Below are 57,671 nucleotides of genomic sequence, written 5' to 3'. Positions count from 1 at the left end.
CGATAACCTGATTTTTCCCTGGCAGATCCGTAACCAACAGCCTGATCCGGCTATTTTTCTCGATTTCCTCGAACGCTTCGCCTTGCCGGACACCATTTTGACGAAAAATATCGCCGAACTGTCTGGTGGTGAAAAACAACGCATCTCATTGATTCGTAATCTGCAATTTATGCCAAAGGTATTATTGCTGGATGAAATTACCAGTGCACTGGATGAAAGTAATAAACATAACGTCAATGAGATGATCCACCGTTATGTGCGCGAGCAAAATATTGCCGTGCTGTGGGTAACACACGATAAAGACGAAATTACTCATGCGGATAAAGTGATTACACTGCAACCGCATGCCGGAGAAATGCAGGAAGCACGCTATGAACTCGCATAATATTACTAACGAATCATTAGCACTGGCATTAATGCTGGTGGTGGTGGCAATCTTAATTAGCCATAAAGAAAAACTGGCGCTGGAGAAAGATATTCTCTGGAGCGTCGGGCGAGCGATAATTCAGCTGATTATTGTCGGCTATGTGCTGAAGTATATTTTCAGCGTGGATGATGCCAGCCTGACATTATTGATGGTGTTATTTATCTGCTTTAATGCGGCGTGGAACGCGCAAAAACGCAGTAAATATATTGCTAAAGCTTTTATCTCATCGTTTATTGCCATTACGGTCGGGGCGGGAATTACCCTGGCGGTGCTGATTCTCTCAGGGTCGATTGAATTTATCCCGATGCAGGTGATCCCTATCGCCGGGATGATAGCCGGTAACGCCATGGTAGCGGTGGGGTTGTGTTACAACAATTTAGGGCAACGGGTCATTAGCGAACAGCAACAGATTCAGGAGAAACTGAGTCTTGGCGCGACGCCGAAACAGGCTTCAGCGATATTAATACGCGACAGTATTCGCGCGGCTTTAATTCCGACGGTCGATTCAGCAAAAACGGTTGGATTAGTGAGTTTACCGGGAATGATGTCCGGGTTGATATTTGCCGGGATTGATCCGGTGAAGGCGATTAAATATCAGATTATGGTGACCTTTATGCTGCTCTCAACCGCCAGCTTGTCGACCATTATTGCCTGCTATTTAACCTATCGTAAGTTTTACAATTCGCGCCACCAGTTGGTGGTGACGCAATTGAAGAAGAAATAATGCGGTGCTGGCGCGTCTTATCATGCCTACAAGGAGCCTGCAATATATTGAATTTGCACGGTTTTGTAGGCCGGATAAGGCGTTCACGCCGCATCCGGCGGTTATGCTCGGATGCCTGATGCGACGCTGGCACGTCTTATCATGCCTACGAATCTAAGCAGCATCGCATCTCAACCGAATATCAATACAACAACGCATACAACTGGCGGCGATACTTCGACGCCAGCGCATCACCCGTACCCAGCGCAGCGAGGATTTCCTGGAACGTTTTACGTGTCTGACCGTCAGCGGCGGTGAGATCTTTACGCAGATGCCCAAACAGTAACTCCAGCGCCTCTTCATTGCGCCCAACCTGGTGCAGTTGCAGAGCCAGTTGCGTCGCCAGTGCGGCATCTTCTGGATTCTCCGCCACCTGCTGTTGCAACTGTTGAATTTCCGGCGTATCAGCCGCCTGCTTCAGCAGTTCGATTTGCGCCACCAGCCCCTGGTAGCGGGTGTCCTGATCCTGCAACGGAATGGTTTTCAGCACCGCTTCTGCATCTTCAGAACGGTTCAGCGCAATCAGCGTTTCTGCCAGCAGCATACCGATCTCCCCGTTCTGATTCGACAACTGCCAGGCGTCTTTCAGCAATGGCAGGGCGTCGGTGTAATTGCCTTCCTGCATCAGCTGCATCGCCTGCTGCGCTTTCAGCTCTTCTTCGCGCGGCAGCACTTTATCCAGCAGAGCGCGGATCGCCTCTTCCGGTTGCGGCCCCTGGAAGCCGTCTACCGGTTGCCCGTTCTGGAACAGATAAACGGTCGGAATCGCGCGCAGACCAAACTGAGAAGCAATCATCTGCTCAGCGTCACAGTCCAGCTTCGCCAGAATAAATTGCCCGTTGTACTGCGCCGCGAGGCTTTCCAGGATCGGGGTTAACTGCAAACAGTGCTGGCTACGTTCAGACCAAAAATAGAACAGCACCGGAGTGGTCATCGACTGTTCAAGAACCTGTTGCAGGTTAGATTCGTTAATGTTGACAATATTTTCTACGGACATGGAGTCGCTCTCTGTTGTCGATATTTTCTTTGACATGGGGGCTTAAGCGCGCGCTTCAACTCACCCCTGCAATATTTTGTCCATCACGCGCCCCGGCAGCAGGCGCTTGAGCACCATTACCGCCCAGGTCACCAGCGTTACCGGATAGCGCATCTTCGGCTTCTCGCTAATAAAAGCATGGCGCACTTTGGCGACCACCGCTTCAGGCTCCAACGTAAAGCGGGCAGCAATGCCGGGGTTTTCGACCGGTTTATCACTTTGCGTCTGGTTGACGTTGTCGGTAAAGCGAGTACGAATAGGCCCCGGCTCAATGAGGCTGACTTTAATTCCGCTGTGGCGCAGCTCCATGCGCAGTGCATCTGACCACGCCTCCAGCGCATATTTACTGGACGCGTAAGCGCCACGACCCGGCGTGGAGATTAATCCCATCACCGATGAGGTCATCACAATACGTCCTTCACCGTGCGGTAACATCGCGGGTAACAGGCGCATGGTGAGCTGGTGTGCGCCGAAAAAGTTGGCGGAAAACTGCTGTTCCATCTGCGCGCGGCTGATGGTGGAAAGGGGGCCATACATGCCGAATCCGGCATTGTTAAAGATCCCATACAGACAATTATCGGTCAGGGCGATCACTTCGTCGGCTGCGCGATCAACACTTTCTGGCGAATCCAGATCGATCAACACGCCGGTGAATCCCATGCTGTTCATACGCTCAACATCATCCGGCTTCCGGCAACCTGCCAGCACATGAAAACCCTGGCGTTTTAATTCGAGCGCGCTTTCCAGACCAATTCCACTGGAACATCCGGTAATTAAGACCGATTTTTGCATAACTTTACCTGTCAGGATCTCCGTTGCTTTATGAGTCATGATTTACTAAAGGCTGCAACTGCTTTGCCATCCAGTCGGCAATAAACGGCTGGGCGTCGCGGTTGGGATGAATACCGTCATCCTGCATCCATTGTGGCTTGAGGTAGACCTCTTCCATAAAAAAAGGCAGCAGCGGAACATCAAACTCTTTCGCGAGTTTGGGGTAAATGGCGCTAAAGGCTTCATTATAACGGCGACCATAGTTTGCAGGCAGACGTATTTGCATTAACAATGGTTCAGCGTTGGCGGCTTTGACATCCTGCAAAATCTGGCGCAGCGTTTGCTCGGTTTGCTGTGGCTGAAAACCACGCAATCCATCATTGCCGCCCAGTTCAACCAGCACCCAGCGCGGCTGATGCTGCTTCAGCAAAGCCGGAAGGCGCGCCAGCCCTTGTTGCGAGGTGTCGCCGCTGATGCTGGCATTAACTACCGACGTTTTACTCTGCCACTTATCATTCAACAAGGCAGGCCAGGCCGCGCTGGCAGACATTCGATACCCGGCGCTCAGGCTATCACCCAGAATCAATAACGTGTCCGCTGCGGCGGCACGGAAGGTTAACAGAACCAGGAACAGGAAGGGCAAATACCAGCGGAAAACATTGTTGAAGTTCATCATCTTAAGAAGTCCGTCGGTCAGGGGGAGCATGAACTCTCCATCCTCACCGGAGTTGAGCTGGTTGTCAAACGTGGCGAGACCATCGCGCTGGTGGGCGAGTCGGGATCGGGTAAGTCAACCTTGCTGGCGATCCTCGCCGGGCTGGATGACGGCAGCAGTGGCGAAGTGAGTCTGGTGGGACAACCGCTACATAATATGGACGAAGAAGCGCGGGCAAAGTTACGCGCGAAGCACGTCGGTTTTGTTTTTCAGTCATTTATGTTAATCCCTACTCTTAATCCGCTGGAAAACGTCGAGCTTCCGGCGCTGCTGCGCGGTGAGACTAGCGCGGAAAGTCGTAACGGAGCGAAAGCGTTGCTCGAACAGTTAGGGCTGGGCAAACGTCTTGATCATCTTCCGGCACAGCTTTCCGGCGGTGAACAGCAACGAGTGGCGCTGGCACGAGCCTTTAACGGTCGACCTGATGTGCTGTTTGCCGACGAACCCACCGGCAACCTTGACCGCCAGACGGGCGATAAAATTGCCGACCTGCTGTTTTCCCTCAACCGTGAACATGGCACCACGTTGATTATGGTGACCCACGACCTGCAACTGGCGGCACGCTGCGACCGCTGCTTACGGCTGGTGAACGGGCAGTTGCAGGAGGAAGCATGATTGCACGTTGGTTCTGGCGCGAATGGCGCTCGCCGTCGCTATTAATTGTCTGGCTGGCGCTAAGCCTGGCGGTGGCCTGCGTGCTGGCGCTGGGCAATATCAGCGATCGCATGGAGAAAGGTTTAAGCCAGCAAAGCCGTGAGTTTATGGCGGGCGATCGGGCGTTGCGCAGTTCGCGCGAAGTGCCGCAAGCGTGGCTGGAGGAAGCGCAAAAGCGCGGCCTGAAAGTCGGCAAGCAGCTGACTTTCGCCACCATGACATTTGCAGGCGATACACCGCAGCTGGCGAACGTCAAAGCGGTGGATGATATCTACCCGATGTATGGCGATCTGCAAACTAATCCCCCTGGCCTGAAACCGCAGGCGGGCAGCGTATTGCTGGCCCCACGCCTGATGGCACTGCTTAACCTGAAAACGGGCGACACCATTGACGTGGGCGATGCCACCTTGCGGATTGCCGGAGAAGTGATTCAGGAACCGGATTCCGGTTTTAACCCCTTCCAGATGGCTCCGCGTCTGATGATGAATCTGGCGGATGTCGATAAAACCGGAGCCGTGCAGCCGGGAAGTCGGGTCACCTGGCGCTATAAATTCGGCGGCAACGAGAACCAGCTCGACGGCTATGAGAAATGGCTGTTACCCCAGCTTAAACCTGAACAACGCTGGTACGGGCTGGAACAGGACGAAGGCGCTCTGGGGCGTTCGATGGAACGCTCGCAACAGTTCCTGCTGCTTTCGGCGCTGCTGACCTTGCTGCTGGCGGTGGCGGCGGTCGCGGTGGCGATGAATCATTACTGTCGCAGTCGCTACGACCTGGTGGCGATCCTCAAAACGCTGGGGGCAGGGCGAGCGCAACTGCGTAAGCTGATTGTCGGCCAGTGGTTAATGGTGCTGGTGCTTTCAGCCGTTACCGGTGGGGCGATAGGTCTGTTGTTCGAAAACGTGTTGATGGTACTGCTCAAGCCCGTTCTGCCTGCCGCACTACCACCTGCCAGCTTCTGGCCGTGGCTGTGGGCGCTCGGCACCATGACGGTCATCTCGCTACTGGTGGGGCTGCGACCGTACCACCTGTTGCTGGCAACGCAGCCTTTACGCGTATTACGTAATGATGTGGTAGCGAACGTCTGGCCGCTGAAGTTTTATCTGCCGATTGTCACTGTGGTGGTTGTGCTGCTGCTCGCCGGACTGATGGGCGGCAGTATGTTGCTCTGGGCGGTGCTGGCGGGCGCGGTAGTACTGGCATTGCTGTGCGGTGTGCTGGGCTGGATGTTGCTTAATGTACTTCGCCGCCTGACGCTGAAATCGCTACCTTTGCGTCTGGCGGTCAGCCGCCTGTTACGCCAGCCGTGGGCGACGTTAAGCCAGCTTTCGGCCTTTTCGCTCTCCTTTATGCTGCTGGCACTGCTGCTGGTGTTGCGTGGCGATCTGCTCGACCGCTGGCAGCAGCAGTTACCGCCAGAAAGCCCGAACTACTTTTTAATCAACATCGCCACAGAACAGGTTATGCCGCTAAAAGCGTTCCTCGCGGAACATCAAATAGTCCCGGAATCGTTTTATCCGGTGGTGCGGGCGCGGCTGACGGCGATTAACGGCAAGCCGACAGAAGGCAATGAAGATGAGGCGCTCAACCGCGAACTCAACCTCACCTGGCAAAATACGCGGCCCGATCATAACCCGATTGTCGCCGGTAACTGGCCGCCAAAAGCTGATGAAGTGTCGATGGAAGAGGGGCTGGCGAAACGCTTAAACGTTGCCCTCGGCGATACCGTGACTTTTATGGGCGATACCCAGGAGTTTCGCGCCAAAGTAACCAGCCTGCGCAAAGTGGACTGGGAAAGTCTGCGGCCTAATTTCTATTTTATTTTCCCGGAAGGGGCATTAGACGGGCAGCCGCAGAGCTGGCTAACCAGTTTCCGCTGGGAGAATGGCAACGGTATGTTGACGCAACTCAACCGCCAGTTCCCGACCATTAGCCTGTTAGACATTGGCGCGATTTTAAAACAGGTCGGCCAAGTGCTGGAGCAGGTAAGTCGGGCGCTGGAAGTGATGGTAGTGCTGGTCACCGCCTGCGGTATGTTGCTGTTACTGGCGCAGGTGCAGGTGGGAATGCGTCAGCGCCATCAGGAGCTGGTGGTGTGGCGCACACTAGGTGCGGGCAAAAAACTGCTGCGCACGACATTGTGGTGTGAGTTCGCCATGCTCGGGTTTGTTTCTGGACTAGTGGCTGCAATCGGCGCGGAAACGGCGCTGGCAGTACTGCAATCGAAAGTGTTTGATTTCCCGTGGGAGCCAGACTGGCGATTGTGGATTGTGCTGCCGTGCAGCGGTGCGCTGCTGCTGTCACTTTTCGGCGGCTGGCTGGGGGCGCGACTGGTTAAGGGTAAGGCGCTGTTCAGGCAGTTTGCGGGGTGATGACAGGCGTAGCGCATCCGGCATGAATAGTGCGCCCTTTGGCAACAATCTGAAACCGACTGTCATGCCGGTTTTGTTAAAGGCCGAAGGTGGTAAACCTTCGGCCTTAGCTACGTTTCCTCAGTTATTCAATAAACTGGCGGATCAGTTCCAGCAGCGCGATCAGCGCCTTAAGAACGATGAGAACTTTATCGAGAAAAGTTTTCATCCGTTGCTCCCTTAAGGGAGAAAGACAATCACAGCTTACCCTTACGTTGCCTGTAACTATGATTTTCCTTCATGTGCTAGATGAGGACTGCCTCTCTCCAAATCAGAGCACCAGAATCAGCACCACCTGTATCCTGACCAGGACTTAAAAGTACTTTTCCGCACTGCGGTAATCCCTTGAGGCAGTATCATTACTAGCGTCGGGATTGTATCGCCGGCATAGCTGTTTGAATATGTAGGTATCCTGACTTATAATTCACTTGCTAGATGAGGACTGTTTCATCTCTGCCCAGAACCACCAACTCTCGGGCGGAAAAATAAAAAAACCGACTGTCATGTCGGTTTTTTTATATCTGTATTCTGTTGCAATCATTCTGTTCTCACGACAACCGCCGTTTCAGAATACCGCTCCTCACTGCGCCTTAACCCACTCCATCACTTCCGCCCACTCACCGCGAAAAACAACTTTTTCTGCTTTTTTCTCAAGCTGATAGCGATACATCGGGTCGTAATACTCTTCAAGTAACGGCACCAGCCAGGCCAGATGACCGTCGGTGCTGCCGGTTGTGAGTTGCGTTGTCAGCGCCGCATCCAGTCGGGCAGCCAGTTCGTTATATCGTTGTAGTCCCAGCCGACGCTTAATCCCCGAAAGTCCGTGATGCAGGTACTCGCAATACTCTTGCCAGCCCTGTTCGTCGCCGTACGCGTGGGTAAAATCATGATGCATACGCAAGAAATATTCTTCGTTCAGGCGTTCAAGACGGATCTCAAACGGGTCTTCCACCACAGCAATCGCCGCCTGGGTCATTCGCTCGCGCAGACATTCCGGCAGGTGATTAGAACCAATCATCCGGCTTTCATCTTCCAGTACCCACAGGCGTAGATTCTGACGGGCGTCGGTTTTTAGCATTTCGGCAGCTAGCAGGTTTTCAAAACTCGCCTGGCTAAGTTGCGGTTGCAACGTACGACCAAAAGCAGAGCCGCGATGACGCGCCAGCCCTTCCAGATCAACACCGTTCGGCTGTTGCTGCACTAACAGCGTTTTACCACTGCCGGTACAACCGCCAATCAGCACTATCGGTTTTTGTGACAGTTCAATGGTCGCCTGAATTGCGGCCTGGCGCAGTGCCTTATAACCGCCTTCCACCAGCGGATAATCAATCCCCGCTTCATGCAGCCAGCGTTGCACAATATGTGAACGTTGACCGCCACGGGCGCAGCAGAGAATACCTTGCGGATTTTGCAGGCACGCTGCCCGCCTGGCATCCATGCGCTGCTGACGAATTTCACCCGCCACCAGTTTATGCCCCAGCGCCAGCGCCGCGTCTGACCCTTGCTGTTTATAGCAGGTGCCAACGGCGGCGCGTTCATCGTTATTCATTAACGGCAGGTTGATAGCGGCGGGCATTGCGCCTTGCTCAAACTCAATGGGGGCGCGAACATCAATAATGGGCGTATCAGCAATCAGCAGGGCACGATAGTCCTGTTCCGTGTGTCTCTCTTGCATAGTTAAAAGTGAACCTCAAATCAGCTTGCGCGCTATTTTACGCGCCAACGCGCGAGGAAACTTGATTTTTAACTGTGTGAGTTGCCGAAAATTTCTAAAAATCCGCTGATTTCTGGTCTGCGCTGGGTAAACAAGGTCACAATATCTTCTACCGCTTTGCCGCTACCAAATTTGCGCCATGCCAGACTCAATGGCGAAGGAGGGCGCATCGTTGGGATGACCCGGCTGACCAGTTGTTGATTATCGATCATTGACTGGCAAAGTGATTTTGGCAAAAAACCAATGCCAACGCCCGCCAGATGGGCGGCGATTTTCGTCTCCATGTCCGGAACGAGAATCTCTTTTTGCCCCGGCAATCGCCAGGCGACTCGCTTGGTTAAGGTGCGGGCGCTGTCTTCAATATTGACCGCCGGAAAGCGCCGTAACTGCGCTTCTGTGAGCGGCTCTTCAACGTTCGCCAGCGGATGATCCGCCGCCATGACAAAGCGCCATTGCACCGAACCTAAAGGATCAAGGCTAAAAGTATTTGCCAGCGCCTCGGTTCCTGTGACGCCGATAGCCAGTGAAAAACCTTCGTACAATAGTGAGTCCCAGACGCCCATATAGATTTGTCTGGAGATGTGAAACTGGGTAAAGGGGTAACGTTCGTTCAGCCACGCCAGCAGTTGGGCGACGGCCTGGGAGTTGTAGAGCAGGTTGTTGATGACGATGTTTACCTGGCGTTCTACGCCATCATTCACCTGTTGCAGCTCGCTGGGCATACTTTCCAGCCAGCTCAGCCAGTCTCTGGCCTGACAAAGCAGATGCTCGCCAGCCGCTGTCAATGTCACGCTGCGAGTGGTGCGGAAAAACAGTGCCACCCCGGTATTTTCTTCCAGAAGTTTAATGCGATAACTGATGGTCGCCGTGGTTTTACATAATCGTTCTGCCGCTTTTGAAAAACTTCCTGTTTCAGCAACCGCAATGAAAGTACGCAAGGTTTCTGGATCGAACATCTTCAGGCATCCCCTTTTTAAATCAGCAAGTTGCGTGATTTTCTGTCCTTTTATTTACCTGTATTTTTACATGATAACCCTGCGTGATTTGTGGGCTAAATCTAGTTTTGGAAAAATATTCCAACTTTTGTGTTGATGTTGTTCTCTTAAGGTTTTAGATTGCCTGTTATTGAAACCAAGCTGACCGGTCGGCGCTGGTTGAACGGAATTATGTTACAAGGACAAAAAGATGAAACTTCAGGTATTACCGTTAAGTCAGGAAGCCTTCAGTGCTTATGGCGACGTAATCGAAACGCAGCAACGGGATTTTTTCCATATTAACAATGGACTGGTGGAGCGTTATCACGATTTGGCGCTGGTTGAGATTCTTGAGCAAGACCGTACGCTTATCAGCATTAACCGCGCGCAACCGGCGAATCTGCCGCTGACCATTCATGAACTTGAGCGTCATCCGCTGGGCACTCAGGCGTTTATCCCGATGAAAGGCGAAGCGTTTGTGGTGGTCGTGGCGTTAGGCGATGAAACTCCAGATCTGTCAACGCTGCGGGCGTTTATCACCAACGGTGAGCAGGGCGTGAATTACCATCGTAATGTCTGGCATCACCCGCTTTTCGCCTGGCAGCGAGTCACTGATTTTCTGACCATCGATCGCGGCGGCAGCGACAACTGTGATGTTGAAAGTATTCCTGAACAGGAACTCTGTTTTGCGTGACGCCTGAAACCGACTTGCATAAGATAAACGAATTGTTCATTGTTTATGCTCACTTGTAGGTCGGAGTTAACGTAGGTATGACGGAAGTTAGACGGCGCGGCAGGCCAGGACAGGCGGAGCCTGTGGCACAGAAGGGCGCACAGGCGTTAGAGCGGGGAATTGCGATTCTGCAATATCTGGAAAAAAGTGGGGGAAGTTCGTCGGTTAGCGATATTTCTCTCAATCTGGATTTGCCGCTCTCCACGACCTTTCGCCTGCTGAAGGTTTTACAGGCTGCAGATTTTGTCTACCAGGACAGTCAGTTAGGCTGGTGGCATATAGGATTAGGTGTCTTTAACGTCGGAGCGGCGTACATCCATAACCGCGATGTCCTCTCCGTCGCCGGGCCGTTTATGCGCCGCCTGATGTTGCTTTCCGGCGAGACGGTCAATGTCGCGATTCGTAACGGCAATGAAGCGGTATTAATTGGTCAGTTAGAGTGTAAATCGATGGTCAGGATGTGTGCGCCGCTGGGCAGTCGTCTGCCGTTACATGCTTCCGGCGCAGGCAAGGCGCTGCTTTATCCGCTGGCGGAAGAGGAGCTGATGAGCATCATCCTGCAAACCGGTTTGCAGCAGTTTACGCCAACTACGCTTGTGGATATGCCCACCTTGCTGAAGGATCTGGAACAAGCGCGTGAACTGGGCTATACCGTAGATAAAGAAGAGCATGTTGTTGGCCTGAATTGCATAGCTTCAGCAATTTATGATGATGTGGGTAGTGTTGTTGCTGCTATCTCCATCTCCGGGCCTTCATCAAGACTGACAGAAGATCGTTTTGTCAGTCAGGGTGAGCTGGTAAGAGACACCGCCCGCGATATCAGCACGGCGTTGGGACTGAAAGCACATCCATAGTGTCTGTCGCATCCCGCTCTGCGGAGCGGGTTTTTTTGACAAAATTTGAAAGTTGGAAAATTTTTCCAATTAATAGAGGTAGGAATAAAATGGCAAAAATGAGAGCCGTTGACGCGGCAATGTATGTGCTGGAGAAAGAAGGTATCACCACCGCCTTCGGCGTTCCGGGAGCAGCAATCAATCCTTTCTACTCAGCGATGCGTAAGCACGGCGGTATTCGTCACATTCTGGCGCGTCACGTGGAAGGTGCGTCGCACATGGCGGAAGGCTACACCCGCGCAACGGCAGGGAATATCGGCGTATGTCTGGGAACCTCGGGACCAGCAGGCACTGACATGATCACCGCGCTCTATTCCGCTTCTGCTGATTCCATTCCTATTCTGTGCATTACCGGCCAGGCTCCGCGCGCCCGTCTGCATAAAGAAGATTTCCAGGCCGTTGATATTGAAGCAATTGCTAAACCGGTCAGCAAAATGGCGGTTACAGTACGTGAAGCGGCGCTGGTGCCTCGTGTGCTGCAACAGGCATTTCACCTGATGCGTTCTGGTCGTCCGGGTCCGGTACTGGTGGATTTACCGTTCGACGTACAGGTTGCGGAAATCGAGTTTGATCCTGACATGTACGAACCGCTGCCGGTCTACAAACCTGCTGCCAGCCGTATGCAGATCGAAAAAGCTGTAGAAATGTTAATTCAGGCCGAACGTCCGGTGATTGTTGCCGGGGGCGGGGTAATCAATGCTGACGCAGCTGCACTGTTACAACAGTTTGCTGAACTGACCAGCGTTCCGGTGATCCCAACGCTGATGGGCTGGGGCTGTATCCCGGACGATCATGAACTGATGGCCGGGATGGTGGGTCTGCAAACCGCACATCGTTACGGTAACGCAACGCTTCTGGCGTCCGACATGGTGTTTGGTATCGGTAACCGTTTTGCGAACCGTCATACCGGTTCGGTAGAGAAATACACCGAAGGGCGCAAAATCGTTCATATCGATATTGAGCCGACGCAAATTGGCCGCGTACTGTGCCCGGATCTGGGTATTGTCTCCGACGCCAAAGCGGCACTGACGCTGCTGGTTGAAGTGGCGCAGGAGATGCAAAAAGCCGGTCGTCTGCCGTGCCGTAAAGAGTGGGTCGCCGACTGCCAGCAACGCAAACGTACTTTGCTGCGTAAAACTCACTTCGACAACGTGCCGGTGAAACCGCAGCGCGTGTATGAAGAGATGAACAAAGCCTTTGGTCGCGATGTTTGCTATGTCACTACCATCGGCCTGTCACAAATTGCTGCGGCGCAAATGCTGCATGTCTTTAAAGACCGTCACTGGATCAACTGTGGTCAGGCAGGCCCGCTGGGCTGGACCATTCCGGCGGCGCTGGGTGTGTGTGCTGCTGATCCAGAGCGTAATGTGGTGGCGATTTCCGGTGACTTCGACTTCCAGTTCCTGATTGAAGAATTAGCCGTTGGCGCCCAGTTCAACATTCCGTACATCCATGTGCTGGTCAATAACGCCTATCTCGGCCTGATTCGTCAGTCGCAGCGCGCATTTGATATGGATTACTGCGTACAGCTCGCGTTTGAAAATATTAACTCCAGTGATGTGAACGGTTACGGCGTTGACCACGTGAAAGTGGCGGAAGGTTTAGGCTGTAAAGCGATTCGCGTTTTCAAACCGGAAGATATTGCTCCGGCCTTTGAACAAGCGAAAGTCTTAATGAATCAGTACCGTGTCCCGGTGGTGGTAGAAATTATGCTGGAGCGAGTAACCAATATTTCTATGGGTAGCGAACTGGATAACGTCATGGAATTTGAAGATATCGCCGATAACGCAGTGGACGCGCCGACTGAAACCTGCTTCATGCACTATGAATAAGGGATATAAATAATGTTACGTTTCTCTGCTAATTTATCGATGTTATTTGGCGAATATGATTTTCTCGCCCGTTTTGAGAAAGCCGCGCAGTGTGGTTTTCGCGGCGTTGAATTTATGTTTCCTTATGACTACGACATTGAAGAATTAAAACAGGTGCTGGCGAGTAATAAACTCGAGCATACGCTGCATAATTTACCTGCGGGTGACTGGGCGGCTGGCGAGCGGGGTATTGCCTGTATTCCTGGCCGTGAAGAAGAGTTTCGTGATGGCGTAGCAGCGGCGATTCGTTATGCTCGTGCGCTGGGTAATAAAAAAATCAACTGTCTGGTCGGTAAAACTCCGGCGGGTTTCAGCAGTGAACAGATTCACGCAACGCTTGTGGAAAACCTGCGTTATGCCGCGAATATGTTGATGAAAGAAGATATTTTATTACTGATTGAGCCTATCAACCATTTTGATATTCCTGGTTTCCATCTCACCGGAACTCAGCAGGCGTTGAAACTGATTGACGATGTAGGCTGCTGCAATTTGAAAATTCAGTATGACATTTATCACATGCAGCGGATGGAAGGTGAATTAACCAACACCATGATCCAATGGGCCGATAAAATTGGACATCTGCAAATCGCCGATAATCCACATCGTGGCGAACCGGGAACCGGAGAAATTAATTATGATTATCTCTTTAAGATAATTGAAAATTCTGACTACAACGGTTGGGTTGGCTGTGAATATAAACCCCAAACCACCACGGAAGCCGGTTTAGGCTGGATGAAACCGTACCGTTAAAACGTAACGCTGTTCAGACAATGCTTTTTTAGGCCGCTACGTCGGCAGGGGATCGTGTTGTCTGCATTCAGGAATACCGATATTTAAAAGAGGTTAATTATGAAACTGGGATTTATTGGCTTAGGCATTATGGGTACTCCGATGGCCATTAATCTGGCGCGTGCCGGTCATCAACTGCATGTCACAACCATCGGTCCGGTGGCTGACGAATTACTGTCTCTCGGTGCCGTCGGTGTTGAAACTGCGCGCAAGGTAACAGAAGCGTCAGACATCATTTTTATTATGGTGCCGGATACGCCGCACGTTGAAGAAGTGCTGTTTGGTGAAAATGGTTGTACCAAAGCCTCGCTGAAGGGCAAAACCATTGTTGATATGAGTTCCATTTCACCGATTGAAACTAAACGTTTCGCCCGTCAGGTGAATGAACTGGGCGGCGATTATCTCGACGCGCCAGTCTCCGGCGGCGAAATCGGCGCCCGTGAAGGGACATTGTCAATTATGGTTGGCGGTGACGAAGCGGTATTTGAACGTGTTAAACCGCTGTTTGAACTGCTCGGTAAAAATATCACCCTCGTGGGCGGTAACGGCGACGGTCAGACCTGTAAAGTAGCAAACCAGATTATCGTGGCGCTCAATATTGAAGCGGTTTCTGAAGCCCTGCTGTTTGCTTCAAAAGCCGGTGCCGATCCGGTGCGTGTGCGCCAGGCGCTGATGGGCGGCTTTGCTTCCTCGCGCATTCTGGAAGTTCACGGTGAGCGCATGATTAAACGTACCTTTAATCCGGGCTTCAAAATTGCTCTGCGCCAGAAAGATCTCAACCTGGCGCTGCAAAGTGCGAAAGCACTGGCGCTGAATCTGCCAAACACCGCAACCTGCCAGGAGTTATTTAATACCTGTGCGGCAAACGGCGGCAGCCAGTTGGATCACTCTGCGTTAGTGCAGGCGCTGGAGTTAATGGCGAATCATAAACTCGCCTGATAAAAAGGCATCGTTGCCGATGAAGCCTCGATGCCTGCAATAAAAATGGCCGATATCAAATAATTGATTCGGCCAGCAGTAAAAAAAGAAAGCAGCCAACGATGTTGCTTCAGTATTAAAAAAACTATTTTTTATTTTATTAGTTCCTCATAGCTAGATTAAAACAGCGTTATTCGATACGTGAAATTAAGAGGGATTTATGGAACATCAGAGAAAACTATTCCAGCAACGCGGATATAGCGAAGATTTATTACCGAAAACGCAAAATCAACGTACCTGGAAAACATTTAACTACTTTACCTTATGGATGGGTTCGGTTCATAACGTTCCCAATTATGTAATGGTCGGCGGCTTTTTTATTCTCGGCTTGTCTACTTTTAGTATTATGCTGGCAATTATCCTTAGCGCCTTTTTTATTGCTGCGGTAATGGTATTAAACGGTGCTGCGGGCAGTAAATACGGTGTGCCTTTTGCCATGATCCTGCGAGCTTCTTATGGCGTGCGTGGCGCACTGTTTCCCGGACTATTAAGAGGCGGGATTGCCGCCATTATGTGGTTTGGTTTGCAGTGTTATGCCGGATCGCTGGCGTTTTTGATTCTGATTGGCAAAATCTGGCCGGGATTTTTAACTCTCGGTGGTGATTTCACTCTGTTAGGGCTTTCGCTGCCCGGCTTGATTACCTTCTTGCTCTTCTGGCTGGTGAACGTCGGTATCGGCTTCGGTGGCGGCAAAGTATTAAATAAATTCACCGCTATTCTTAACCCGTGCATCTATATCGTTTTCGGCGGCATGGCGATTTGGGCGATTTCGCTGGTAGGGATTGGTCCAATCCTCGACTACATTCCGAGCGGTATTCAGAAAGCAGAAAACAGTGGCTTCCTGTTCCTGGTGGTGATTAACGCGGTAGTTGCAGTCTGGGCGGCACCAGCAGTTAGCGCATCCGACTTTACGCAAAACGCCCACTCGTTTCGTGAGCAGGCGCTGGGGCAAACGCTGGGTTTAGTGGTTGCTTATATCCTGTTTGCGGTCGCTGGGGTGAGTATTATTGCCGGAGCCAGTATTCATTACGGCGCGGATACCTGGAACGTGCTGGATATTGTTCAGCGTTGGGACAGCCTGTTTGCCTCGTTCTTTGCGGTACTGGTTATTCTGATGACGACCATTTCCACGAACGCCACCGGTAATATTATTCCGGCCGGTTATCAGATTGCCGCTATTGCACCGACGAAACTGACCTATAAAAACGGCGTACTGATTGCCAGTATTATCAGCCTGCTGATCTGTCCGTGGAAATTAATGGAGAATCAGGACAGTATTTATCTGTTCCTCGATATTATTGGTGGGATGCTGGGTCCAGTCATTGGCGTGATGATGGCGCATTATTTCGTGGTCATGCGCGGGCAAATTAATCTCGACGAGCTGTACACCGCAGCAGGTGATTTTAAATATTACGATAATGGTTTTAACCTCACGGCATTCTCAGTAACTCTGGTTGCGGTTATTTTATCTCTCGGCGGTAAATTTATTCCGGTCATGGAACCGTTATCGCGAGTTTCATGGTTTGTCGGCGTTATCGTCGCCTTTGCGGCCTACGCCTTATTAAAGAAACGCACAGCAGTAGAAAAAACAGGAGAGCAAAAAGTCACAGGTTAATTAATCCCGATATTGAACATTGAGTTAAAAAACAATCTGTATTTTACAAGGAGTTTGTTATGTCTTTTGATTTAATTATTAAAAACGGCACCGTCATTTTAGAAAACGAAGCTCGCGTTGTCGATATCGCCGTTAAAGGCGGAAAAATTGCCGCTATCGGTCAGGATCTGGGCGATGCAAAAGAAGTTATGGATGCGTCTGGTCTGGTCGTTTCTCCGGGTATGGTCGATGCGCACAGCCACATTTCTGAACCGGGTCGTAGCCACTGGGAAGGTTATGAAACCGGCACTCGCGCAGCGGCAAAAGGCGGTATCACCACCATGATCGAAATGCCGCTCAACCAGTTGCCAGCAACCGTTGACCGCGCATCGATTGAACTGAAGTTCGACGCCGCTAAAGGTAAGTTGACTGTCGATGCGGCACAACTGGGTGGCCTGGTGTCTTACAACATCGACCGTCTGCACGAGCTGGATGAAGTGGGCGTTGTCGGCTTCAAATGCTTCGTTGCGACCTGTGGCGATCGTGGTATCGACAACGACTTTCGTGACGTAAACGACTGGCAGTTCTTCAAAGGCGCGCAGAAGCTGGGCGAAATGGGGCAGCCGGTGCTGGTGCACTGCGAAAACGCCCTGATCTGTGATGAGCTGGGCGAAGAAGCGAAACGTGAAGGTCGCGTAACCGCACATGACTATGTGGCTTCTCGTCCGGTATTTACCGAAGTGGAAGCGATTCGCCGCGTATTGTACCTGGCGAAAGTTGCCGGTTGTCGTCTGCACGTTTGCCACATCAGCAGCCCGGAAGGTGTTGAAGAAGTGACTCGTGCTCGTCAGGAAGGTCAGGATGTTACCTGTGAATCCTGTCCGCACTACTTTGTTCTGGATACCGATCAGTTCGAAGAAATTGGCACCCTGGCGAAGTGTTCACCGCCGATCCGCGATCTGGAAAACCAGAAAGGCATGTGGGAAAAACTGTTTAACGGTGAAATCGACTGCCTGGTTTCCGACCACTCTCCATGCCCGCCGGAAATGAAAGCTGGCAACATCATGAAAGCATGGGGCGGTATCGCCGGTCTGCAAAGCTGCATGGACGTTATGTTCGATGAAGCGGTACAGAAACGCGGTATGTCTCTGGCAATGTTTGGCAAATTAATGGCGACTAATGCAGCAGATATTTTCGGTCTGCAGCAAAAAGGTCGTATTGCCCCAGGAAAAGATGCCGACTTTGTCTTCATTCAGCCGAATAGCAGCTATGTTCTTACCAATGACGATTTGGAATATCGCCACAAAGTCAGCCCGTATGTTGGCCGTACCATTGGCGCGCGTATCACGAAAACCATCTTACGTGGTGATGTGATTTACGACATCGAACAGGGCTTCCCTGTTGCGCCGAAAGGTCAATTTATCCTTAAACATCAGCAGTAATCTGGCCCCAGCAATGCCCGCCTTCGCGGTGGGCATTCTCCGGTTAAGGTGTGTTTATGTTCAATTTTGCAGTCAGCCGCGAAAGCCTGTTATCAGGATTTCAGTGGTTTTTCTTTATTTTTTGCAACACGGTTGTGGTTCCTCCTACGCTGCTTTCGGCTTTTCAGTTGCCGCAAAGTAGTCTGCTTACGCTCACCCAATATGCTTTTCTTGCTACTGCGCTGGCCTGCTTCGCCCAGGCGTTCTGCGGTCATCGTCGCGCTATTATGGAAGGGCCGGGCGGCCTGTGGTGGGGAACCATCCTCACTATCACTCTTGGCGAAGCATCGCGCGGAACGCCTGTCAACGATATCGCCACCAGTCTGGCGGTGGGCATTGCGATTTCCGGCGTACTGACGATATTGATTGGACTTAGTGGATTAGGTCATCGCCTGGCGCGGTTATTTACTCCGACGGTGATGGTGCTGTTTATGCTGATGCTGGGCGCACAGCTGACCAGTATCTTTTTTAAGGGGATGCTTGGGCTGCCATTTGGCATTGCCGACCCGAATTTTAAAATTCAGCTTGCGCCATTCGCGCTCGCGGTGGCGGTGATGTGCCTGGTGCTGGCGATGATTATCTTCCTGCCGCAACGTTTTGCCCGTTATGGCCTGCTGGTCGGTACAATAACCGGCTGGTTGTTGTGGTACTTTTGCTTTCCATCCTCGCACTCGCTTTCCGGGGAATTGCACTGGCAGTGGTTTCCGCTCGGCAGTGGCGGTGCTTTGTCGCCGGGGATTATTCTGACGGCGGTGATTACCGGGCTTGTGAATATCAGCAATACCTACGGTGCGATTCGCGGTACGGATGTTTTTTATCCGCAACAGGGCGCTGGAAATACGCGTTATCGGCGCAGCTTTGTGGCGACCGGATTTATGACGCTGATAACCGTGCCGCTGGCGGTAATTCCATTTTCACCGTTTGTTTCATCCATTGGTTTATTAACCCAGACCGGCGATTACACGCGGCGTTCGTTTATTTATGGCAGCGTTATTTGCCTGCTGGTGGCGCTGGTTCCGGCACTCACGCGACTGTTTTGTAGTATCCCTTTACCGGTGAGTAGCGCGGTCATGCTGGTTTCTTATCTACCTTTACTCTTTTCCGCGCTGGTGTTTAGTCAGCAAATAACCTTTACCGCTCGCAATATTTATCGACTCGCATTGCCGTTATTTGTTGGCATATTTTTAATGGCATTACCGCCTGTGTATCTGCAGGACCTTCCATTAACGCTTCGTCCTCTGCTCAGTAACGGCTTACTGGTCGGAATTTTACTGGCTGTTCTTATGGATAATCTTATTCCGTGGGAACGCATCAAATAATTTGTTGAAAAAAGGATTGATAATGAAAATTGTCATTGCGCCAGACTCGTTTAAAGAGAGCTTAAGTGCAGAAAAATGTTGTCAGGCAATTAAAGCCGGGTTTTCGACCCTCTTTCCCGATGCGCAATATATCTGTTTGCCGATAGCGGATGGCGGCGAAGGTACGGTGGATGCGATGGTCGCCGCGACGGGCGGCAACATCGTGACGCTTGAAGTCTGTGGGCCGATGGGCGAAAAAGTGAATGCTTTTTATGGTCTTACCGGCGACGGGAAAACGGCGGTGATTGAGATGGCGGCGGCAAGTGGCCTGATGCTGGTCGCGCCCGAACAGCGTAATCCGTTGCTGGCGTCAAGTTATGGCACCGGCGAGCTGATTCGTCATGCACTCGATAACGGCATTCGCCATATTATTCTCGGCATTGGTGGCAGCGCGACGGTGGACGGCGGTATGGGCATGGCGCAGGCGCTCGGTGTGCGTTTCATTGATGCCGACGGTCAGGCGCTGGCGGCAAACGGTGGCAATTTAGCCCGTGTAGCAAGTATTGAGATGGAGGAATGCGATCCGCGTCTGGCGAGCTGCCATATTGAAGTGGCGTGCGATGTCGATAACCCGCTGGTAGGGGCACGCGGCGCGGCGGCGGTGTTTGGTCCGCAAAAAGGGGCAACGCCGGAAATGGTCGAAGAGCTGGAGCAGGGGCTGCAAAATTTCGCCCGTGTTTTGCAGCAGCAAACGGAAATCAATGTCTGTCAGATGGCGGGCGGCGGCGCAGCGGGCGGTATGGGTATTGCGGCGGCGGTATTCCTCAATGCGGATATTAAACCGGGTATTGAGATTGTACTGCGGGCGGTCAACCTGGAGCAGGCGGTGCAGGGAGCGACACTGGTGATCACCGGGGAAGGGCGCATTGATTCACAAACGGCAGGCGGTAAAGCGCCGCTGGGCGTGGCGTCGGTGGCGAAGCAGTTTAATGTACCGGTGATTGGGATTGCTGGCGTATTGGGTGATGGCGTGGAAGTGGTGCACCAGTACGGTATCGACGCGGTATTCAGCATTCTGCCGCGTCTGGCACCTTTAGCCGAAGTGCTCGCCAGTGGTGAAGCCAATCTCTTCAACTGCGCGCGTAATATTGCCTGCGCCATTAAAATAGGTCAGGGAATTAAACTCTGATTCTTACCTTTAAAGCGGATGCGATTTATTTCGCATCTTTTTTTACCTGAATTTATCGCAAAAAAAGCCACGGTATAAACCGTGGCAAAATCCAACATAGCTAAAAATAATCAGGCGAGCGGTATGACTTAAATCTCTACGTCGCGGTTGCAATCTTTCGAGTAAATATAACTGAACGCTTCACCACGCCCTATGCCATAACCGGCCTGTAAAGAATATGCGCCCATAAAGATGTAATCGCCTTTTTTCACCGGTATCCAGTTATTATCAAGGTTATAAACGCCCTGGCCGGAAAGAATATAAGCACCGTGTTCCTGAACGTGGGTTTCGATATAACCGTGGCTGGCACCTGGCGCAAAAGAGAGGATATGCATATTCATATCAAAGCCTAACTCTTTGGGCAGAAAATCCAGCAGAATAACATCGTCCATGCCTTCATAATGAATGCGTTCCAGTTCGCTGGCATTGCCAGAAACCAGCCACGGCGCATGACCTTCTACCGGAACATAGCGACGCTTATATAAAAAGATTTGGCTGTCTTCGGCCTGGGCGTTAACAAAAGTCATTAAGGAGCCTGGCGGGCAATAAAGATAGCCACCTTCACTTAAGGTAAATGTTTTCCCTTCGGCTTTGGCAGTGATATTTCCAGAGATCACATACAGGAACGTTTCAATTCCTTCACCGCCGAATCCCTGCTGATTACCGCCATTTTGATGCAGCGTCACCAGATAATCGACAAACGTAGCGCCCAGCTTTGGCGTGGACAGGATTGTCGCGTCACAATTCTCAAATCCCGGAATAATATTTTTTACCAGGCCGTCTGGCGTTAACAGCGCGAAATTACCGTGTTTCACAATCGCGCGGTTAGCCAGTAAATCATCGCGGTAACCGGTGACGTTATTTAAATATCCCATTTATAACTCCTTATTTCTGCCAGGCAAGTTGATAAAGCATGAGTGCCAACGTTTTGACCCCTTCGGCAAGGTCGTTAATATTGGTGCGTTCCGCCGGGTTATGGCTGATTCCGTTAATGCTGGGGATAAAAATCATGCAGGTTGGTACGCGAGGCGCGAAAATTTGCGCGTCGTGCCCAGCACCACTGTGCATCACCCGATAGTTCAGTTTTTCTGTTTCACACAGTTCCGTCAGGGTGGCGACCAGCTCTTTGTTCATCGGCACCGGTTCTTCGTCCATCCATAAATCGATATCAATACCAATGTCCATTTCATCGCAAATCGCCCGCATGTCGTTTTCTAACTGTTGGGTGAAATCGCGCAGCACGGCAGCGTCAGTATGGCGACAATCAATGGTGAACGTGGTTTTACCCGGCACTACGTTAACCGTATTTGGGCGCGGTTCCACTTTGCCAAAGGTCAGCACCAGCGGGTCGCCCATCTTTTTCGCTTTTTCAACCGATTGATGGCAAATGCGACTGAAAGCGTAAACCGTATCACGACGATAGCCCATCGGCGTGGTGCCTGCATGGTTTGATTCGCCGTTCAGCGTCACCGTATAGCGGCGCTGCCCGACAATCGCATTAACCACGCCAATTGACTGACCATTACTTTCCAGTACACAGCCCTGTTCGATATGCAGTTCGACAAAGGCATTAATATCCTGACGCGGAGTTAGTGGGGCGTTTGGCAGAGTAAATCCGCAAGCTTTCATCGCATCGACAAAACCATTTCCTTTGGCGTCACAAATATTTCGCACATCGTCGGGATTCGCCAGACCAAAAATATTTTTACTGCCCCAGAAGACATACGGGAAGCGGCTGCCTTCTTCTTCCGCCATCGCCACCACCTCGACAGTACGTAGCGGCGCGCCGTATTGCGTTTTCAGCCAGTCAATTGCCAGCCACGCCGCCAGCGCGCCAAATTGCCCGTCGAGGTTACCGCCGTTGACCACGGTATCGATATGCGAACCGCTCAGAACCATTTCCTGTGGATATTCGCTGCCGCTCAGGCGACCGTATAAATTCCCCACGTCATCGAAACGTGTTTCCAGCCCACTTGCTGCCATTCTTTTTTTAAATTGCTGCTGGGTTTCCAGCCATTCCGGCGAATAAAGTAAACGGGTCATCCCACCCGTAGGGTCAGCGCCAAAAGAGGAAAGCCAGGGCAGCGTTTCTTCTATAGCTTGACGAAAATGTGTAATCATAGGAAAGTCCTGTCTCAATAATTATTGCGCAAAGGGATTTTTCGTTTCGTATGACGTGTTATAAAGCGCGTCGGAAATTAAATACTGGTAAATATCATCAACAATTTCGATGCCTTCGACGGCGGCTTTGCGTTGTTTAATATCCTGATCCTGTCCGGGATAATAAACCTGATTAAAACCGGGCGCGGGGGTAATGGCATTTAATTCGCGCATGGTCTGGCTAAGATGTTGACGGAATAATTCGCTGGAGGAGAAAAAGTTCGGATTAATAACTATATGTAATTGCCCCAAATTACGCCCGGCGTGTAAATCGTCATACATCGAACTAACCTGTCGCCCGAACGGTAAGCCGAGTAAGGCGCCTGAGAGGGCGTCAATCATCATCATCAGGCCATACCCTTTCGGCCCAGCGGCGGGGAGCAGAGCATGTACCGCGAACGGATCGGTTGTTGGTGCACCGTTTTTATCGACCGCCCAGGTATCCGGGATAGACATATTACGCGAGCGGGCGTCGAGCACTTTTCCCCATGCCTGTACGGAAGTCGCCATATCAAAGGTAAGGATCTCGTTGCCTTCTCCCGGCGCGGCAAAGGCCAGTGGGTTAGTACCGTAGTAAATTTCCGCGCCGCCAAACGGTACCACCATTGGATCGGACTGGCACATCGAAATGCCAATTAATCCGGCGCGGGCTGCCTGCTGCACAAAATAAGAGATTGCGCCGCTGTGACCCATCCGGCTGATACCGACCACCGCAACGCCATTTTGCTGGGCGGTTTTGATGGCATGTTCCATACCCATTTTCGCCGCGACCTGTCCGGCGGCATTGTCGGCATGTAAAATTGCCGAGCACGGCCCGGTTTCCTCAAGACGAAACTCCGGTTCGCGGTTGGTGCCGCCTTTTGAGATGCGTTCCGCGTAGTATTCCACGCGTACCGCGCCATGAGAGTGGATCCCTCTGGCATCGGCATAAACCAATACTTCAGCCACGGTTGCAGCGTGCTCACGTTTTAATCCAGCCTGGCAGAGTTTATTCTCGATTAGCTGGTGGAGTGTTTCCCGACTGATTTTCATCTGTCTTCCTTTTTAACGACGGTGTGAAGCATGACTGCAATTAACATACAGGGAAAATATCTGGATTATGTGATCCAGACAGGCAAAAAAATATAGTTAGAATTTATTTGATAATCTTCGTTCTTTTAACCTGATTTTTAAAATAACCACGCTTATTAAAAAATAACGCGTAATAGTCTGGCGGTTATTTGAATTCTTTTTCTAATAATCTCCGTGTGATATTCATCACCTTATTTGTCACCGTCCATCGATACCGTAATCGCCACATTAACACTGCTCGTGCAATTGCCATGGGTGCAATTTTTAAGGAGTTGTTATGATCCACGCCTTTATTAAAAAAGGGTGTTTTCAGGATTCGGTCAGTTTAATGATTATTTCACGAAAACTCAGCGAATCAGAAAATGTTGATGATGTTTCCGTAATGATGGGTACGCCCGCCAATAAAGCGTTATTAGATACCACAGGTTTCTGGCATGACGATTTTAATAACGCCACGCCGAACGATATTTGCGTGGCAATTCGTAGCGAAGCGGCGGATGCGGGGATCGCGCAGGCGATTATGCAGCAGCTTGAAGAGGCGCTAAAACAACTGGCGCAGGGAACGGGCAGCAGCCAGGCGTTGACGCAGGTGCGTCGCTGGGACAGTGCCTGTCAGAAATTACCCGATGCCAATCTGGCGCTGATTTCAGTGGCTGGCGAGTACGCGGCAGAGCTGGCGAATCAGGCGCTGGATCGCAATCTCAACGTTATGATGTTCTCTGATAACGTCACGCTGGAAGATGAAATCCAACTCAAAACCCGCGCGCAGGAAAAAGGCTTGCTGGTGATGGGGCCGGACTGCGGTACGTCGATGATTGCCGACACGCCGCTGGCTTTCGCTAACGTGATGCCGGAAGGCAACATTGGTGTCATTGGCGCTTCTGGTACAGGGATTCAGGAACTGTGTTCGCAGATTGCACTGGCAGGTGAGGGTATTACTCACGCGATTGGTCTTGGCGGGCGCGATCTCAGCCGTGAAGTGGGCGGCATCAGTGCGCTAACGGCGCTGGAAATGTTAAGCGCCGATGCGAAAAGCGAGGTGCTGGCATTTGTTTCAAAACCACCTGCCGAAGCTGTGCGTCTGAAAATTGTTAATGCCATGAAAGCAACCGGCAAACCGACGGTGGCGCTGTTTTTAGGTTATACCCCGGCGGTGACTCGTGACGAAAATATCTGGTTTGCCTCCTCGCTGGATGAGGCCGCGCGTCTGGCTTGCCTGCTTTCACGCGTTACGGCGCGACGTAATGCGATAGCGCCTGCCAGCAGCGGATTTATTTGCGGTTTGTATACCGGCGGTACGCTGGCTGCCGAAGCGGCGGGATTACTTGCCGGGCACCTTGGCGTGGCAGCCGACGATACCCATCATCACGGCATGATGCTGGACGCTGATGGTCACCAGATCATTGACCTGGGCGATGATTTCTACACCGTCGGGCGTCCCCATCCGATGATCGACCCGACCTTACGCAACCAATTAATTGCTGAGCTTGGCGCTAAACCACACGTGCGCGTGTTGCTGCTTGATGTAGTGATTGGCTTCGGCGCGACCGCCGATCCTGCTGCCTCGCTGGTAAGCGCCTGGCAGAAAGCCTGTGCTGCGCGTTCAGACAACCAACCGCTGTACGCCATTGCCACGGTGACAGGCACTGAACGTGACCCGCAATGCCGCTCGCAACAAATTGCCACGCTGGAAGATGCGGGGATTGCGGTAGTGAGTTCGCTGCCGGAAGCCACCTTGCTGGCGGCGGCACTGATTCATCCGCTTTCGCCTGCCACACAGCAACACACACCGTCATTACTGGAAAACGTCGCCGTGATTAACATCGGATTACGCAGCTTTGCGCTGGAACTACAAGGCGCCAGCAAACCGGTCGTGCATTACCAATGGGCGCCAGTCGCTGGCGGCAATAAAAAACTGGCTCGTTTATTAGAACGTTTGCAATAAGGGGTTCCCATGTTTACATCAGTGGCGCAAGCCAATGCTGCGGTTATCGAACAAATTCGTCGCGCTCGTCCACACTGGCTGGATGTGCAACCGGCTTCTTTACTTATCAGCGAACTAAACCAGGGCAAAACACTGCTTCACGCCGGGCCGCCAATGCGCTGGCAGGAGATGACTGGCCCCATGAAAGGGGCGTGCGTGGGCGCATGTCTGTTCGAAGGCTGGGCGAAAGATGAAGCGCAGGCGCTGGCAATGCTTGAACAAGGGGAAGTGAACTTCATTCCTTGTCACCATGTAAATGCCGTCGGGCCAATGGGCGGCATTACTTCTGCCAGTATGCCGATGCTGGTGGTCGAGAACGTGACCGACGGCAACCGTGCGTACTGCAACCTGAATGAAGGCATCGGGAAAGTGATGCGTTTTGGCGCTTACGGCGAAGATGTCCTGACTCGCCATCGCTGGATGCGCGATGTGTTAATGCCGGTATTAAGCGCCGCGCTGGAGCGCATGGAGCGCGGTATCGATCTCACCGCGATGATGGCGCAGGGCATTACGATGGGCGATGAGTTCCATCAGCGCAATATTGCTACTTCAGCACTGTTAATGCGCGCGCTGGCACCGCAAATTGCCCGCCTCGATCACGATAAACAGCACATCGCCGAAGTGATGGATTTCCTTAGCGTGACCGATCAGTTCTTCCTCAACCTTGCGATGGCCTACTGCAAGGCGGCGATGGATGCAGGCGCGATGATCCGCGCGGGCAGCATCGTCACGGCAATGACCCGCAACGGCAACATGTTCGGGATTCGGGTGAGTGGGCTGGGTGACCGCTGGTTTACTGCGCCGGTAAATACCCCGCAGGGACTGTTTTTCACCGGCTTCTCGCAGGAGCAGGCGAACCCGGATATGGGCGATAGCGCGATTACCGAAACCTTTGGTATTGGCGGAGCGGCAATGATCGCCGCACCTGGCGTAACGCGCTTTGTCGGTGCGGGTGGTATGGAGGCTGCCAGGACAGTTTCTGAAGAGATGGCGGAAATCTTCCTTGAGCGCAATATGCAGTTGCAGATCCCCGGCTGGGATTTTCAGGGCGCGTGCCTGGGGCTGGATATTCGGCGCGTGGTAGAAACGGGTATTACGCCGCTTATCAATACCGGTATCGCCCATAAAGAAGCGGGGATCGGGCAGATTGGTGCAGGCACCGTGCGGGCGCCACTGGCGTGCTTTGAACAGGCGCTGGAAGCACTGGCTGAAAGCATGGGGATTGGTTGAGGAACGCGCAATGACGATCATCCATCCACTGCTTGCCAGCCGTAGCGCACCGGACTATCGCCAGTGCTGGCGGTTAGCGGGCGTCTGGCGGCGGGCGATTAATCTGATGACGGAAAGCGGCGAACTGTTAACGCTGCATCGTCAGGGAAGTGGTTTTGGCCCCGGAGGATGGGTGCTTCGCAGCGAGCAATTCGATGCGTTACGCGGCGAGTTAGGCGGCAATGAACAACCGCAGGTTGTGGCTCAAGGGATTCGCCTCGGGCGTTTCACGGTTAAACAGCCACAGCGTTATTGTTTGCTGCGTATTACGCCGCCTGCGCATCCTCAACCGCTTGCCGCTGCATGGATGCAACGTGCGGAGGAAACCGGGCTTTTTGGACCACTGGCGATGGCGGTAAGCGATCCGCTGCCCGCTGAATTACGCCAGTTTCGCCACTGTTTTCAGACCGCGCTCAATGGCGTTAAGACCGACTGGCGGCACTGGCTGGGTAAAGGCCCCGGATTAACGCCGAGTCATGATGACACGCTGACGGGAATGCTACTGGCGGCCTGGTATTATGGCGCTTTAGATTTGCGCTCCGGTCGCCAGTTTTTTTCCTGTTCCGACAATCTTCAACTCGTTACCACAGCGGTGAGCGTCAGTTATTTGCGCTACGCCGCACAAGGATATTTTTCCTCGCCACTCCTGCACTTTGTTCATGCTCTGAGTTGCCCGAAACGTACCGCTGTTGCGATTGATTCGCTGTTGGCACTCGGGCATACGTCAGGGGCAGATACGTTGCTGGGGTTCTGGCTTGGCCAACAATTATTACAAGGAAAACCATGAAAACACTGGTTGTAGCTCTTGGGGGCAATGCCTTGCTTCAGCGCGGTGAGGCGCTGACGGCAGAAAATCAATATCGCAATATCGCCAGTGCTGTACCTGCGCTGGCGCGCCTGGCGCGTTCTTATCGGCTGGCGATTGTTCACGGCAACGGGCCGCAGGTGGGGCTGCTGGCGTTACAGAATCTGGCATGGAAAGAGGTGGCGCCGTATCCGCTGGATGTGCTGGTGGCGGAAAGTCAGGGGATGATTGGCTATATGCTGGCGCAAAGTTTGCGCGCGCAGCCGCAAATGCCGCCTGTGACGACGGTGTTGACGCGCATTGAGGTTTCGCCGGATGATCCGGCGTTTTTGCAGCCAGAGAAGTTTATCGGTCCGGTTTATCAGCCAGAAGAACAAAAGGCACTGGAAGCGGCTTACGGCTGGCAGATGAAACGTGATGGTAAATATTTACGCCGGGTGGTGGCGTCTCCGCAACCGCGTAAAATTCTCGACAGCGAAGCCATCGAGTTGTTGCTCAAAGAGGGGCATGTGGTGATTTGCAGCGGTGGCGGCGGCGTGCCTGTGACGGAAGACGGGGCAGGGAGTGAAGCGGTGATTGATAAAGATCTCGCCGCTGCGTTGCTTGCCGAGCAGATTAATGCCGATGGACTGGTGATCCTCACCGATGCCGATGCGGTTTACGAAAACTGGGGAACGCCGCAGCAACGCGCCATTCGCCGTGCCACACCGGATGAGTTAGCGCCATTTGTCAAAGCCGATGGTTCGATGGGGCCGAAGGTAACGGCGGTGAGTGGCTATGTCAGAAGCCGTGGTAAACCCGCGTGGATTGGGGCGTTATCGCGAATTGAAGAGACGCTGGCGGGCGAGGCGGGGACCTGTATTTCGCTGTAGTCGTAGGCAGTAGACATTTGTGCCTGATGCGACGCTTGACGCGTCTTATCAGGCCTACGATGGGTAACGGGTCGGTAGGCCAGATAAGGCGTTCACGCCGCATCCGGCAAGAAAATGAGTACCTGATTAACTGAACTTGCTCTGCGCCCAAATCACGCCGCTGGCATACTCCGGCGGCAGCAGCGGAATTAATGCTTCCAGCGTCGCGGTCAGACGCGATGTGTCGCTGTCAGTTAAATTCAGATGGCCCACTTTACGCCCCGGACGGACTTCTTTGTCGTACCAGTGCAGATGCACCAGCGGCAGTTTCAGCCAGTCATAATTCACATCGCTACCAATCAGGTTGATCATCACCGACGGACTATTCACTACCGGTTGCGGTAACGGCAGATCGGTAATCGCCCGCAGATGCAGCTCAAACTGGCTGATGCTGGCGCCGTTTTGCGTCCAGTGACCGCTGTTATGCACACGCGGTGCCAGTTCGTTGATCAACAGACCTTGCGGGGTGACAAAACACTCCATCGCCATCACGCCCACATAGCCCAGCTCCTGCATAATCGCCGACAGCATCTCTTCGGCTTGCGCTTGCTGCTGTGCGTTGGCCTGCGGAAAAGCGACGCTGGTGCGCAAAATACCGTCCTGATGCAGGTTATGCGTCAGCGGATAAAACACGGTGCTGCCATCAAAGCCGCGCGCGCCAACCAGCGACACTTCACCAGAGAAGTTAATGCCCTGCTCGACAATACATTCGCCGTAGCATTCAGCCGGTAACTGTTCGGTTTCATCGGCGCGTAAACGCCATTGACCGCGTCCGTCATAGCCACCAGTGCGGCGCTTAACAATCGCCAGCTCACCTAAACGATCAAACACCGCAGGCCACTCGCTGCGATTAGCAAGTAATTGCCACGGTGCGGTCGGCAGGTGGAGCTTGTCGAAAAGCTGCTTCTGAGTCAGACGGTCGGCAATAATCGGGAACACATCGCGGTTCACAAAGGCCGGATGGCGCGCCAGCTCGCGGGTTAATGCAGTTTCCGGCCAGCGTTCGATCTCAGCGGTAATCACGCTTTGTTGAAAAGGCACCGCCGCAGGTTCAGCGTCCAGCCCGACCGGCCAGACAGCAATGCCTAACGGTTCGCCTGCCTGACGCAGCATACGGCCTAACTGCCCGTTACCGAGGACGCAAACCTGTTTCATGCCGCACCTCGCGGGTCCGGGTTTTCCAGCACTTCGTCGGTCTGAGCTTTGCGCCAGTCATTCAGACGCTGGTGTAGTTCTTTATCGTGAGTCGCAAGAATTTGTGCTGCCAGTAACGCCGCGTTTGCCGCGCCCGCTTTACCAATCGCCAGCGTACCCACCGGAATGCCACGCGGCATTTGTACGATGGAGTAGAGGCTATCGACACCGCTCAGTGCGGCGCTCTGTACTGGCACGCCCAGCACCGGCACCAGCGTTTTGGCGGCAATCATGCCAGGCAGGTGCGCTGCGCCGCCTGCGCCCGCAATAATCACCTGATAACCGTTCTCTTCGGCGCTTTCGGCGAAGCTGAACAATTTATCGGGGGTGCGGTGAGCAGAAACCACTTCAACGTGGTGCGGGACATTCAGGATTTCGAAGATTTCGGCGGCGAACTGCATGGTAGCCCAGTCGCTTTTGGACCCCATCACGATGGCGACACGCGCCGGATTATTGCGGGAAGACATGCGTCTTAAAACTCCTGTGGTGCACAACTCTCGGCTTTAGAGGGCACAGAGAATAGCACGGAAAGAGAGTAAGGAAAACGGTTGCGTGGTTGTGAAATCAGCAAGCTTGCGCGTTTTTAAAACGGAAAACGGATTAGCTCAACGTCATCCGCCGTGACTTTCACCATCGAACCTTCGGTATGCCAGGCACCCAGCACGACGCGGAAAGCAGGTTGCTGATTGGCGATGAATTCATGCACCGCCGGGCGATGGGTATGCCCGTGGATCAGCCATTGCACCTGGTTTTTTTCCATTGCACTGACCACCGCGTTTTGGTTAACGTCCATGATCGCCAGCGATTTACTGCTGTTGGCTTCTTTGCTGTTCGCTCGCATTCGCGCGGCAATGCGTTTGCGCACAAACAACGGCAGGGCGAGGAACAGTGTTTGCAGCCAGGGTTTGTGGACTTTGGCGCGAAAAGCCTGATAACCCGCATCATCGGTGCACAGCGTGTCGCCATGCATAATCAGCACCCGACGACCATAAAGTTCGAGCACCTTTTCTTCCGGCAATAACGTCATGCCGCTTTCACGGGCAAAGCGTTTGCCGAGCAGAAAATCACGGTTGCCATGAATGAAATAACAGGGAACGCCGGAATCGGATACCGCTTTGATTGCTGCCGCCATCTGGCGATGGAGTGGGTTGGGATCGTCGTCGCCAATCCATGCTTCAAACAGATCGCCAAGAATATACAGCGCGTCGGCATTGCGGGCTTCCCCCGCTAAAAAACGCAGAAAACCGGCGGTGATCGCCGGTTCTTCCACGCAGAGATGAAGATCTGCAATAAAGAGTGTCGCCACGATTACTCGCTAACGGTCACGCTTTCAATGATAACGTCTTCTTTTGGCACGTCCTGGTGCATACCGCTACGACCGGTTGCAACACCTTTGATTTTGTCTACCACGTCCATGCCTTCAACCACTTCAGCAAACACGCAGTAGCCCCAACCTTGCAGGCTTTCGCCAGAGAAGTTCAGGAAGTCGTTATCAACCACGTTGATGAAGAACTGTGCAGTTGCAGAGTGCGGAGCCTGAGTACGGGCCATTGCCAGCGTACCACGGGTATTTTTCAGGCCGTTGTTGGCTTCGTTTTTGATCGGTTCTTTGGTGGCTTTTTGTTTCATGCCCGGTTCAAAACCGCCGCCCTGAATCATAAAACCGTTGATAACACGGTGGAAAATGGTGTTGTTGTAAAAACCTTCGCGGCAGTAGTCCAGGAAGTTTTTAACTGTTTCAGGTGCTTTATCGTCAAAAGTTTTGATGACAATATCGCCGTGATTGGTGTGGAAAGTAACCATTTTTGCATCCTGTTCCGTTTGATTGGTGCTTCAACCCGGTTCGGGTCATATATAGGGTGGTGTTATAGCATAACCGCACGATCGGATCATCTCGCAATGTATGCTGAATCGCGCGGGAAATATGGGTATTATACGCAACTCAATTACCCACACATGTCTAAACGGAATCTTCGATGCTAAAAATCTTCAATACTCTGACACGCCAAAAAGAGGAATTTAAGCCTATTCACGCCGGGGAAGTCGGCATGTACGTGTGTGGAATCACCGTTTACGACCTCTGTCATATCGGTCACGGACGTACCTTTGTTGCCTTTGACGTGGTTGCACGCTACCTGCGTTTCCTCGGCTACAAGCTGAAGTATGTGCGCAACATTACCGATATCGACGATAAAATCATCAAACGCGCCAATGAAAATGGCGAAAGCTTTGTGGCGCTGGTGGATCGCATGATCGCCGAAATGCACAAAGATTTTGATGCTTTGAACATTCTGCGCCCGGATATGGAGCCGCGCGCGACGCACCATATCGCAGAAATTATTGAACTCACTGAACAACTGATCGCCAAAGGTCACGCTTATGTGGCGGACAACGGCGACGTGATGTTCGACGTACCGACCGATCCGACTTATGGCGTGCTGTCGCGTCAGGATCTCGACCAGTTGCAGGCAGGGGCGCGCGTTGACGTGGTCGACGACAAACGCAACCCGATGGACTTCGTTCTGTGGAAGATGTCGAAAGAGGGCGAACCGAGCTGGCCGTCTCCGTGGGGCGCGGGTCGTCCAGGCTGGCACATTGAATGTTCGGCAATGAACTGCAAGCAGCTGGGTAACCACTTTGATATCCACGGCGGCGGTTCTGACCTGATGTTCCCGCACCACGAGAACGAAATCGCTCAGTCCACCTGTGCGCATGATGGCCAGTATGTGAACTACTGGATGCACTCCGGCATGGTGATGGTTGACCGCGAGAAGATGTCGAAATCGCTGGGTAACTTCTTCACTGTGCGCGATGTGCTGAAATACTACGACGCGGAGACCGTGCGTTACTTCCTGATGTCTGGTCACTATCGCAGCCAGCTGAACTACAGCGAAGAGAACCTGAAGCAGGCGCGTGCGGCGCTGGAGCGTCTCTACACTGCGCTGCGCGGCACAGATAAAACCGTTGCACCTGCCGGTGGCGAAGCGTTTGAAGCGCGCTTTATTGAGGCGATGGACGACGATTTCAACACCCCGGAAGCCTATTCCGTGCTGTTTGATATGGCGCGTGAAGTGAACCGCCTGAAAGCAGAAGATATGGCAGCGGCGAACGCAATGGCGTCTCACCTGCGTAAACTTTCTGCCGTGCTGGGTCTGCTGGAGCAAGAACCGGAAGCGTTCCTGCAAAGCGGCGCGCAGGCAGACGACAGCGAAGTGGCTGAGATTGAAGCGTTAATTCAACAGCGTCTGGATGCCCGTAAAGCGAAAGACTGGACGGCGGCAGATGCGGCGCGTGACCGTCTTAACGAGATGGGGATCGTGCTGGAAGATGGTCCGCAAGGCACCACCTGGCGTCGTAAGTAACACCCTCACTCTTATCCTCTCCCGCAAGGGAGAGGATACGTTCAGCGCAATTTACGCCTGCTCCACCATAACATTCCCATTAGCACCATCCCCGGCAACCATACCCACATCAGTTCAGAAATAATCACCTGATGTCCGTACGGCGTGGTGTAACGAGACAACGCAAACGGCGCAACTTTAATCACCTGCCAGGGAGCGAAAAAGCGTTCCTCTGACCACGGCCACAGCCAGCCAACGCCTTTACCGCCAGTGGTTACCGAATCCAGCAAGCTGTGCGATAACAACGAGACGGTTAAAAATAGCCAGCAGCGAATCAGCCCAGCCTTAAACCATCGACGCCCAATCAGCACGCATAGCAACGGGACAACAAACGCAAACACCAGCGAATGGGTAAACCCGCGATGACCAAAAACATTGCCGTAAGCAACGCCAAATTTAAACGACAAGACGTCGGCATCTGGCAGCATCGCCAGGGCGATTCCGGCAAATAATAGGCGCGGAGGGATGACTTTCGAACCCAACCCTAAACCAATGCAAAGGGGAACGGCGGCGTGCGTAATAACGGTTGGCATGATGGTCGCTTCGGCAAAATATCGACGCTATCAGCATGGATGAAAGCGTCGAAGAGGGCAAAGGTCTGAAAAGAGAATCGGCCTGCATACGGGCAGGCCGAAGTGGGATCAGGCAACAACCTGTACGCTGTGACCTGCAAAACTCACTGTCTGACCGGCGACGATTTTGCAACGTTTGCGCGTTTCAACCGCGCCGTCGACTTTCACCTGACCTTCGGCTATCGCGATTTTCGCCTGCGCGCCGCTTTCGCTCCAGCCTTCCAGTTTCAGCAAGTCGCACAGCTCAACGTGCGGATGTTTACCTAAAGAAAATGTCGCCATGTTACTCACCCTGTGGATCATGATATTCAACGCACGCCTGTAGCGTGTTTTCAATCAGCGTGGCAACCGTCATCGGGCCAACGCCGCCGGGAACGGGCGTAATGTAAGAAGCGCGCTTAGCCGCTTCTTCAAACACTACGTCGCCCACAACTTTGCCATTTTCCAGACGGTTGATGCCGACATCAATCACAATTGCGCCTTCTTTGATCCAGTCACCTGGAATAAAGCCCGGCTTGCCGACGGCAACGATCAACAGATCGGCATTTTCTACGTGATGACGCAGATTTTTGGTGAAGCGGTGAGTCACGGTGGTGGTGCAACCTGCCAGCAGCAGTTCCATGCTCATCGGGCGACCGACGATATTTGATGCGCCAATCACCACAGCATTAAGACCAAAGGTATCAATGTTGTAACGCTCAAGCAGCGTGACGATACCGCGCGGAGTGCAAGGACGCAGACGCGGCGCGCGCTGGCACAGACGACCGACGTTGTAAGGATGGAAACCGTCTACGTCTTTGTCCGGGTGAATACGTTCCAGCACTTTGATGTAGTCAATTCCCGCCGGAAGCGGCAACTGCACCAGAATGCCGTCAATGGTGTTGTCGGCGTTCAGTGCATCGATAAGCTCAAGCAGTTCTGCTTCAGTGGTGGTTTCCGGGAGGTCATAGGAGCGGGAGACGAACCCGACTTCTTCACAAGCCTTGCGTTTGCTTGCGACATAAATTTGCGATGCAGGGTTGCTACCCACCAGCACAACGGCCAGTCCTGGCGCTCGCAGTCCGGCCGCAACGCGCGCCTGAACTTTTTGAGCAACTTCAGAGCGCACCTGCTGCGCAATCGTTTTACCGTCAATAATCTTTGCTGCCATCAGAGAGAGGATTCCATCTGTTACGTAGGTCGAAGGGGATGCGTCTATTTTGTCAGAAGCGTGGCGCGCTGTCAGTTTTCGTTTTCTGAAAAGTAAAACCTTCTGTACCTGGCGATAATGATAACCGTCGTTGGTTTGCCGCTGTAGCGAGGTAAATCAGATGCGGTCGTACACTTGTTCAGCAACCGGTTCAAAAGCCATTGACTCAGCAAGGGTTGACCGTATAATTCACGCGACTACACACACATTGTGGTATCAATGCGCCCTTAGCTCAGTTGGATAGAGCAACGACCTTCTAAGTCGTGGGCCGCAGGTTCGAATCCTGCAGGGCGCGCCATTAAAATTCAATCAGTTACGCCTTCTTTACCTCCTCCATAATTTCACAGTGGGACATATTTGGGACATCATCGTCAAAATGTCGTCTGTTTTCCTTGCGTGCTTCGTCAAATGATTAGGTGCAAGGTGAGTATATCTACGCACCATTTCTATGGATTCCCATCCGCCCATTTCCTGAAGCACTGATGAAGAACATCAATGAATGCACCAGAATGAATCCGGTGAGTTAAGTTCAAACTGTAGTACAATTCGCTCCGGTATTAACAGGAAAGAATATGCTATGAACCCTTATATTTATCTTGGTGGCGCAATACTTGCAGAGGTCATTGGTACAACCTTAATGAAGTTTTCAGAGGGTTTTACACGGTTATGGCCCTCTGTTGGTACAATTATTTGTTACTGTGCATCATTCTGGTTATTAGCTCAGACGCTGGCTTATATTCCTACAGGGATTGCTTATGCTATCTGGTCAGGAGTCGGTATCGTCCTGATTAGTTTACTGTCCTGGGGATTTTTCGGCCAACGGTTGGATCTGCCAGCCATTATAGGCATGATGTTGATTTGTGCCGGAGTGTTGGTAATTAACTTATTGTCACGAAGCGCACCACATTAAAAATAATTTCTTTTGAATCGAGTGAAATATGGCAGCCCGTATGTTTATACGGGCTGCTTTTTTATAGTGCGGGTAAATTTTTTTTGGCAAGTGGAGCAGGGGGATTACCACATTTGCGTTTTGAACAGTAGCAATAAAGTTTTCGGTGAGAAATGCCACCAGTATTTTGTGATGAAACGGATATTGGCGGTATAGGTGGGTATTTGATATCGAGAGTTGATAGTTTATAGAAAAATAAAAATGAAATATTAAGTTTGTTTATTTTTAACCTTCGTACACATCGCTGATAAAATGAGAACCACCCGCTGAACGGGTGGTTATGCGTAAGTTTAATTTTATAATTTCAGTGAATGTTTACGCTGTAATAATACAAATGATAGTGGACAAAAAGCACAATCAGTTGATCGATTCACCGTAGGATGCGACTGCCTGAGCGGTGTCTCCCCCGCTCAATACCTGTCTGACTCCATCATTTTTCAGCCAATAATAAGTATTATTTTCTTTATTAAAAGCGTAAATTCTACAAATACCGCCAATCTCATTATTTGTATTCCATCCACTATTAGCTACATTGCCCCACTCCTGGTAAAGACCTGCGTTAACTTCTCGCGAGATAATATGACCTGAATTATGATCATTATAATCGTAACTATCGATATCCTGTGCTTCAGGAAATTCTCCGTTCATGCTCTCAATCCATGGTAAAATCTTTTGAATTGAATCATAAGTTTCAATACTGTATTTAAAGAAACGCTTAACAGTAAAAATATAAATACCGGCAACTTTGTTCGTTGATTTATCAGTGGCGAAAATAGCAAAAATCTTCCCAATACACTTTTCGTCAACGCCAGGAAAAGTCACTGTGCCATCTTGACTGACCGCCAGAACATTATTGTCTGCATCAGTGCTACAGCTCCATTTTACTTTGCCATTATTAACTGGGTCATTATCAATAACCATCTTAAAGGTGGCACCTGGAAACAAGCAGTTAGGAAAATGGTAACCATTCTTCATATCATTGTTAATATCATAGATATGGTTGTCAACTAAAACGCCTGTAATTTTACTCATCATTAACTCTCTTTGTTTGTTAAATAAAAGGGTTTATTCCTGTGTAAAGGAATATACTGATGTTAATACAATCAATGAATAATTGTTCTTATTTACAGGTTATATAGTGGCATGAATATGATTATATAATGCCTCTGAGTAGTGGCTGCACCGGTTATTTGTGTCACTGCTATCTTCTTATTGGCTATGCAGGTCGTAGTGGGGCAAAACCGAGACGCATAAAATGCGTTGAAAAAAGAGAATCTGCTAAACAATTAATACAAACAGGATTCTGATTAGGAAAGTGAAAAGGAAGGGAGCAAGCAAAGTTGCTCCCTTAAACAATTAATATTCGAGGATGCCACGCGCGACGGGCAAATAGCGCAGGGAGAAATAGAGCAAGTCCTTGCCGCAGGAGGCGCGTTTTGCTAATAGTGAGGCGATCTCCGCATCTGGTTTTGGTTTAGCTTCAAACGTTTTACCTTTGCCCGCGACAAACAATTCATAAACAATGCCGCTGGCGGGCGAGGCAATCTGGCAATCTGCACTGGCTTGCAGATAACGTTCGCGCTGCCCGGCGGTGAGTTTATCCACGCCGCTGCCATCCTGTACCCAGACATTAACGCTGGTTGCTTTAACTTGTTCCAGCAGTTGGCGATAGCCATCGGGCGACATGTTTCCGGCGAAAAAACTACTGACATAAATCGGTTTTGCCAAAACATCACTAAGCAGTCGCTGAGTATTATTTAACCATTTCAGCAATGGCTGGCGGGCGGCTTCGCTGCGCCAGTTCAAATCGTCAATTTCCGCACTGATGTACCAGCCATCCGGCGTTACGCCCGGTGCGGCGCTCCATAATCTGGCTTGCTGGAGATCGGCCGCCAGCAGGCGATTAAGATAGCTTTCCAGCGCCACAGATGACTGCTTCTGATGCATAAAAAATTCCGGATCGGCATTCAGGCCAACAATCAGCTTCAGGCCAGCGTGCTGCGCTGCCGCTGCACGTCTGAACAATAATGCACGCTCTTCTGGCTGGGTGAATGCATCGCCGTAACGGGTCCATTGCAAAACCAGAGTATCGAAGCCCTGCAAACGTAACTGGCTCATCAGCCCCTGCCACTGGGCGTCGGTGACCTGACTGTCACGATTTTGCGGTTGCCAGATGATACCTTTCATCGCAAAGGAAAAAGGGCTGACCAGCAGCAGTGTCAGCATTACGAAAATTAACTTACGCATTTACCAGTGCACTCCAATGGTGAGAAACGCGTTGTTGCGCTCCCCGCTACGTTGATTAATCGCCTTAAAGGTATGCTGATATTCGACGCCGAGACTGACTTTGTGCGGCCAGGCATCATAGTGCGTCTCGCCGGTCCAGATATTCCAGCGCACGCCAACACCGCCAAGCTGCGCGCCCTGAGTGCCTTTATCACGATAGCCGTTGTCCTGAACGTGAGCGTAAGGCTCAATGGTTTGTCCGTTCGCCACCTTCTGATGCCAGCTCACGCGATAATCTGCCGTCCACGCCTGAATATCCTGGCGGACATATTGCGCCGCATCGAGATACAGGTTTTGGGCAAACCAGCCTGAACCGTTCGGGTGCCACTCGTCGCTGTATTTGCCGCCGTTAAAGAACGAGGCACTGGCGCGCAGCATGGTATCGGAGGCGCCATTTTGCCCGTTCAGCGGCAACTGCTGTTCAACGGCGAGGAAAAAGATTTGGTCGCGCAGGGGCTTCCAGCGCAGGCCGGTGCCGGACATCGGATTTTTCACCGGCATTGCTACACCGTTTTCTCCGGTATCGGCAAATACACGGCTGTAAACCGAAAGCAGGTCGCCTTCCAGCAGCATATTGCGCCCGATGCGGTACTCGGCTTCCAGTTGCGCGTAGCTACGATAACTTTTCCCTGGCGCAGCGCCGCCAACATTGTTGTTAGCGGTACTCATCGCCCCGGAACGCAAGCCGATGGAAGAATCGAAACTGAACGTCCAGCGGCGACCGACATCTTCATGCAGACGGCGGAAATTGAAACGTTGCTGATTTTGCTCTGGCGTCAGTGGGGTTATTAGCGCCTGGTTATCAATATCATCAATTACCCGCCGGGCGTACTGTTGTGTTGCAGGCATATCATCCAGACGCTGGTTCACGTAGGCCAGTTGTCGGATCAGTGCTGGATCGTCCGGCAATCCTTTATGCGCCTGTTCCAGCATTTCCCGCGATTGCGCGATATCACCGCTATCCCACAAGGCGTAACCGAGCGCCGCCTGGGTGTTGCTGTTATTGGGTTCCAGTTCCAGAGCGGCGCGCAAATCGCTCACCGCCGCAGAGACATCATGACGTTGGCGATAAATCGTCGCCCGCGCAACGTAAGCGTTAGCAGAAGGTGCAATGTTAATTGAGCGTGTGAGATCGTTCAGTGCGAGTTCCGGTTGACCGGGAATATAACGTTGCGCATGTAGCCACCAGTACAGCGCATTGTTTCCCAGCCCGCGTTGTTCTGCCTGCTGAAGCCAGCGATCGCGAGCCGCGCCATTTCCTGCCGCCTGAGCGGTATTGGCGGCAGCAAGTAGATCTTCATTGCTCATGTCGTGAAGGCTGATTTTCTGCCAGGCCGCCAGTGCGGTGTTGTAGTCTTCCACCTGGTATGCCTGATAAGCCACCGCGCGATGTTGCCACGCGTTCGGTTGTCGTTGTTCTGCCTGAAGCCAGGCATACAACGCCACGCCGGGTAGCGTGTCCCGATAACACTTCGCCAGACGGTTCCAGGCCGCAGCATCGTAGGAAGGCGACATATCGCCCAGCAAGCGGACTATCACCGGGCAATTATCTGCAATCCCCGGTAACTGGCTTTGCCACTGACGCTGCTCCGCCAGCGGCAAGGGTTTCGATAAAATCGCCACTTTTGCCGGGGTCGCCAGGTAAGGATGCTTTTCCAACAGCGAAGCCAGTCGCGCCATTAAAGTATGACTGACGGTTGTATCTCCCTGGAAGGGGTAGCGTTGCAGCAACAAATCGGCAGCTTCGCGTGACTGTCCGTTCTGTATCAGTTGCCAGGTCAGTTGATCCAGACGGGTAAGATTTGCCGGTTCTTGCTGATACAGCAACCGCGCCAGACGCAGAGCTTCAGCCTTGTTACGAGTCGCCACGCTGACGGCATAACGCTCCTCAAGCATTTCATTGGCGGGAAGGGTAGCGAGCAGTTTTTGCGCTGCGTCGTACTGACCTTCTTTTAACAGCACCGGTAGCGTCGCGCCAACAACATACTGGCGGTTATCGGCAAACTGTACCGTGTGATTCGCCAACGCTTGCACCGGGTTGTCACTGTATTTTGATAACAGATAGAGCCAGCTTTTCTCTTGTGTGTCCGAGGTAAACAGCGGCTTATTTTCAGCGAGATAACGCTGGAGACGTGCTTTTTCGCCACGATAAGCCAGAGAGGTCGCGTAAGTAATATACGACTGTGGATCGGTGAAGATCCCCACTGATTGCAGCGCCAGGATCCGATCATCCAATTGCCCGGTAAGAAGCACATCAAACCACTGGCGGCGCTCTGCCGCGCTTAATGTATTCTGCTGGCGTGCTTCATTGTATAGCGTATCTGCCTGGGACCATTGTTTCAGGTAGATTGCCCGTTGCAGCAGATCGGTACGCAACGTTTTTCCTTCCGGCGATGCGGCAAACGTTGCATCGTTCAGTTGCGCTCTGGCGACAGGTAACTGTGCCAGGCGCAGGGCATTCTGCCCGACTTCACTGCGACAACGCAGGGTCGGCACAGCATCGCACGCCTTTTGCTGAGCCAGCAGTTCTTCAACGGTATTAACGGTTTTGACTTCTACTGGAATTGCCGCGAGATTGCGTTCAAGGCGGGCATCGCCAGGATGACGTTTTAGTTGATCCTCAAGCAACAGCCGCGCGCGATCATCATGACCAAAATGGCGATAGGCTTCTGCCAGATATAACGTCAACGGAATATTATCCGGCACCTGCTGATGAATATATTCAAATTCGCGGATGGCGGTTTTTTCGTCGTTATTTTTCTGTGCCTTCAGCGCCTTATCGAGACGGGGATAAATAACAAAATGGCGATAGTCGCTCAGCCCCAGCTCTTCTGCGCTGGTGCCGATATTGTCTGCGAGTGCGCTGGTACTCAATAAAGACGTCAGCAGTAAACCAGACCATCCGATGACGCGATTAAGGTTATTTTCCTTCATTTTCGGACTCCAGCTCCGCAACCTGTTCTGTGGTTAAACCTGCTTTGAGTAATAATGATTGCATCGAAACTTGTAATTCGCGTTGAATTGTCAGGACGCGATCCAGCGTTTCCTGGCTAATAACGCCTTCGGTGACCAAAAATTTACCGAGCGGCAGTGAGCTGCGTTCATGGCGCAATAACAACACGTTAATTGCAGAACGATTAATATGGCCGAGCGTGGTCAGTATTTCGGCGAACAGGAACTGATGCGGTACATATTGCTGCCAGATGTCGCTGGCCTGCTGTTCAGTGAGCCATTGCTGCTGAACCGCATTGTGCAACATTGCTCGTGGGTCATAACCGCGACGACGCGCATACCAGTGACGTAAACCGGTGACGATTTGCCCGCGCAGAACAATGACGTAACGCACCTTGCGTCCGACCTTACGTGTCAGAGCCGCCAGTGAAACCGGATCGATACCATCTTCGCTGCCGACAATTAACTCATCATTTTCCAGACGTAGCGGCAGCACCGCATAATGTAGCGCCACGGACGCAGGCATTTCGGCAATCAGCGAGGAAGGGATCTGCCAGGCATCGATCGATTCCCACGCCACGCCGTTTTGCTCCGCCAGTGCCTGCGCCAGTTGCTCGGCGCTAATCAATCCCTGCATCAGCATCGAACCGCCGAGGCGTAGACCTTCAACACGATTACGCAGTGCTGTATCGAGTTGCTCTTCAGTGATGACCTGATTTTCCAGCAGGATTTGACCTAACGGGCGCAACGAACGGGTATCGCCAGTCACGCTGGGGAAATCATGCGTCGTTTTATCCCATGCCACGCGACGCGGGTCGCCGTGCTGAAGAACCTGTTTCAACGCGCGCCAGTTGGCCATAAAATTAATCAGGTTGCCCCAGAATAGCCGCAGGACGGAGAGTAAGCCTTGCGTCAGGCCGTAGTAGCCGGTGACAAAAATCACTCGTTGCACAATGCGGTTGATCATCAAGCCAAAGTTTAGCCACAGCAGGGTCATCAACCATGTGCTGCCGCTGAAAATAGAAAGAAAATGCCAGGCGTCGGAGCACAAACTTTCATACGCCATCAACAGCAGAAGCTGGAGCATCACCAGCATCGCGAGGAAGCTGACAAAGTTACTGATTGCCCCTTTGCGGTCGCGCCAGAGAAAGTAGTTCAGCGTCAGACTGGAGGTCCATTTGTGGGTTTTAAAGCCCTGGAAAACAATGCCGATGATCCAGCGAGATTTTTGTCGAACCGCAGTTGAAAATGTGTCGGGGAAATATTCGCGCACGCAGATCATGTTTGACGTCCGCGCGTGCTGTAAAAATTTACGCTGTTCGCGCTCTTTGGCTTCGTCCACCACCGGAAAACGGACAAAAATTTCCGTCATACCTTTTTCTTTCAGGCGGAAGCCAATGTCGTAATCTTCAGTAAGACTCTGCACGTCGAAAGCAATACCGTCACCGTCAGCTAACAGTGCGGTCACGGCGCGGCGGCTGAAACAGGTGCCGACGCCTGCGCTGGGCACTTGTCCGGCGAGGGCTTCACGCACCGGAACATCTTTGCCATGCAGTTCTGAAAACTCATCGATATAGGTCATGCTGGTGAAGTGCGTCCATTCGCGTTCGAACGGATACACCGGGATCTGAATCAGATCTTTACGCTCGACCAGATAGTTGAACAGACGCAATTCCATCGGTGAAATCACGTCTTCGGCATCATGCAGAATAAAACCAGCAAAAGCGAAATTGGCGCTACGCTCAAACTGGGTGATGGCGTCCAGCACATTGTTCAGACAGTCGGCTTTACTGGTGGGGCCAGGACGCGCACAGACCACCTTGTGCACATTCGGAAAGCGAGCGCACACTTCGTCAACATCACGCTGAGTATCGGGGTCGTTGGGGTAAGTGCCGACAAAGATATGATAGTTTTCGTAGTCGAGCGTGGTTGCCGCCAGCTCGGCCATATTGCCGATGACGCCAGTTTCATTCCACGCCGGAACCATAATCGCTAAGGGTTTTTCATCCGGCTTATACAGTTCGCGGTAACTCATTCGCGGGTAGTGGCGATAAACACTCAACTTGCGCTTAATGCGGCGTACCCAGTAGACGACATCAATAAAAAAATCGTCCAGCCCGCTGATGAACATTATGACCGCTAACGTTATCGCGATTACTTTTAAGCCGTAGAGCCAGGTAGCAAAAACATCAAGAAGCCAGTCCACACAAAAACCTTACATTAACGCTGGTTATGTTTAGGGTGGCGTATATTAAGGTTTTTTATGGATTGTGACAGCTTTTTACCATTAATAGGTAGGATTATTGCGGCACGTTATTTTTACACTGGTTATAAAAGTTGCCGTTTGCTGAATGATTAAGCGGGTAATGTGATAATAAACCTTGTCTCCCGCGCATCTGACGTAACCGCAACCGTGCCTTTATGCGCGACAACAATCGATTTCACTATCGCCAGACCAATGCCGCTACCTTCGCCTTTTCTCTGGCGGGAAGGGTCAACGCGGTAGAAACGGTCAAACAATCGCGGTAAGTGTTCGGGCGCAATGGGCGTACCGGGGTTTTCGACGGAAACTTGCACCAGGTGATCGACCTTCTGGCAGCGTACTACAATTGTCTCTCCGGGCGGCGTATAACGCAGGGCGTTAGAAAGCAGGTTACTTAACGCCCGACGCAGCATCAGCGGATCGCCCGCAACCTGACACTCGTCGCCAACAAACCGCAGCTCCACGCCACGATCTTCCGCTAACGCTTCGAAAAAATCGAACACTTTGCTGACTTCATCCGCCAGGTTGAGCATTTTCTTTTCGGGGATTAACTGGTTGTTATCGGCCTGGGCGAGAAACAGCATATCGCTGACCATTTTCGCCATTCGCGTTAGCTCTTCGAGATTAGAGTAGAGCACATCTTCCAGCTCCTTCTGGCTGCGCGACTGGCTGAGGGCGATCTCCGTTTGCGTTACCAGATTCGTAATTGGTGTGCGAATTTCGTGGGCGATATCCGCTGAGAAATTGGACTGGCGGGTAAAGACATCCTCGATACGCTCGATCATATGGTTGAACGACAATACCAGCTGCTCCAGCTCAATCGGCACGGTCTGCGGGTCAAGGCGAACGTCGAGATCTTTCGAGGTGATATTCTGGATTTGACGGCTGACGCTGCGGATCGGCGCGTGACCTTTATGCACCGCCAACAGCACGATAAAAACGATCAGAATGCTGATGATCGATGCGGTCATAATAAGTTTATTCATCAAGTCATTAATGTAATGAAGATGAAAATCGATCGATAGCGCGATATAGAGCGTATAACTCGGTTTGCCGTCCACCAGTGGGCCAACCGGCAAGCTAATCATCCGCCAGTTGCTGTGTTCCATATGCCCGTGACCGTGGCCCGGCATCATAATCGTCGGGCCGGAAAGGAGATACACCTCGCCATTCCGGGCGTCTTTATCGGGTATGGCGTCACGTGCAAACTCGCGGATATCGGGCGCGTCGGGGGAGTGATACACCGTTTTACCGTGGCTATCTGCCAGAGAAATCAACACGTTGGAATAACCACTGACAATGTCTTCCAGCGTCATTAAGCGTCGGGCTTGTGTCTCTTCAGGATGATTAAGAACGCGCTTGAGCGTGGTGCTAATCTCTTTTAAATCATTAATATCCTGCTCGGCAAAATGCACCTTGACCGAGTGGATCATGATCCACGCGAAGGCGAAAAATGCCGCGATGGTGGCAAGGCTGATAAAAAAGGTCAGGCGGGTTGCCAGCGAAAACGGGCGCTGAAATGGCTTACTGACCATCCGGCACCTCAAGCATGTAACCCACGCCGCGCACGGTTTGAATCAGCTTCGGCTCAAAGTCGTTGTCGATTTTGCCGCGTAGCCGCTTCACCGCCACATCAATGGCGTTAGTGTCGCTGTCGAAATTCATGTCCCATACCTGCGAGGCGATAAGCGAGCGGGGCAGCACTTCGCCCTGATGGCGAAGGAAAAACTCCAGCAGAGTAAATTCTTTACTGGTCAGAGTGATGCGCGTGCCGCTGCGGGTGACTTTGCGGCTGACGAGATCGACCATCAGATCGGCAACCTGAAACTGACTTTCGATAATCACCGCCGCCCCGCGCCGCAGTAAAGTGCGCACCCGCGCCAGAAGTTCAGCAAAAGCGAACGGCTTCACCAGGTAGTCATCCGCTCCCAGCTCCAGCCCCTTGACACGATGTTCAATCGTACCCAGCGCGCTGAGCAGCAGAATCGGCATCCCTTTGTTGGCAGAACGCAACATGCGCACGATATCCCAGCCGTTCACGTCCGGCAGCATAATATCGAGGATTATCAGGTCATAATCACCGGTCATCGCCAGATGGTAGCCATTCAGCCCGTTGTCGGCTAAATCGACCACAAAACCGGCTTCGGTTAACCCTTTGGTTAAGTATTCGCCAGTTTTCTTTTCATCTTCGACAATCAACAGTTTCATATTTCCTCCGCATGTTGCCCGGGCAATTCTAGAGGAGCGGGATCAGATGGCAATCGCTTATTGGCAAAATGACAATTTTGTCATTTTCCTGTCACCGGAAAATCAGAGCCTGGCGAGTAAAGTTGGCGGCATAAAATCACCAGAAATTATGCGCCTATGTCTTCTTGTAAACTCCTGACACTTTGTGTAGCCCTTGCACTAACCGGTTGTTCACTGGCGCCGGATTATCAGCGTCCGGCAATGCCCGTGCCGCAACAGTTCTCACTCAGCCAGAACGGCCTGGTTAACGCGGCAGATAACTACCAGAACGCGGGCTGGCGCACCTTTTTTGTTGATAATCAACTGAAGACGTTGATTAGCGAGGCGCTGGTGAATAACCGGGATTTGCGCATGGCGACCCTGAAAGTGCAGGAGGCGCGGGCGCAATATCGTCTGACCGATGCCGACCGTTACCCGCAACTCAATGGCGATGGCAGCGGCAGCTGGAGCGGCAATCTTAAAGGCGATTCAGCCACGACTAGGGAGTTTTCGACTGGCCTTAACGCCAGCTTTGACCTCGATTTTTTCGGTCGCTTAAAGAACATGAGCGAAGCCGAGCGACAAAATTATTTAGCCACTGAGGAAGCTCAGCGCGCGGTGCATATTCTGCTGGTTTCTAATGTCGCGCAAAGCTATTTCAATCAGCAGCTGGCTTATGCGCAATTGCAAATAGCCGAAGAAACGCTGCGTAATTACCAGCAGTCATATGCGTTTGTCGAAAAACAACTGTTAACCGGCAGCAGCAATGTTCTGGCGCTGGAACAGGCTCGCGGGGTGATTGAAAGTACCCGCAGCGATATCGCTAAACGTCAGGGGGAACTGGCGCAGGCGAATAATGCATTGCAACTGTTATTAGGAAGCTACGGCAAGCTGCCGCAAGCGCAGACAGCGGGTAGCGACAGCCTGCAAAGCGTTAAATTACCGGCGGGCTTGTCGTCGCAAATCTTGTTGCAGCGCCCGGATATTATGGAAGCTGAACACGCGTTAATGGCGGCTAATGCCAATATTGGCGCCGCACGCGCGGCATTTTTCCCGTCTATCAGTCTGACCAGCGGAATCTCAACCGCCAGCAGCGATCTCTCATCATTATTTAACGCCAGCAGCGGAATGTGGAATTTTATTCCCAAAATTGAGATCCCCATTTTTAATGCCGGGCGTAACCAGGCCAATCTGGATATCGCTGAAATTCGCCAGCAGCAGTCGGTGGTGAATTATGAACAAAAAATCCAGAATGCCTTTAAAGAAGTGGTAGATGCGCTGGCGTTACGTCAAAGCCTGAATGATCAAATTAGCGCCCAACAGCGTTATCTGGCGTCGCTGCAAATTACCCTGCAACGGGCACGGGCATTATATCAGCACGGCGCAGTCAGTTATCTGGAAGTGCTGGATGCCGAACGTTCTTTATTTGCTACCCGACAAACCTTACTCGACCTGAATTATGCCCGTCAGGTTAATGAAATTTCTTTATATACCGCCCTGGGTGGCGGTTGGCAGCAATAATTTTTAACTCCAGGAGAGAATAAATGAAAAAAGCACTGCAAGTCGCAATGTTCAGTCTGTTTACTGTTATTGGTTTTAATGCCCAGGCTAACGAACATCATCATGAAACCATGAGCGAAGCACAACCGCAGGTGATTAGCGCCACCGGTGTGGTAAAAGGTGTTGATCTGGAAAGCAAAAAAATCACCATCCACCACGATCCGATTGCCGCAGTGAACTGGCCGGAGATGACTATGCGCTTTACCATCACTCCGCAGACGAAAATGAGTGAAATTAAAACCGGCGACAAAGTGGCGTTTAATTTTGTCCAGCAGGGCAACCTTTCTTTATTACAGGATATTAAAGTCAGCCAGTAACCCAGGTTTAATTCAATGAAAAAAATCGCGCTTATTATCGGCAGCATGATCGCGGGCGGTATTATTTCTGCGGCAGGTTTTACCTGGTTTGCAAAGGCGGAACCGCCAGTGGAAAAAACGCCAACCGCAGAACGTAAAATCTTATTCTGGTACGACCCGATGTATCCCAATACGCGGTTCGATAAACCAGGTAAATCGCCGTTTATGGATATGGATCTGGTGCCGAAATATGCCGATGAAGAGAGTTCTGCGTCTGGTGTACGCATTGACCCGACCCAGACGCAGAATCTGGGGGTGAAAACGGCTACCGTCACGCGCGGGCCGCTGACTTTTGCCCAGAGTTTCCCGGCGAATGTCAGTTACAACGAGTATCAGTTTGCCATTGTGCAGGCTCGAGCCGCCGGATTTATTGACAAAGTTTATCCGCTCACGGTGGGCGATAAAGTGAAAAAGGGCGCGCCGCTTCTCGACCTGACCATTCCCGACTGGGTGGAAGCGCAGAGTGAGTATTTACTGCTGCGCGAAACCGGCGGTACGGCGACCCAGACCGAAGGTATTCTTGAACGCCTGCGGCTGGCGGGAATGCCGGAGGCCGATATTCGCCGCCTGATCGCCACGCAAAAAATCCAGACTCGCTTTACGCTCAAAGCGCCCATTGATGGCGTGATCACCGCGTTTGATCTGCGCGCGGGAATGAATATCGCCAAAGATAACGTGGTCGCGAAAATTCAGGGTATGGACCCGGTGTGGGTCACTGCCGCGATCCCGGAGTCCATCGCCTGGCTGGTGAAAGATGCCTCGCAGTTTACGCTCACCGTTCCGGCGCGACCCGATAAAACGCTCACCATCCGCAAATGGACGATGCTACCCGGCGTAGATGCCGCGACCCGCACTTTGCAACTGCGTCTGGAAGTCGACAACGCCGACGAGGCGCTAAAACCGGGAATGAACGCCTGGTTGCAACTCAACACCGCCAGCGAACCGATGCTGCTCATTCCGTCACAGGCGCTGATTGATACCGGCAGCGAACAGCGGGTGATTACCGTTGATGCCGACGGGCGCTTTGTACCGAAACGCGTTTCCGTTTTCCAGGCCTCGCAAGGCGTCACCGCGTTACGCTCAGGTCTGGCGGAAGGGGAAAAGGTGGTTTCCAGCGGCCTGTTCCTGATTGATTCTGAAGCCAATATTTCTGGCGCGCTGGAGCGGATGCGCTCTGAAAGTGCTACCCACGTGCATTGAGGGAATAACCAATGATTGAATGGATTATTCGTCGCTCGGTGGCGAACCGTTTTCTGGTGCTGATGGGCGCGTTGTTTTTGAGCATCTGGGGCACCTGGACCATCATTAACACGCCAGTGGATGCACTGCCGGATCTCTCTGATGTGCAGGTGATTATTAAAACCAGCTATCCCGGTCAGGCTCCGCAAATCGTTGAAAATCAGGTGACTTATCCACTGACTACCACCATGTTGTCGGTGCCTGGCGCGAAGACCGTGCGCGGTTTCTCGCAGTTTGGCGACTCTTATGTGTATGTCATTTTCGAAGATGGCACCGATCCATACTGGGCGCGCTCGCGGGTGCTGGAGTACCTCAACCAGGTGCAGGGTAAGCTGCCAGCGGGTGTCAGCGCGGAGCTGGGGCCAGACGCCACGGGCGTTGGCTGGATTTATGAATACGCGCTGGTGGATCGCAGCGGTAAGCACGATCTGGCTGATTTACGCTCATTGCAGGACTGGTTTCTCAAATATGAGCTAAAAACCATCCCTGACGTTGCGGAAGTGGCGTCGGTGGGCGGTGTGGTGAAAGAGTATCAGGTGGTTATCGATCCCCAGCGCCTGGCGCAATATGGCATCACACTCGCCGAAGTGAAAAGCGCGCTGGATGCCTCAAATCAGGAAGCGGGCGGTTCGTCGATCGAACTGGCGGAAGCGGAATATATGGTGCGCGCCAGCGGCTATCTGAAAACGCTCGACGACTTTAATCACATCGTTTTAAAAGCCAGTGAAAATGGCGTGCCCGTTTATCTGCGTGATGTTGCGAAAGTCCAGGTAGGGCCGGAAATGCGCCGGGGCATTGCGGAACTGAACGGCGAAGGCGAAGTCGCTGGCGGGGTGGTGATCCTGCGTTCCGGCAAAAACGCCCGTGAAGTGATCTCCGCCGTGAAGGACAAGCTGGAAACGCTAAAAAGCAGTCTGCCGGAAGGCGTGGAGATAGTTACAACATACGATCGCAGCCAGCTCATTGACCGCGCCATCGACAACCTCAGCGGCAAGCTGCTGGAAGAGTTTATTGTGGTGGCGATAGTCTGTGCGCTGTTTCTCTGGCATGTACGCTCGGCGCTGGTGGCGATTATTTCGTTGCCGCTGGGGTTGTGTATTGCTTTTATTGTCATGCACTTCCAGGGGCTGAACGCCAATATTATGTCGTTGGGTGGCATTGCGATTGCCGTCGGGGCGATGGTCGATGCCGCCATCGTCATGATCGAGAATGCGCATAAACGGCTGGAAGAGTGGCAGCACCAGCATCCTGACGTCATGCTGGATAATAAAACGCGCTGGCAGGTGATTACCGATGCTTCTGTTGAAGTGGGGCCGGCGCTGTTTATCAGTCTGCTGATTATCACGCTGTCGTTTATCCCAATCTTCACTCTGGAAGGGCAGGAAGGGCGTCTGTTTGGTCCGCTGGCGTTCACCAAAACCTATGCCATGGCAGGCGCGGCGCTGCTGGCGATCGTGGTGATCCCCATTCTGATGGGCTACTGGATCCGTGGCAAAATTCCGCCAGAAAGCAGTAACCCGCTCAATCGTTTTTTGATTCGTATTTACCATCCGCTGTTGCTGAAAGTACTGCACTGGCCGAAAACCACGCTGCTGGTGGCGGCGCTTTCGGTGCTGACAGTTATCTGGCCGCTCAATAAAGTTGGCGGGGAATTTTTACCGCAGATCAATGAAGGCGACTTGTTGTATATGCCTTCGACGCTGCCGGGGATTTCCGCGTCGGAAGCAGCGAGTATGCTGCAAAAAACCGACAAGCTGATTATGAGCGTACCGGAAGTGGCGCGGGTGTTTGGCAAAACCGGGAAAGCGGAAACTGCCACCGACTCCGCTCCGCTGGAGATGGTAGAAACGACCATTCAGCTTAAGCCGCAGGATCAGTGGCGGCCTGGCATGACGATGGACAAAATCATCGAAGAGCTGGATAGCACCGTGCGACTACCGGGGCTGGCGAATCTGTGGGTGCCACCAATCCGTAACCGTATTGATATGCTTTCCACCGGCATTAAAAGCCCCATCGGCATTAAAGTGTCCGGCAATGTGCTGGCGGATATCGACGCGATGGCGGAGCAAATTGAAGACGTGGCGCGAACGGTGCCAGGCGTGGCTTCTGCTCTTGCCGAACGTCTGGAAGGTGGGCGTTATATCAATATTGAGATTAACCGTGAAAAAGCCGCGCGTTACGGTATGACGGTGGCGGATGTGCAGTTGTTTGTCACCTCTGCGGTGGGCGGGGCGATGGTTGGCGAAACGGTGGAAGGGATTGCCCGTTATCCAATTAATCTGCGTTATCCGCAAAGCTGGCGCGATAGCCCGCAGGCTCTGCGCCAGTTGCCGATTTTGACGCCGATGAAGCAGCAAATCACCCTGGCAGACGTGGCCGACGTTAACGTCTCCACCGGACCGTCGATGCTGAAAACCGAGAATGCGCGCCCGACGAGCTGGATTTATATCGATGCCCGCGATCGTGACATGGTGTCGGTGGTTCACGATCTGCAAAAAGCGATTGCCGAAAAAGTGCAGTTGAAACCGGGCACCAGCGTGGCGTTTTCCGGTCAGTTCGAGCTACTGGAGCGCGCCAACCATAAGCTGAAACTCATGGTGCCGATGACGCTGATGATCATTTTCGTGCTGTTATATCTGGCGTTCCGTCGGGTGGGCGAAGCGTTACTGATTATCAGCAGCGTACCGTTTGCGCTGGTGGGCGGTATCTGGTTTCTGTGGTGGATGGGCTTTCATCTTTCCGTCGCGACCGGCACCGGTTTTATCGCTCTCGCCGGGGTCGCTGCCGAGTTTGGCGTGGTGATGCTGATGTATTTACGTCACGCCATAGAGGCAGAGCCGTCGCTGGATAATCCACAAACATTCAGCGAGCAGAAACTGGATGAGGCGTTGTATCACGGCGCGGTACTGCGCGTGCGCCCGAAAGCGATGACGGTGGCGGTGATTATCGCCGGTCTGCTGCCGATTCTGTGGGGAACGGGGGCGGGTTCCGAAGTGATGAGCCGTATCGCCGCGCCGATGATTGGCGGCATGATCACCGCACCTTTGCTGTCGCTGTTTATTATCCCGGCGGCGTATAAGCTGATGTGGCTGCATCGGCATCGGGTACGGAAATAAAAGCAGGATACCCGGTTTAACTGTGTGGATTGTGTCTTGCGACGACCAGCACTAAATGTTAAAAGGAGCCCCTCAATAAAAAAGACACACAGGGGAAAGGCGTGAAAAACGCGTCAACCGTATCGGAAGATACTGCGTCGAAACAAGAACCGACGCTTCATCGGGGATTACATAACCGTCATATTCAGCTAATTGCGCTGGGTGGCGCCATTGGTACTGGTCTGTTTCTTGGCATTGGTCCGGCGATTCAGATGGCGGGTCCGGCTGTATTGCTGGGCTACGGCGTTGCCGGGATCATCGCTTTCCTGATTATGCGCCAGCTCGGCGAGATGGTGGTCGAAGAGCCGGTATCCGGTTCGTTTGCCCACTTTGCCTATAAATACTGGGGACCGTTTGCGGGCTTCCTCTCCGGCTGGAACTACTGGGTGATGTTCGTGCTGGTAGGAATGGCAGAGCTGACGGCGGCGGGTATCTATATGCAGTACTGGTTCCCGGATGTTCCCACCTGGATCTGGGCTGCTGCCTTCTTTATTATCATCAACGCCGTTAACCTGGTGAACGTGCGCTTGTATGGTGAAACTGAGTTCTGGTTCGCGCTGATTAAAGTGCTGGCGATCATCGGCATGATCGGTTTTGGCCTGTGGCTGCTGTTCTCTGGTCACGGCGGCGAGAAAGCCAGTATCGACAACCTCTGGCGCTACGGTGGTTTCTTCGCCACCGGCTGGAATGGGCTGATTTTGTCGCTGGCGGTGATTATGTTCTCCTTCGGCGGTCTGGAGCTGATTGGGATTACTGCCGCTGAAGCGCGCGATCCGGAAAAAAGCATTCCGAAGGCAGTGAATCAGGTGGTTTATCGTATCCTGCTGTTTTATATCGGTTCACTGGTGGTTTTACTGGCGCTCTACCCGTGGGTGGAAGTGAAATCCAACAGTAGCCCGTTTGTGATGATTTTCCATAATCTCGACAGCAATGTGGTGGCTTCTGCGCTGAACCTTGTCATTCTGGTAGCGTCTCTGTCAGTTTATAACAGCGGAGTTTACTCTAACAGCCGGATGCTGTTTGGCCTCTCTGTACAGGGGAATGCGCCGAAGTTCCTTACTCGTGTTAGCCGTCGCGGCGTGCCAATCAACTCGCTGATCCTGTCCGGGGCAATCACTTCGCTGGTGGTGTTGATTAACTATCTGCTGCCGCAAAAAGCGTTTGGTTTGCTGATGGCGCTGGTGGTGGCAACGCTGCTGCTGAATTGGATTATGATCTGCCTGGCGCATCTGCGTTTTCGCGCGGCGATGCGACGTCAGGGGCGAGAAACACAGTTTAAGGCACTGCTCTATCCGTTCGGCAACTATCTTTGCATTGCCTTCCTCGGCATGATTTTGGTGCTGATGTGCACGATGGATGATATGCGCTTGTCAGCAATTTTGCTGCCGGTGTGGATTGTGTTCCTGTTTGTGGCGTTTAAAACGTTGCGTCGGAAAGCGAAATAGTCGCGTCGGATAAGGCGTTTACGCCGCATCCGACAAAACGATGTAAACAATCTGAAGCCGCTCTCATCCATTCGATGAGAGCGGTTTTTTAATTATTGCTTAAATGCACCCGCCAGAGAGCGAATATCATTGCCGGTTGGCGACTGATGAAGTCGCAGACCAAACTCTTCGACGATGGCAAATATATGGTCGAAAATATCAGCCTGAATGCTTTCATATTCCAGCCATACTACGGTATTGGTAAACGCATATATCTCAAGCGGTAAACCATTATCGCCCGGTGCAAGCTGACGTACCATTAAGGTCATATCTTTACGAATACGTGGATGGTTACGTAGATATTCGTTCAGATAGGCACGAAAGGTTCCAATATTGGTCATTCGGCGCAGATTTAATACTGACTCCGTAGACCCTTGCTGGCGGTTCCACTCATTAATTTCCTGATGGCGGCTGGTTAAATAAGGCTTTAACAGATGAGCTTTATTCAGCCGTTGCATTTCGGTTTCATCAAGAAAGCGAATACTGGTGACATCAATACTGATACTGCGTTTAATGCGTCGTCCACCAGAGGCTGACATTCCGCTCCAGTTTTTAAAGGAGTCAGAAACCAGAGACCAGGTGGGAATAGTGGTAATTGTATTATCCCAGTTACGCACTTTGACGGTGGTTAAACCAATATCGATCACCGCGCCATCCGCGCCGTATTTCGGCATTTCCAGCCAGTCGCCCAGTTTCAGCATATCGTTCGCGGAAAGCTGAATACCTGCTACCAGACCAAGAATCGGATCTTTAAATACCAACATCAGCACGGCAGCCATTGCGCCAAGACCACTGATCAGAATGGTTGGTGACTGACCAATCAGCAGTGAGATCATCAATATGCCGACCAGAATTGCGCCGATCAGCTTTATCCCCTGAAATATCCCTTTTAGCGGTAACTGTTTTGCTGCCGGGAATTTCTGCGCCAGATTTAAAATAACATCCAGCAACGAGAAGACTGAAAGCAGCGCATACATCATGATCCACAACTGCGCGCAGGTGGTCAGAATATCAGCCGCTTCGGTGCCTTTTTGCAGCCAGAATACCGCCTGAATATTGACGATAATCCCTTGCAGGGTAAAAGCTAAACGATGAAATAGTTTATTCTGGGTAATGATTTGCAACCACAGCCGTGAACTGGCAATGGCGCGTTTTTCGAAGGTACGTAGTACCACCCAGTGCAAAATAATATGCACTACAACGGCGGTCAGAAAAATAATACCGAAAATCATCACCATTGAGGTGGTGTGATCAATCTCAATACCCGCTAAATCTTCAACCTGGGATATTAAATCCTGCATAACGTCTCCTGTATACAACAGCGGCCTATGATGACGGCTGAAACAGGGTTATGCAAATCAGGAAAATCTGATGTGAAATAGCCGGGATCAGTTCCCGGCTATAAAGGAGAATTACACTTCAGTTAAGGTGATACTTTGTGGCAGACGAGATTTCGGCAGGGTAGCGTTAAAATCTTCCACGCTGTGATGGCCTACCGGTACGACCACCAGACTGGTGTAACCTTTCTCTTTCAAACCAAATTCTTCATCGAGGATCGCCGCGTCAAAACCTTCGATTGGCACCGCGTCCAGACCCAGTGCCGCAACGCCCAGCAGGAAGTTACCGACGTTGAGATAAACCTGTTTTGCCATCCACTCTGCATCATCATGCAGATCTTTACGGTGCATATCGGCGAAGAACTTACGGCCTTTATCGTTCGCCGCTTTGGCTTCCGGCGTGGCAAAGCGACCATCGGCATCTTCCTGGTCAACAACCAGCTTCAGCCAGGCATCGTCCATTGCGGTTTTCGCGCAGAACACCACGACGTGCGAGGCATCAAGCATTTTACGTTCGTTGAACACGTAATTGTCGGCGGCGGATTTAGCGACACGCGCTTTACCTTCTTCCGTGCTGGCCACAATAAAATGCCATGGCTGGGAGTTGGTGCTGGATGGGCTGTACTGCAACAGGGTTTTGATCTGCTCGGCTTGTTCCGGGGTAAGTTTTTTGCTGGCATCAAATGCCTTAGTGGAATGACGCTTTAAGGCGACAGAAATGATATCCATAAAGACTCCTTGTGAAAGATGTTTGTGTGCCAGCAGATTACAAGGATCAAAGTAAAATGGTAAGCGAGAAAAATGCTCTATAGATTTCCGTTTTAACCAGGGCGCAGCCTTTTTTGATCGCGTTTAGCTAAGCCATCAACCACTAAATTCCATGAGTCGTTGATCAGATCGCTGAGCAACGATTCAGAGATTTCCTCGCCGGGATACACAGAAATCCAGTGCTTTTTATTCATGTGATACCCAGGCTTAATGCTTGGATATATTTGCTGATTTAACAGGGAATTTTGTGGATCGGACTTCAGATTTATGAAGGGGACGCCGCGCAGCTCCGACGACAGCATAAAAATCTTGCCGCCAATTTTAAAGACATCGAACTCTGGGCCAAACGGCCAGCAAAGCTCGACGAAGGGTAACTCAAGGGCAAGGCGTTTCGCCGTTTCGTGCAGTGATTGCTTATCCATAAACGTTCCTTAAGGCGAAGGAGAATAAGCAAAGTATGCCGCGAAGTACGGTGATAATCGACGTTTAATCCGCCAGTGAGAACCAGCGTCGCCAGATAAATCTAAGAATAAAATATTCAATAGCGCCCAGCACTAAAAACCACAGACAAAATAACAATGTGTAAAGCTGACTCAGATCCATTAAATGGAACGTGGTCATCAGTTTCTGTGCCAGCGTCAGCCCCAGCGCAGGGGCGGGCAGCAGCAGGCAAGAGAGGAAAGCCATCAGCAAAATGCCTGCTGCGGTAGTCAAGGTTTCTAAGGGGTGTTTCATAACATTGTTAAATGTAAGTTAAAACACCATTGTCGGGGATATTTCTGCGTAACGCAATTCTCAGCTTAGTCTCCAGCCCAAATCTCACAATGCTTTTTCACCAGTCCAATCAGCGAGCCGCCATCGGTGACGAAATCTCGCATCAGCTGCGCTTCATTCAGACCGCTGATAACCTGGCGGTGCAGTGCTTCAATTGCACTCGATGCACCAATTTTATGTGCAGAAGGGGCGATTTTTTCCAGCAATCGCAAGGTGTCTTCCGTTAGTGGTCGACGATCGCCGGTGTGCGGATCGGTAACGACGCCTTCCAGACCATAACGGCAGGCCTGGAAACGGTTGAATTTATACAGCAGATAATCTTTCTCCTGATGTTTGAACGGGCGTTCCGTCAGCAACCAGTGGGCGGTGGCCTGAATCAATCCCGCCATATTTACCGCATGGCTAAGGGTTAACGGGGTATCCATCACCCGAACCTCCACCGTGCCAAAATGGGGGCTAGGGCGAATATCCCAGTGCAGATCTTTAATGCTGTCGATCATCGTGGTGTAACTCAGGCAGCGAAACAGGGCTTCAAATTGTTGCCAGTTACTGACCCACGGCATCGGGCCATTATCGGGAAAGGCAGAAAAAATATTCGGTCTTGAGGAGGCAAAACGCGTATCCGTTCCTTGCATATACGGCGACGCGGCAGAAAGGGCGATAAAGTGCGGCACAAACCTCGATAAGCCGTGCAGCAAATAAATAGCGTCATCGCCACTGGCACAGCCAACGTGCACGTGTTGACCAAAAACGGTCGCCTGCTGAATGAGATAGCCGAAGTTTTCCAGCGTCCGTTGATAACGTTCGTTATCGCACACCTCCTGACGCTGCCATTTCTGAAACGGATGCGTACCACCACCGCAAATTTCCAGATGATGATCTGCCGCAGCTTGCAAAACGACTTTCTGCATCGCTGAAAATTGCCCGGCAGCCTGGTTGATATCACGGCAAACATCTGTCGCCAGCTCCAGCATACTTTCGGTGATATCGTGCTTCACTTCCCCGGCAGTGATCTGATTTTTAACGGCGTCAATCAGCGTTGAAGAGTCCTGGCTAAGGTCATATCCCGGAGGATTAACCACCTGCATTTCCAGTTCAATACCGAGGGTAAAAGGTTCAGAAATATGAAACTCAGGTAATGGCATAGGTTTCTCTTATGTTGGCATTTTCATTCCAGTATAGAAGTGGCAGCGGCAGGGCGAGATGCGGAAGTTCTGGAATGTTTCTTTTTTTGGTGGTGGTGAACTGATTGCTACTGAAGCAATTTGGCTACTTTTGCAAGGTGACCAGTAGTGGCAGAGCTGGCTGGCGGCGAAGAATTTTGACGATTGGGGCGAGCAGAAAAAAACTGGCTCAGCTTCGGTTGATCAAATGAGTAGTGAGAAGTCCGAAACAGGATTAACTGTATAAATAAACAGCCATTTTGCTAAGGAAGG

General features: G+C 51.9%; 51 protein-coding genes, 1 tRNA gene and 1 pseudogene (1 of these 53 running past the window's edge). 25 read left to right on the top strand and 28 right to left on the bottom strand.

Features of this window, described 5'->3' with window-relative positions; translation table 11 throughout:
• Together fetA and fetB are read left to right on the top strand one after the other, a co-directional pair.
• On the top strand, positions 1 to 385 hold the 3' portion of the coding sequence (gene fetA / locus HEN21_RS03055; RefSeq protein WP_176251645.1) for an iron efflux ABC transporter ATP-binding subunit FetA. It extends 293 nt beyond the left edge of the window; 385 of the gene's 678 nt are visible here — the last part of the coding sequence; its start codon lies off the left edge, out of view; the stop codon is at positions 383 to 385.
• On the top strand, positions 372 to 1,151 hold the full coding sequence (gene fetB, locus HEN21_RS03050) for an iron efflux ABC transporter permease subunit FetB (RefSeq protein ID WP_001295323.1): 780 nt from the start codon (positions 372 to 374) through the stop codon (positions 1,149 to 1,151). The genes fetA and fetB overlap by 14 nt, the downstream gene beginning before the upstream one ends.
• 181 nt (positions 1,152 to 1,332) lie before the next feature.
• On the opposite strand, the gene cnoX is transcribed toward fetB, so the two are convergent.
• The 3 genes from cnoX to tesA are packed head-to-tail and all read right to left on the bottom strand — an operon-like array spanning position 1,333 to position 3,670.
• The gene (cnoX, locus tag HEN21_RS03045; RefSeq protein ID WP_105284686.1) at positions 1,333 to 2,187 is read right to left on the bottom strand and encodes a chaperedoxin; all 855 of its coding nucleotides are present in this window, start codon (positions 2,185 to 2,187) and stop codon (positions 1,333 to 1,335) included.
• Between the two features lie 60 nt (positions 2,188 to 2,247).
• Positions 2,248 to 3,057 carry an NADP(+)-dependent aldehyde reductase gene (gene ybbO, locus HEN21_RS03040; protein ID WP_176251644.1) on the bottom strand — a complete coding sequence of 270 codons (810 nt, stop codon included), beginning with the start codon at positions 3,055 to 3,057 and terminating at the stop codon, positions 2,248 to 2,250.
• Positions 3,047 to 3,670, bottom strand: coding sequence for a multifunctional acyl-CoA thioesterase I/protease I/lysophospholipase L1 (tesA, locus tag HEN21_RS03035; protein WP_176251684.1), 624 nt, complete (start codon positions 3,668 to 3,670; stop codon positions 3,047 to 3,049). The genes ybbO and tesA overlap by 11 nt, the downstream gene beginning before the upstream one ends.
• Between tesA and ybbA the strand changes: the two genes are divergently transcribed.
• Positions 3,641 to 4,327, top strand: a complete 687-nt coding sequence (gene ybbA / locus HEN21_RS03030) for a putative ABC transporter ATP-binding protein YbbA (protein WP_176251685.1) — start codon at positions 3,641 to 3,643, stop codon at positions 4,325 to 4,327. The two genes, tesA and ybbA, sit on opposite strands and share 30 nt — an antisense overlap.
• The gene (gene ybbP, locus HEN21_RS03025) at positions 4,324 to 6,738 is read left to right on the top strand and encodes a putative ABC transporter permease subunit YbbP (RefSeq protein ID WP_176251643.1); all 2,415 of its coding nucleotides are present in this window, start codon (positions 4,324 to 4,326) and stop codon (positions 6,736 to 6,738) included. Before ybbA ends, ybbP begins: the two co-directional genes overlap by 4 nt.
• A 124-nt stretch (positions 6,739 to 6,862) precedes the next feature.
• Here ybbP and dinQ read toward each other — a convergent pair whose 3' ends face one another.
• The 3 genes from dinQ to allS form a co-directional block, all read right to left on the bottom strand.
• Positions 6,863 to 6,946, bottom strand: coding sequence for a damage-inducible type I toxin DinQ (gene dinQ / locus HEN21_RS23360; protein ID WP_349808740.1), 84 nt, complete (start codon positions 6,944 to 6,946; stop codon positions 6,863 to 6,865).
• Positions 6,947 to 7,357: 411 nt separating this feature from the next.
• Positions 7,358 to 8,452 carry a tRNA 2-selenouridine(34) synthase MnmH gene (mnmH, locus tag HEN21_RS03015; RefSeq protein WP_176251642.1) on the bottom strand — a complete coding sequence of 365 codons (1,095 nt, stop codon included), beginning with the start codon at positions 8,450 to 8,452 and terminating at the stop codon, positions 7,358 to 7,360.
• 68 nt (positions 8,453 to 8,520) lie between these two features.
• Entirely contained in the window at positions 8,521 to 9,447 is a 927-nt protein-coding gene (allS, locus tag HEN21_RS03010) for an HTH-type transcriptional activator AllS (protein WP_016159158.1), read from the bottom strand.
• A 229-nt stretch (positions 9,448 to 9,676) separates the two neighbouring features.
• On the opposite strand from allS, the gene allA reads away from it, so the two are divergent.
• From allA to glxK, 9 genes are all read left to right on the top strand, one after another.
• Positions 9,677 to 10,159 carry an ureidoglycolate lyase gene (allA, locus tag HEN21_RS03005; RefSeq protein WP_000776382.1) on the top strand — a complete coding sequence of 161 codons (483 nt, stop codon included), beginning with the start codon at positions 9,677 to 9,679 and terminating at the stop codon, positions 10,157 to 10,159.
• Between the two features lie 77 nt (positions 10,160 to 10,236).
• Complete coding sequence (gene allR, locus HEN21_RS03000; RefSeq protein WP_000141275.1) at positions 10,237 to 11,052, top strand: HTH-type transcriptional repressor AllR; 816 nt, start codon at positions 10,237 to 10,239, stop codon at positions 11,050 to 11,052.
• An 89-nt stretch (positions 11,053 to 11,141) separates the two neighbouring features.
• Positions 11,142 to 12,923 (top strand): glyoxylate carboligase, encoded by a 1,782-nt coding sequence (gcl, locus tag HEN21_RS02995; protein ID WP_010354961.1) that lies wholly within the window; start codon positions 11,142 to 11,144, stop codon positions 12,921 to 12,923.
• Between the two features lie 12 nt (positions 12,924 to 12,935).
• Positions 12,936 to 13,712 (top strand): hydroxypyruvate isomerase, encoded by a 777-nt coding sequence (gene hyi / locus HEN21_RS02990; RefSeq protein WP_000943551.1) that lies wholly within the window; start codon positions 12,936 to 12,938, stop codon positions 13,710 to 13,712.
• A 99-nt stretch (positions 13,713 to 13,811) separates the two neighbouring features.
• Positions 13,812 to 14,690 carry a 2-hydroxy-3-oxopropionate reductase gene (glxR, locus tag HEN21_RS02985; RefSeq protein ID WP_176251641.1) on the top strand — a complete coding sequence of 293 codons (879 nt, stop codon included), beginning with the start codon at positions 13,812 to 13,814 and terminating at the stop codon, positions 14,688 to 14,690.
• A 199-nt stretch (positions 14,691 to 14,889) separates the two neighbouring features.
• Positions 14,890 to 16,344 carry an allantoin transporter gene (locus HEN21_RS02980; protein ID WP_021550374.1) on the top strand — a complete coding sequence of 485 codons (1,455 nt, stop codon included), beginning with the start codon at positions 14,890 to 14,892 and terminating at the stop codon, positions 16,342 to 16,344.
• Positions 16,345 to 16,403: 59 nt separating this feature from the next.
• Positions 16,404 to 17,765 carry an allantoinase AllB gene (gene allB / locus HEN21_RS02975; protein WP_000006875.1) on the top strand — a complete coding sequence of 454 codons (1,362 nt, stop codon included), beginning with the start codon at positions 16,404 to 16,406 and terminating at the stop codon, positions 17,763 to 17,765.
• Between the two features lie 56 nt (positions 17,766 to 17,821).
• Entirely contained in the window at positions 17,822 to 19,123 is a 1,302-nt protein-coding gene (locus HEN21_RS02970) for a uracil/xanthine transporter (RefSeq protein ID WP_021550375.1), read from the top strand.
• A gap of 22 nt (positions 19,124 to 19,145) precedes the next feature.
• Positions 19,146 to 20,291: a glycerate 3-kinase gene (gene glxK, locus HEN21_RS02965; RefSeq protein WP_105284693.1), complete on the top strand. Its 1,146-nt coding sequence runs from the start codon at positions 19,146 to 19,148 to the stop codon at positions 20,289 to 20,291.
• A 128-nt stretch (positions 20,292 to 20,419) separates the two neighbouring features.
• Here glxK and allE read toward each other — a convergent pair whose 3' ends face one another.
• Genes allE through allD form a run of 3 tightly spaced genes read right to left on the bottom strand, consistent with a single transcriptional unit; the run spans position 20,420 to position 23,522 of the window.
• Positions 20,420 to 21,205 carry a (S)-ureidoglycine aminohydrolase gene (gene allE / locus HEN21_RS02960; protein ID WP_176251640.1) on the bottom strand — a complete coding sequence of 262 codons (786 nt, stop codon included), beginning with the start codon at positions 21,203 to 21,205 and terminating at the stop codon, positions 20,420 to 20,422.
• 10 nt (positions 21,206 to 21,215) lie between these two features.
• Positions 21,216 to 22,451 (bottom strand): allantoate deiminase, encoded by a 1,236-nt coding sequence (gene allC / locus HEN21_RS02955; protein ID WP_176251639.1) that lies wholly within the window; start codon positions 22,449 to 22,451, stop codon positions 21,216 to 21,218.
• Between the two features lie 21 nt (positions 22,452 to 22,472).
• Positions 22,473 to 23,522 (bottom strand): ureidoglycolate dehydrogenase, encoded by a 1,050-nt coding sequence (allD, locus tag HEN21_RS02950; RefSeq protein WP_176251638.1) that lies wholly within the window; start codon positions 23,520 to 23,522, stop codon positions 22,473 to 22,475.
• A 316-nt stretch (positions 23,523 to 23,838) separates the two neighbouring features.
• Between allD and HEN21_RS02945 the strand changes: the two genes are divergently transcribed.
• Genes HEN21_RS02945 through HEN21_RS02930 form a run of 4 tightly spaced genes read left to right on the top strand, consistent with a single transcriptional unit; the run spans position 23,839 to position 28,491 of the window.
• A complete protein-coding gene (locus HEN21_RS02945) occupies positions 23,839 to 25,506 on the top strand; it encodes an acyl-CoA synthetase FdrA (protein ID WP_176251637.1) in 1,668 nt (555 codons plus the stop codon).
• A 9-nt stretch (positions 25,507 to 25,515) separates the two neighbouring features.
• Positions 25,516 to 26,775, top strand: coding sequence for a YlbE family protein (locus HEN21_RS02940; protein ID WP_021550380.1), 1,260 nt, complete (start codon positions 25,516 to 25,518; stop codon positions 26,773 to 26,775).
• Positions 26,776 to 26,785: 10 nt separating this feature from the next.
• On the top strand, positions 26,786 to 27,601 hold the full coding sequence (locus HEN21_RS02935; RefSeq protein ID WP_021550381.1) for a DUF2877 domain-containing protein: 816 nt from the start codon (positions 26,786 to 26,788) through the stop codon (positions 27,599 to 27,601).
• Positions 27,598 to 28,491: a carbamate kinase gene (locus HEN21_RS02930; RefSeq protein ID WP_176251636.1), complete on the top strand. Its 894-nt coding sequence runs from the start codon at positions 27,598 to 27,600 to the stop codon at positions 28,489 to 28,491. Before HEN21_RS02935 ends, HEN21_RS02930 begins: the two co-directional genes overlap by 4 nt.
• A gap of 126 nt (positions 28,492 to 28,617) precedes the next feature.
• Here the strand turns inward: HEN21_RS02930 and purK are convergent, their stop codons facing one another.
• From purK to ppiB, 4 genes are all read right to left on the bottom strand, one after another.
• Positions 28,618 to 29,685, bottom strand: coding sequence for a 5-(carboxyamino)imidazole ribonucleotide synthase (purK, locus tag HEN21_RS02925; RefSeq protein WP_105286559.1), 1,068 nt, complete (start codon positions 29,683 to 29,685; stop codon positions 28,618 to 28,620).
• Positions 29,682 to 30,191: a 5-(carboxyamino)imidazole ribonucleotide mutase gene (gene purE, locus HEN21_RS02920; RefSeq protein WP_001295318.1), complete on the bottom strand. Its 510-nt coding sequence runs from the start codon at positions 30,189 to 30,191 to the stop codon at positions 29,682 to 29,684. The genes purK and purE overlap by 4 nt, the downstream gene beginning before the upstream one ends.
• Before the next feature lie 116 nt (positions 30,192 to 30,307).
• A complete protein-coding gene (gene lpxH / locus HEN21_RS02915) occupies positions 30,308 to 31,030 on the bottom strand; it encodes a UDP-2,3-diacylglucosamine diphosphatase (RefSeq protein ID WP_176251635.1) in 723 nt (240 codons plus the stop codon).
• A 2-nt stretch (positions 31,031 to 31,032) separates the two neighbouring features.
• Complete coding sequence (gene ppiB / locus HEN21_RS02910) at positions 31,033 to 31,527, bottom strand: peptidylprolyl isomerase B (RefSeq protein WP_000256002.1); 495 nt, start codon at positions 31,525 to 31,527, stop codon at positions 31,033 to 31,035.
• A 173-nt stretch (positions 31,528 to 31,700) separates the two neighbouring features.
• On the opposite strand from ppiB, the gene cysS reads away from it, so the two are divergent.
• Entirely contained in the window at positions 31,701 to 33,086 is a 1,386-nt protein-coding gene (cysS, locus tag HEN21_RS02905; protein WP_176251634.1) for a cysteine--tRNA ligase, read from the top strand.
• Between the two features lie 41 nt (positions 33,087 to 33,127).
• Here the strand turns inward: cysS and HEN21_RS02900 are convergent, their stop codons facing one another.
• The 3 genes from HEN21_RS02900 to folD all read right to left on the bottom strand — a co-directional run bounded on the left by HEN21_RS02900 (position 33,128) and on the right by folD (position 34,847).
• The gene (locus HEN21_RS02900) at positions 33,128 to 33,658 is read right to left on the bottom strand and encodes a metal-dependent hydrolase (RefSeq protein WP_176251633.1); all 531 of its coding nucleotides are present in this window, start codon (positions 33,656 to 33,658) and stop codon (positions 33,128 to 33,130) included.
• A gap of 108 nt (positions 33,659 to 33,766) precedes the next feature.
• Entirely contained in the window at positions 33,767 to 33,979 is a 213-nt protein-coding gene (gene ybcJ, locus HEN21_RS02895) for a ribosome-associated protein YbcJ (protein ID WP_000190288.1), read from the bottom strand.
• 1 nt (position 33,980) lies between these two features.
• Entirely contained in the window at positions 33,981 to 34,847 is an 867-nt protein-coding gene (gene folD / locus HEN21_RS02890) for a bifunctional methylenetetrahydrofolate dehydrogenase/methenyltetrahydrofolate cyclohydrolase FolD (RefSeq protein WP_000729175.1), read from the bottom strand.
• A gap of 260 nt (positions 34,848 to 35,107) precedes the next feature.
• On the opposite strand from folD, the gene HEN21_RS02885 reads away from it, so the two are divergent.
• Positions 35,108 to 35,184: transfer RNA gene (locus HEN21_RS02885), tRNA-Arg, on the top strand.
• Positions 35,185 to 35,199: 15 nt separating this feature from the next.
• Here HEN21_RS02885 and HEN21_RS22955 read toward each other — a convergent pair.
• Positions 35,200 to 35,369 (bottom strand): annotated as a pseudogene (locus HEN21_RS22955) (integrase); the annotation flags it as partial.
• A gap of 94 nt (positions 35,370 to 35,463) precedes the next feature.
• Between HEN21_RS22955 and emrE the strand changes: the two are divergent.
• Positions 35,464 to 35,796: a multidrug efflux SMR transporter EmrE gene (emrE, locus tag HEN21_RS02880; RefSeq protein WP_001070440.1), complete on the top strand. Its 333-nt coding sequence runs from the start codon at positions 35,464 to 35,466 to the stop codon at positions 35,794 to 35,796.
• Between the two features lie 396 nt (positions 35,797 to 36,192).
• Here emrE and HEN21_RS02875 read toward each other — a convergent pair whose 3' ends face one another.
• From HEN21_RS02875 to cusR, 6 genes are all read right to left on the bottom strand, one after another.
• Positions 36,193 to 36,870, bottom strand: coding sequence for a hypothetical protein (locus HEN21_RS02875; RefSeq protein WP_000987172.1), 678 nt, complete (start codon positions 36,868 to 36,870; stop codon positions 36,193 to 36,195).
• 321 nt (positions 36,871 to 37,191) lie between these two features.
• Positions 37,192 to 38,082, bottom strand: a complete 891-nt coding sequence (locus HEN21_RS02870; RefSeq protein ID WP_001228562.1) for a DUF4434 family protein — start codon at positions 38,080 to 38,082, stop codon at positions 37,192 to 37,194.
• A complete protein-coding gene (gene nfrA, locus HEN21_RS02865; protein ID WP_176251632.1) occupies positions 38,083 to 41,055 on the bottom strand; it encodes a bacteriophage adsorption protein NfrA in 2,973 nt (990 codons plus the stop codon).
• Positions 41,042 to 43,279 carry a cyclic di-3',5'-guanylate-activated glycosyltransferase NfrB gene (gene nfrB / locus HEN21_RS02860; protein ID WP_000383892.1) on the bottom strand — a complete coding sequence of 746 codons (2,238 nt, stop codon included), beginning with the start codon at positions 43,277 to 43,279 and terminating at the stop codon, positions 41,042 to 41,044. The genes nfrA and nfrB overlap by 14 nt, the downstream gene beginning before the upstream one ends.
• Before the next feature lie 149 nt (positions 43,280 to 43,428).
• Positions 43,429 to 44,871, bottom strand: a complete 1,443-nt coding sequence (cusS, locus tag HEN21_RS02855) for a Cu(+)/Ag(+) sensor histidine kinase CusS (RefSeq protein ID WP_176251631.1) — start codon at positions 44,869 to 44,871, stop codon at positions 43,429 to 43,431.
• Complete coding sequence (cusR, locus tag HEN21_RS02850; protein WP_000770938.1) at positions 44,861 to 45,544, bottom strand: copper response regulator transcription factor CusR; 684 nt, start codon at positions 45,542 to 45,544, stop codon at positions 44,861 to 44,863. The genes cusS and cusR overlap by 11 nt, the downstream gene beginning before the upstream one ends.
• A gap of 156 nt (positions 45,545 to 45,700) precedes the next feature.
• Between cusR and cusC the strand changes: the two genes are divergently transcribed.
• The 5 genes from cusC to pheP all read left to right on the top strand — a co-directional run bounded on the left by cusC (position 45,701) and on the right by pheP (position 53,317).
• A complete protein-coding gene (gene cusC, locus HEN21_RS02845; protein ID WP_000093103.1) occupies positions 45,701 to 47,083 on the top strand; it encodes a Cu(+)/Ag(+) efflux RND transporter outer membrane channel CusC in 1,383 nt (460 codons plus the stop codon).
• A gap of 23 nt (positions 47,084 to 47,106) precedes the next feature.
• Positions 47,107 to 47,439 carry a Cu(+)/Ag(+) efflux RND transporter periplasmic metallochaperone CusF gene (cusF, locus tag HEN21_RS02840; RefSeq protein WP_000709873.1) on the top strand — a complete coding sequence of 111 codons (333 nt, stop codon included), beginning with the start codon at positions 47,107 to 47,109 and terminating at the stop codon, positions 47,437 to 47,439.
• Between the two features lie 15 nt (positions 47,440 to 47,454).
• Positions 47,455 to 48,678 carry a Cu(+)/Ag(+) efflux RND transporter periplasmic adaptor subunit CusB gene (gene cusB / locus HEN21_RS02835; RefSeq protein WP_176251630.1) on the top strand — a complete coding sequence of 408 codons (1,224 nt, stop codon included), beginning with the start codon at positions 47,455 to 47,457 and terminating at the stop codon, positions 48,676 to 48,678.
• A gap of 11 nt (positions 48,679 to 48,689) precedes the next feature.
• The gene (gene cusA, locus HEN21_RS02830; RefSeq protein WP_176251629.1) at positions 48,690 to 51,833 is read left to right on the top strand and encodes a Cu(+)/Ag(+) efflux RND transporter permease subunit CusA; all 3,144 of its coding nucleotides are present in this window, start codon (positions 48,690 to 48,692) and stop codon (positions 51,831 to 51,833) included.
• Between the two features lie 101 nt (positions 51,834 to 51,934).
• Positions 51,935 to 53,317 carry a phenylalanine transporter gene (gene pheP, locus HEN21_RS02825; RefSeq protein WP_176251628.1) on the top strand — a complete coding sequence of 461 codons (1,383 nt, stop codon included), beginning with the start codon at positions 51,935 to 51,937 and terminating at the stop codon, positions 53,315 to 53,317.
• 92 nt (positions 53,318 to 53,409) lie between these two features.
• On the opposite strand, the gene ybdG is transcribed toward pheP, so the two are convergent.
• The 5 genes from ybdG to HEN21_RS02800 form a co-directional block, all read right to left on the bottom strand.
• Positions 53,410 to 54,657: a mechanosensitive ion channel YbdG gene (gene ybdG, locus HEN21_RS02820; protein ID WP_001153137.1), complete on the bottom strand. Its 1,248-nt coding sequence runs from the start codon at positions 54,655 to 54,657 to the stop codon at positions 53,410 to 53,412.
• Positions 54,658 to 54,768: 111 nt separating this feature from the next.
• Positions 54,769 to 55,422: an oxygen-insensitive NAD(P)H nitroreductase gene (nfsB, locus tag HEN21_RS02815; protein WP_021550396.1), complete on the bottom strand. Its 654-nt coding sequence runs from the start codon at positions 55,420 to 55,422 to the stop codon at positions 54,769 to 54,771.
• Positions 55,423 to 55,514: 92 nt separating this feature from the next.
• Positions 55,515 to 55,883, bottom strand: a complete 369-nt coding sequence (locus HEN21_RS02810) for an MmcQ/YjbR family DNA-binding protein (protein ID WP_000360961.1) — start codon at positions 55,881 to 55,883, stop codon at positions 55,515 to 55,517.
• Positions 55,884 to 55,947: 64 nt separating this feature from the next.
• A complete protein-coding gene (locus HEN21_RS02805; RefSeq protein WP_000682511.1) occupies positions 55,948 to 56,196 on the bottom strand; it encodes a DUF1158 domain-containing protein in 249 nt (82 codons plus the stop codon).
• A 65-nt stretch (positions 56,197 to 56,261) separates the two neighbouring features.
• A complete protein-coding gene (locus HEN21_RS02800; protein ID WP_176251627.1) occupies positions 56,262 to 57,380 on the bottom strand; it encodes a YbdK family carboxylate-amine ligase in 1,119 nt (372 codons plus the stop codon).
• Between the last annotated feature and the right edge of the window lie 291 nt (positions 57,381 to 57,671).

It is taken from the genome of Escherichia sp. 93.1518 (assembly GCF_013368915.2).
GTDB lineage: Bacteria > Pseudomonadota > Gammaproteobacteria > Enterobacterales > Enterobacteriaceae > Escherichia > Escherichia ruysiae.
Note: the sequence above shows the minus strand (reverse complement) of the source record. Positions and strands in the feature narration are given on the sequence as shown.

Excerpts from the sequence above, each read along its gene's own strand:
- allC (WP_176251639.1), bottom strand. The coding sequence starts at position 22,451 with ATGATTACACATTTTCGTCAAGCTATAGAAGAAACGCTGCCCTGGCTT.
- cusC (WP_000093103.1), top strand. The coding sequence starts at position 45,701 with ATGTCTTCTTGTAAACTCCTGACACTTTGTGTAGCCCTTGCACTAACC.
- glxR (WP_176251641.1), top strand. The coding sequence starts at position 13,812 with ATGAAACTGGGATTTATTGGCTTAGGCATTATGGGTACTCCGATGGCC.
- tesA (WP_176251684.1), bottom strand. The coding sequence starts at position 3,670 with ATGAACTTCAACAATGTTTTCCGCTGGTATTTGCCCTTCCTGTTCCTG.
- mnmH (WP_176251642.1), bottom strand. The coding sequence starts at position 8,452 with ATGCAAGAGAGACACACGGAACAGGACTATCGTGCCCTGCTGATTGCT.
- ybbP (WP_176251643.1), top strand. The coding sequence starts at position 4,324 with ATGATTGCACGTTGGTTCTGGCGCGAATGGCGCTCGCCGTCGCTATTA.
- cusA (WP_176251629.1), top strand. The coding sequence starts at position 48,690 with ATGATTGAATGGATTATTCGTCGCTCGGTGGCGAACCGTTTTCTGGTG.
- allE (WP_176251640.1), bottom strand. The coding sequence starts at position 21,205 with ATGGGATATTTAAATAACGTCACCGGTTACCGCGATGATTTACTGGCT.
- hyi (WP_000943551.1), top strand. The coding sequence starts at position 12,936 with ATGTTACGTTTCTCTGCTAATTTATCGATGTTATTTGGCGAATATGAT.
- nfsB (WP_021550396.1), bottom strand. The coding sequence starts at position 55,422 with ATGGATATCATTTCTGTCGCCTTAAAGCGTCATTCCACTAAGGCATTT.
- ppiB (WP_000256002.1), bottom strand. The coding sequence starts at position 31,527 with ATGGTTACTTTCCACACCAATCACGGCGATATTGTCATCAAAACTTTT.
- HEN21_RS02900 (WP_176251633.1), bottom strand. The coding sequence starts at position 33,658 with ATGCCAACCGTTATTACGCACGCCGCCGTTCCCCTTTGCATTGGTTTA.
- cusF (WP_000709873.1), top strand. The coding sequence starts at position 47,107 with ATGAAAAAAGCACTGCAAGTCGCAATGTTCAGTCTGTTTACTGTTATT.
- HEN21_RS02870 (WP_001228562.1), bottom strand. The coding sequence starts at position 38,082 with ATGCGTAAGTTAATTTTCGTAATGCTGACACTGCTGCTGGTCAGCCCT.
- allB (WP_000006875.1), top strand. The coding sequence starts at position 16,404 with ATGTCTTTTGATTTAATTATTAAAAACGGCACCGTCATTTTAGAAAAC.
- cusS (WP_176251631.1), bottom strand. The coding sequence starts at position 44,871 with ATGGTCAGTAAGCCATTTCAGCGCCCGTTTTCGCTGGCAACCCGCCTG.
- allR (WP_000141275.1), top strand. The coding sequence starts at position 10,237 with ATGACGGAAGTTAGACGGCGCGGCAGGCCAGGACAGGCGGAGCCTGTG.
- HEN21_RS02945 (WP_176251637.1), top strand. The coding sequence starts at position 23,839 with ATGATCCACGCCTTTATTAAAAAAGGGTGTTTTCAGGATTCGGTCAGT.
- cusB (WP_176251630.1), top strand. The coding sequence starts at position 47,455 with ATGAAAAAAATCGCGCTTATTATCGGCAGCATGATCGCGGGCGGTATT.
- emrE (WP_001070440.1), top strand. The coding sequence starts at position 35,464 with ATGAACCCTTATATTTATCTTGGTGGCGCAATACTTGCAGAGGTCATT.
- fetB (WP_001295323.1), top strand. The coding sequence starts at position 372 with ATGAACTCGCATAATATTACTAACGAATCATTAGCACTGGCATTAATG.
- folD (WP_000729175.1), bottom strand. The coding sequence starts at position 34,847 with ATGGCAGCAAAGATTATTGACGGTAAAACGATTGCGCAGCAGGTGCGC.
- ybbO (WP_176251644.1), bottom strand. The coding sequence starts at position 3,057 with ATGACTCATAAAGCAACGGAGATCCTGACAGGTAAAGTTATGCAAAAA.
- HEN21_RS02935 (WP_021550381.1), top strand. The coding sequence starts at position 26,786 with ATGACGATCATCCATCCACTGCTTGCCAGCCGTAGCGCACCGGACTAT.
- dinQ (WP_349808740.1), bottom strand. The coding sequence starts at position 6,946 with ATGAAAACTTTTCTCGATAAAGTTCTCATCGTTCTTAAGGCGCTGATC.
- glxK (WP_105284693.1), top strand. The coding sequence starts at position 19,146 with ATGAAAATTGTCATTGCGCCAGACTCGTTTAAAGAGAGCTTAAGTGCA.
- HEN21_RS02875 (WP_000987172.1), bottom strand. The coding sequence starts at position 36,870 with ATGATGAGTAAAATTACAGGCGTTTTAGTTGACAACCATATCTATGAT.
- HEN21_RS02980 (WP_021550374.1), top strand. The coding sequence starts at position 14,890 with ATGGAACATCAGAGAAAACTATTCCAGCAACGCGGATATAGCGAAGAT.
- HEN21_RS02805 (WP_000682511.1), bottom strand. The coding sequence starts at position 56,196 with ATGAAACACCCCTTAGAAACCTTGACTACCGCAGCAGGCATTTTGCTG.
- cysS (WP_176251634.1), top strand. The coding sequence starts at position 31,701 with ATGCTAAAAATCTTCAATACTCTGACACGCCAAAAAGAGGAATTTAAG.
- HEN21_RS02970 (WP_021550375.1), top strand. The coding sequence starts at position 17,822 with ATGTTCAATTTTGCAGTCAGCCGCGAAAGCCTGTTATCAGGATTTCAG.
- allD (WP_176251638.1), bottom strand. The coding sequence starts at position 23,522 with ATGAAAATCAGTCGGGAAACACTCCACCAGCTAATCGAGAATAAACTC.
- nfrA (WP_176251632.1), bottom strand. The coding sequence starts at position 41,055 with ATGAAGGAAAATAACCTTAATCGCGTCATCGGATGGTCTGGTTTACTG.
- HEN21_RS02800 (WP_176251627.1), bottom strand. The coding sequence starts at position 57,380 with ATGCCATTACCTGAGTTTCATATTTCTGAACCTTTTACCCTCGGTATT.
- purE (WP_001295318.1), bottom strand. The coding sequence starts at position 30,191 with ATGTCTTCCCGCAATAATCCGGCGCGTGTCGCCATCGTGATGGGGTCC.
- cnoX (WP_105284686.1), bottom strand. The coding sequence starts at position 2,187 with ATGTCCGTAGAAAATATTGTCAACATTAACGAATCTAACCTGCAACAG.
- HEN21_RS02930 (WP_176251636.1), top strand. The coding sequence starts at position 27,598 with ATGAAAACACTGGTTGTAGCTCTTGGGGGCAATGCCTTGCTTCAGCGC.
- gcl (WP_010354961.1), top strand. The coding sequence starts at position 11,142 with ATGGCAAAAATGAGAGCCGTTGACGCGGCAATGTATGTGCTGGAGAAA.
- allS (WP_016159158.1), bottom strand. The coding sequence starts at position 9,447 with ATGTTCGATCCAGAAACCTTGCGTACTTTCATTGCGGTTGCTGAAACA.
- HEN21_RS02940 (WP_021550380.1), top strand. The coding sequence starts at position 25,516 with ATGTTTACATCAGTGGCGCAAGCCAATGCTGCGGTTATCGAACAAATT.
- purK (WP_105286559.1), bottom strand. The coding sequence starts at position 29,685 with ATGAAACAGGTTTGCGTCCTCGGTAACGGGCAGTTAGGCCGTATGCTG.
- HEN21_RS02810 (WP_000360961.1), bottom strand. The coding sequence starts at position 55,883 with ATGGATAAGCAATCACTGCACGAAACGGCGAAACGCCTTGCCCTTGAG.
- cusR (WP_000770938.1), bottom strand. The coding sequence starts at position 45,544 with ATGAAACTGTTGATTGTCGAAGATGAAAAGAAAACTGGCGAATACTTA.
- ybdG (WP_001153137.1), bottom strand. The coding sequence starts at position 54,657 with ATGCAGGATTTAATATCCCAGGTTGAAGATTTAGCGGGTATTGAGATT.
- allA (WP_000776382.1), top strand. The coding sequence starts at position 9,677 with ATGAAACTTCAGGTATTACCGTTAAGTCAGGAAGCCTTCAGTGCTTAT.
- ybcJ (WP_000190288.1), bottom strand. The coding sequence starts at position 33,979 with ATGGCGACATTTTCTTTAGGTAAACATCCGCACGTTGAGCTGTGCGAC.